Source organism: Pseudomonas sp. UMAB-08, from assembly GCF_900095225.1.
Taxonomy (GTDB): Bacteria; Pseudomonadota; Gammaproteobacteria; order Pseudomonadales; family Pseudomonadaceae; genus Aquipseudomonas.
This window is the reverse complement of the sequence record NZ_LT607416.1, coordinates 175,033-226,869: the sequence shown is the minus strand read 5'-3', so window position 1 is coordinate 226,869 and position 51,837 is coordinate 175,033. Positions and strand designations below refer to the sequence as shown.

Below are 51,837 nucleotides of genomic sequence, written 5' to 3'. Positions count from 1 at the left end.
ACCTTGCCCTTAATCAGCGCGCCCAGCATGTTGAAACCGTTGGTTCCGATAGTTTCGCCGATCAAAGTGCCCATCTGGCCATTATCGTCCTCATAACGACCCTGCTTACGAATAGCTGGAAGCACGTCCCCTGCCAGCCACATTTGAAACGGTAGGGCCTTGGGCTTATCGGAGCGGCCAAGCACGAAGTACAGCCCTTGCTCCGAAATCATCATGATCTGCTGTGTGCCGCCAAGGGTGTGCAACCGTTGCACACCCTTCCATTGAGATGGGACGTGCGATACAGCACGAGAAGGCTTGTATGTATCGGCATACTCAAGGGCGTCGAGTACATCTTGGGCGGCGAACCATGGCTGATCATCAATCATCAGCGTGCGCACCTGCTGCCTGCCGAAGCTGAACGGGATGACATTTGAAGCTGCTGTGCTATTGTTGCTCATGACGTTTTCTTCCTGGAAGTTGATCTCGTTACCTGAAACCCTGGCCTGCAAGCCGGGGTTTCTTCGTTTTAGGATATCGCCTGCTTTCTCTGCAATTCTCGCCACTTGAAACCATCCTCAATTAACAACTCAAGCTCTGTATTAAGACTGCGCCGGTTCGCATGCGCTTCCTCTCTCGCTCTGTCCTTCAGCTTCCCAGGAATCCGCAGGCTGTATGGGGATATCTTGTGTGCATCTTTCATTTTCCGCTCCTTGCTGGGTGTGGAGTCATAGTAACTCATACACAGAATGAGTCAAGTTAACTCATTGAGTCCTTTTGATTCATTTAGCATACTGGACACAATACAAAGCACGAGCCTGCCATGAACGATCGACACGCCATTTCCCCGTACCCAATTCGAATGCCTGTCGAGCTAAGGCGCCGCCTCGAAGAAGGCGCCAAGGCGGGTTCGAGGTCGCTGCATGCAGAAATAATCTCTCGCCTAGAAGAAAGCTTTAGGCCGCAAGGGCCGGAGGTCGAGCTCCTACAGCGCGTCGGAAGCCCAAAGGTAAAGGTTGGCCCGCAGATGGAGATGCTTCTGTCGAGCTTTGCCTCCCAAATTGAGCTGGAGATTCAGCGCCAGGCTCAGGAGCTGGCTGAGGACAGGGCTAAGAAGGAATAGCCCTCACCATAAAATGCAAAAAGCCCGCGCGCGGCGGGCCTTAAGTGGGTGCTGGGGCTTGGCCGGACTAGCTGCCGGCGCGAATCCGCTTCACCTCATCAATATCAATGTCGGTCAGGGGGCGGACATAGCTCATGCGAAACACCGACCCGTCGCCCATGGTCATAACTGCCAGGCTGCGAATGCGCTTAAACGTAACAAGCTCTGGCCTGTCTTCACGGGTGATTCTGAAAGTAATCGAGTTGCTCGGGGTGTCGATCCCGGTCGTTTTTGTATCAATTTCCCTCCCTCCGATGATTAGGACCATATCGGAGTCGTAATCAACGTATATCAGGCTGTCACCACTCGTATAAACACCGCCAAAGTGCTGAGTTATATAGGCGCGAAGGTAGGCGGCGTTGCCGGGATTCTCCTCAGCCACAACCGACGCGGCGAGCATGGTGAACAGCAGTGCAATTATGGCTCTTGTCATACCGAAACTTCCTTGAGTTGATCTGCTCCCAAGCCGGGAGCCTTTGAAAAATAGTCAGCTATTATTCTTGCTCATTGCGAGCTTCTTCTGCCCCTGATTCGGCATCGCTCGTCTCTTCCGCAGGCTTGGCGCTCACATAAGTTCCGCTAACGGAAGCCCCTAGCGGGCCGAGCCAGAGAGCTATGTCCTTTGGCAGGTATTCTGCCTGGGCTATGTTCTCTTTTGCCCACTCCCGGACCTTGTTCATAAATTCTTTATCAGTCGGATCTGGCGCCTTTAGTGCGCCTGTTGGTCTTAGCTTGTCTTCCATGGCATTTATGAGAGCTATGCACCTTCTATTCTCGGCCTCTGCCCGCTCTAGGAAGTAATCTCTTGCCTCATTACGCCTAGCGAGCCCCTCAACAATTTCCGCCCCTGTAAATTTCTTGCTCAGCTTTTCAAAGAGATCTCTAAAAAAAATGGAGTTGGTGAGCTGCTCATGATCCTCGCAATAAATGCTTTCCCCGGCAAGGAGAGCGCCTTTTATCCTCTTTAGCCGCCGCGAAACAGTGCTCTTAGACACCCCTAGAAGCTGTGCAATGGCTTCCTGGCTTGGCGCCTCAGGATGATTGACCAGGCGCAGTATCCCGCCGTCTAGCGTAGCGCCACGCTCAACCATGCCATCATCCAGCGCCGATTTAATCATTTCCATTCTTCTTTGATGCTCAGCCATTACAAGCTGCTCCAGAGTGCGGCGCGTTCTTTATCGCTCATCGTGTGATTCCTTATGCCCGTCTTTACACCAGGTGGTAAGACGGGCTTTCGATTATGACGTTAAGGCGCTTTAACTCAATAACGCTATGACTCCTTCGCGCCACCATAGCCATCAGTGAGCGCCATCTGGAGCCGTGCAATCAGTCCCTCTACGTCGTCACGCTCCCACACAGCGAAAAGCTGATCAGCATCAGACATGCCGTCGGGGTACGACGTGTTGAAGTGCAGGGAGAAAGCGGCGCCCTCATCCTCGGCGGCGGCCAGGATGTCGTTGCACTCAGACGGTCCACTGCAATCGACCGTATCCGTCAGGCGCATGTAACGGAGGTCCACCAGCTCGCCAGGTATTGAATCGCTCTTAACCATCAGCTCCCGCATGATGCACGAGTCGTACTTGGCGAACACCGTGCCCTCTGGCATGTCCAGGAACGTCTGGCGATTAACGATTCTCATGACTCACCCCCATTCAGCATTCTCTGTGTCTCCTGGAGCGCATAGACATTCAGGATTGAAGACAGCAGCCCTTGCGGCAGGCCTTCGTCCTTGGCTTTCCCTATCGCGGCCTTGATACCCGCCTCAAGAGCTGCCAGTGACTCAGCAATCTCCTGACTCACTGGCAGCGCGTGGCGAATACGGGTTACTGACGCTTTAGTCATCGGTCATACCCTCTGTGGGCATCTATCTCATCCCGGTTAATTACGCGCTCATTTATGACGCGGCGAACTGGCGGCGGGACTGGCGAAACCGTTTCCGACGCTTGCCGGCGAGCCTCGTCGGAGATACCGGCCCTGATTGCCCCGTCGAACCCGCAAGCCCAGCGAGAAACATCACAGCCAGTCGCGTCCTTAATGGCTTTTTGCAGGTCGGCAACACGGGCCTCAAACTTCTCCGCGCGGCGCCGTTCGCGCACCGTAGCGCGCTCCGATTCCGCCAACTTCTGTTGCAGATCGAGCACCAGCGGGCCAGCGTCACCATAAGCGGCCTCGCTTTCCCGGCGCTCAGCCTGGCTGGCTGCGTCCAACTCGATACGGCGCTGCTCGGCTGTTGGTGCACGCATTGCCGACTCACGCATTTGCCTGGCAGTCACGGTCATTTGGAAGCTCCTTGCGTCAGATAGGGAAGGTCTTGCTCGCACTCGAAGCGCACCGTCTTGAGGTTCGCAGCCGTCAGCTGCTCAGTGAGGGACTGGCGATTGCCCTCGCATTGCGCGAACTGGTCAGCACCCTCCCAGCTGCTTTGGGCGTAGACCTGGCAGTCGCTCCGGTCCCCGGCTACGCAGATGTAGACCATCAGGTATGTCGCTGCTGCTGTGATCATGATTTGACACTCCGGTCACGCATATCACGCATATATTGGAAGCCCTGGCGGATCTCGCTCGGACGAACCTCGCCAACCAAATCGACGTTGCGCAGAGCAACGCCGAGGAAGTCGAGGACTTGCCGGTCGGTCCAGTCGCAGGGGCTGACTGGCTCGGCCTGAAGCTCAACTTGCGATTTTGCGCAGGTTGCCGATTCGTCATCCTGCTCGACCAGGGCCGCCAGTCGCATACTGTCCAGCGCTTTCAGGAAGACAATGATCTGCACCCGCATGTGGTCGCGGCGGTCTTGGGTATGCTCAACCACGTCACCGGCCGAATTGAGCGATGCATGGGATAGCGCGTCCTCGGCCAGATTCAGCAGCTCAATGGCTTGCCGCTGCTGCTTATCAGTGAGGCTGGCAGCCTGGATCTGGTCGAGAGCCTCAAAGGCCCAGGCCTGCAATGCTTCTACTTCCTGTTGCCCATAGTTGCTGAAATTGATTTCAGGGAATCGGGCAAGCAGGTCGCCATGAGGCTGGGCGCCTGGCGCTGCATGCACAGGGCACGGCCAATGTGGGTTGTCCTTGCCATAGCGCTTGCACCTGCATTCCACTGGCGCATCCAGCAGGGCGCGCAGCTCTGTGATAGCCGCCTCATTCCCGCAATGGTCACAACTACTGCACTGGCAGGTTTTAGCGCAGTCAGTGCCGGTACATTCGTCAGGCATCTTCCCGCATTGCTGGCACTCTTCGCACTCGCAGCTTTGGAATGCCTGGTCTTGGCATAGCTCAAGGCGCTCGATGGCCCACTCGATCGCCTGCTTCTGTTGTTCGCTGTTCATGGATTCACCTGCATGAGACGTTCGCCAAGTATCTGCAATGTGCGAATACGGCCTTTGTGGACGCCAACTAGCTCGGCGGTATGTTTAACGCTGATTCCGTCAGCGCGAAGCCGATAAACACGCGTCGCTAGCGCCTGGCAGCGCTTCTCTGATCCTGAGCCGCTCATGACGTCGCCTCATCTGTCGATGGTGCGGTTTCAGCCGGATGAAAGCGCGAAGGGCTCCAGTCGCAAGACTCATCAGCCGGGATATGGCCGAACATCATCGTGCAGCGCCGGGCGTGCACGCAGTCGCCGCAGGTCTTGCCTTCTGGCAGGTTCATCCGGTCGGCATCTACTGCCGATCTGGCGTAGGGTTTTCGTTGCTCGCTCATGGCTTGGCTCCAATAGATGCGGCGCGCGCCTGGCGAGCCTTGCTGCAGCTCTGGTGGTTGCCACTGCTACGGGCCTTGCCGCACTCATCACAAATGGTTTTGAAGGAAAGGTTTCCGTAGGTCTTTTTGGCTGGATTTATGCTCATGACTTGCTCTCCCTCGCTTCGATCAGCCAACCCGGAACCTTGCCCCAATCCTTATTGACGCCCCAGCCCTTGCTGGTCTCGTTGGGCTTGAAATACGCGTCCAGGACATTCATGCCGCGATCCAGGCGGCGGCGAATCTGCGAGTAGGAGACGCTGCACAGATCGCCCCAAATGTCGTACACCTCCCGGTTCGTGCCGGTGTGCTCGCCAATGGTGTATTTCTTGAACTTCTCATACCGCCCCTCCCGCGCCTTGGATGCCGCTCTGAGCAGCCCTTCGGTGGCAACGCCTCGGCGGCTCTCACGGGACAACTTGACGGCGACACTCTGGTGCGGTTGTGGCCAGCGAACGTCGGGCATCTGATCGAGCAGGACGCTGAGCTTGCGAAATGGAAGCCCCAGCGCCTCGGCCACCATCGAGCGCGACCAGTCCATACGAGCGCGAGACCGGATGAATGCCTCTGTATATATTGGCTTGACGTTCAAAATGGCAGCTCCCACATAAAGCCGCAGGTGCAGGTCAGGCAGCCGTCGAGATCCTCGGGGCCTTTGTCGTTGTGCGCGCCGCCAGCGTTCAATGAGCAGCCCTTGTGCGGATCTGGAAGGCTGTCGTCATTCCAGCACTCAGGATCGGCGCAGCGTGGCCCGCCGTGGTTGCCGTCGCACTTCGGTTTTTGCAGTGCCTCCATGCGGCGTCGCGCCTTGTTGCCGCTCCCTGGAGAAAATGCATAGGCGTCTTCTGTGAAGGCAGCATCAGAAGGTCCGCGGGCTTCACCGGAAAGCGGCTTGCCCATGGCCCAGGCTTCTAAGGCCTTCCTCAATGGATCGATGCCATGCAGGAACGTATCGGGATCTATCTCATTTAGCAGGCCGGTAGCGGCCTTGGCCAACTCCCCGCCTAGCGACAGCTCGAGCGGCGAACGCTGAGCCTGCAGCGCGGGTGCCGGGCGAAGAAACACGGGAGTGCAGTAGCCATTCACCTTGTTCATCTTGGGACTGACAGGAATCAGCGCGCCGCTACGCATCATGCTTAGGCGGCTTGTCGGGTCGCCCTGCAGGAAGAAGACTGGCTTGTCATCGGGGCTCGCCTTATCAGGGGCGGTAAGTGCGCGTGTCATGGGTGGCACCTCAAAACTCATGGTCGGATTAATGTCCGAGCCAATATTAGGCGATACCTTTTATAAAAACAACAGGTAACGCCTAATTAACCGAGTTACAGGCCAGCGAAAAGGTTCTCCACCGCTTCCTCTGCGCGATCGCCGAGGGTCATAACGCTACCGCTCTTGTCCTGAGCCGCCACGTAGGTCAGGTTTTCGAGGAAAGCGAAGCACACGGCGTCCCATAAGTCGGGGGATGCCATGCCTTCCCATTCAGGGCTGTGCTTGGGCGGCACTCGAATACGGCCCTTGTCGGAGAATGTCTTGGGGATGCGACTGGCCTGCGCCAGCATCGTGTTCTTGTGCTCATTGGTCAGCACCACGAGGCGGCCTTCTTTCGCGGCGCGCGCGGCCTGGTGCATGGCTTGGGCGCGGAGGTTCAGATACCGGTCTTTGTTCTTGTTCTGGAAACAGGGATTGCCCCAGTTGATGCGGTGCACCACCTTGCCAGCGTCTTCCAGATCCTGGCACACGTTCACGCCCAAGCCGCCGGAGTCCACGCCATAGGTGACGCCATCCAGCTGCTCGCCCACTTCCATGATTGGCCCATAGATCCGGTTTGACCTGATCGTGTTGGTCATCAGGGGAATCTCGACGATCTCCACCCGCCGGGCATCTAAGCCGCGATCGCCATAGCCAATCACCCGGGCGGCCAATACGGCGGACTTGTCGCGCAAGCCTTCGCCGGACGCAACGTCGCTCAGCACCACCCAGCCATAGGGCTCGTTGTCCTTGATGATCCTGTTGCGCCCGTACATCCGCATGGCGACCTTGAGGCTCATCATGTGCTTGCTGGAATCCTGAGGAAAAAGGCCCATCAGGCGGACGCGGCGCTCGTCATCGTCGTAGGCGTCCCACAGCTCTTTCAGGGCGTCATCGCTTACAAGCGGCGACTCCAGGCTGCTAAACGTAAGGTTGTTCCACTCTCCGCCGTTGTCCTTGGCCAGCTCGTGGTGGGTTCGCCAAAAGAACCCGGCGTTGCGGGTCGGCTGGCTGGTCAGGAGCATGCGGTTGTGCTGCTCGGTCAGTGCGCCGCGCAGTGTTGACAGCACCGTATCAGGCAGGGTTGAGGCTTCGTCGCCGATGATCAGCAGCCATTCACCGTGTCGGCCGGCCATCTTGTTGGCGGTTTTCTCGTTGGCCGTTTTGGATTCGACGAACCAAGTGTCTTCAAAGCCGATGATGCGCATGGTTGCGTTGGCCAGCACTTCGACGTGTTCAGCGATCCAGCCATGACGGCCGCGCCTGATCCGCTCAATAGCAATGCCGATCTCTTTCCAGAGCGTAGCCTTGAGCTGGTCCATGTCGTTCGCGGTCAGTAGCGTGATCGATTGCGGGTAGCAGAGCAGGTGCCACAGCACCACGTTGGCGATCGAGGTCGTTTTGCCCGTGTTGTGAAGAACCACGCCATCAGCGCCAAGAAAGCGCCCGTCAGGTCCGTCCAGCTCAAAGCCATAGTAGTCGCCAACCCCTAGATCAACAGATCCAACGATCTCGACCGGCTCAAATTCGCCCCCGACAAGGCGGTATGCACACCAGGTAAGCCTATCCGGCTCTGCCAGCCAGCCGCGCACAGTCTGAGTCCGGTACTCGCCATCTCGCACCAGGCAAAGCAGATGCGAGGCGTTCACGTCGTGCCCACCGCCGCCGGCATATTGAATACGGTGCATAGTCTCTCGGCCGCGAATCAGGCATTCCACTCGCCTTGAAAGCCCGTCCGGGCCTTCAAGGCATATCTCGGGCTGTACCTGCTCGACAGGCAGCGCTTCGCCACCAGCCAGCATCACCATCGTTCCGGCAGCGAAACATCCGTGACCGGACGCTACCGTGGTTCGTGATCTAGACGGCGACGTTGACCGGTATAGCTCGAACTGCTGAGGAGTTGGCTGGACGCCCTGAACCTCAATGGCGAAACGCTCAAGGCTTCCTGCATAAGCCTCACAGAAAGGCAGCCAGCGCGGATCCTCATTCAGAAACAGCCGCTTGGCCATCAGTCGTCATCCAACTCGTTGTCGATCGTCAAACCAAGACGTGCGCCGCGATCGCTCATGCTGGACTGAACCGTGGCGGCATGATCCAGGGCATTGCGGTAGATGGCCTCCATCGCATCCTTGTCCACCAGGGCAATGGATGGCTTCTCAACGATCTCCACCTTCTCTTTCCACAGCTCAGGCTGGCGGTTCTTGAGCCAGAAGATGGCCGCACCCGGGTCTGGCGCGTAATGCTTCACGGTATTGACCCTGACGATCTTGTCATCTACGACCTTGATGACCTCCTCGGCATGGCTGTAACCCATGGCGCGGGCATAGAGCCGGCTGGCCACGTTGGCGTCAGCGAAGTCACGCCCACCGCGCATGGCGGTATTGAACTCTGGATGCTTCCTCGCCCACTGGTAAATGGTGTCCTTGTTCACGCCCAGCAGGTCAGCCAGGCCTTCAACCGTGGCGCCCAACAGGAAGAACTTGTAAGCGATCCGCGCGTACTGGTGCCGGTACAGCCCAGGGGTATCAATGTCCGGCTCGAACAGGTCATCCAGCCCGCTTTGGTCGTAGGCCAGCAGCTCACCCATGATCGGGTCGCCTTCTGGAGCCTCGCCAATCTTGGTGCGTGCGCGCGTACGACGGGGATTATTTATGTGTTCGCTGGTCTCTTCCGCCGAGTCTTCTAGCTCTTCATCCCCCTCCGAGTTTCCCGGCATGGTTTCGATGGTTTCGCAGATGGTTTCGATGGTTTCGCTAACTGGCTTAGGCCCGCCCCCACGCTTTGCCTTTGCACTACCCGAGCCCTTGCTACTTGGGGCTTTAACGAATTCAACGCCGGATGGTTTCGATGGTTTCTTGCCGGATGGTTTTCGCTTTACCCACCCTTGCTTTAGCGCTGTCTTGCGAACCCCTGGAGCTGACACCGGTAGGCTCAGCTCTTTGACCAGCCAGGTGTAGCCGTCACGCGGGTCTTGCTCCCATGCATCACGGACGTCCCACCATTGCTCGAGGGATAGCTTCGGCGCCTGGGCCATTACGTGAACACCAGGTCACGCTGGGGGGTTGATGCGGCTGTGCGGGATTCGCGGCGATGGCGATTCAGGCGGTGGCGGGCGGTACGGGCGGCGGCAGCGGTGCGGGCTACGGCGTCTTCAACACGGGAACCGCCCTTGATCTCACTCCACTTGGGGTTGATCTCAATCAGGCGGGCCAGGGCCTTCTCGGCTTCGGCGGCTTCGATCTCGAACAGGGTGACAGTGTTTTCGACGGTGACGATGCGCTCAACCATGCCTTGCTGGGTAATCACGTCGCGCTCACGCATACGCTCCCAGTCCTCCCTCATGTGGGTCATCATCTCGCTCATGGTGGCGCGGCGTGCGTCCCCGACTTCCATGGTTTCGGTATTGCCGATCAGGTAGTCAACGGAGCAGTCGTACAGGCAGGCCGCTCGCTTGAGCACCCAGATGGGGATTTGGTTGGAGTCTTTGCCGCCTTCGATCTTGGCGAGCTTGCTGGAATTGGCGTAACCGAGGTGCTTTGCGGCATTGAGCTGGTTAAAACCGGCCATCTTGCGAGCCTCACAAAGACGCTCCCCTACCCGCTTTGCCAATGCCGCCTGATCTGGCCGGCTTGGCACTCCGGATTTAACTGCCTTGCGCGATTGTGTGATGCTTGCGGCCTGCATGGTTAACCAGCCCCCTGTAGTCAAAGACGTCAGGGTATATATTAACCAATACCTGAGAATTTAATCAGGCTATACCTTTGTTTTCGGTCTGAAACCACGCAAATAGTCGCTTACCACCTGCTTTGCCGCCTCGAAGCCTGCACAAACAGCGACTTTGTAGCCCATACCCGCCAACCACTCGAGCCAATCCATCTGCTCTTCCGTGACCTCGCCGCCGTCCTGGCGTTTCATTTCGATGATCAGGCCGTGGTATCCAGCGTGCGGGACCAGTAGCTGCAGGTCGGGGTAACCCTTGCGGCGCCCCTCCCTGTTCATGCGCTTGCCGATCGTGGCGTTCATCTTCCCGGCGTTGGGCACCGCAGCCATCCGCTTGCGCAGCGCCGGGTACTGCAGGTCGAACCACTCAAGCAGCGTTACCTGCTCGTCGTGCTCAAGCGGTAATGGAGCCTTGCGGCGGCGGGTGACCGCTACGCCTACGGGGATTGCTCAGTGCTTGCGCGGTAGTGCGTGACGCCTTCCCAGCTCAGGGCAGACGCCAGCCCCTTGGCGGTAGCGCTGTCGGCGCCTCGGATCTCGACGAACATCCAGCCCGGCACGCGAATGTCGGCGGCGTAGTCGATCCAGTCCAGCTCCAGCCCGTCAATACTTTGCAGGGCGCACCCGATCTCTGCCTTAGCCGCGGACAACGCCTGGCGCACGCTTTCAACCTTGGTCACGTCGGCCGCACTCAGCGTCTCCATAGCTCGGAGAAAATGCCCTTTCGTGCCAGAACACACCGCACCCATACAACCCCCTGTTAGCTGATTTGTTTGGCCGCCTCTCGCAAGAGTCAAAGCCGTATGAGATCTACTTTGCCACCTTGTGACCGCCGTCCGCCCCTGCTTTTCCCGCTTATGCGACCTTTAGCAGGCCCCTCTCGATCCAGTGCACCTGGGTTTCAGCCAGGGCGCGCAGCAGGTCGGCGGTTTCGTACTCGCCACGCTTACGCCCATCGATGATTGAGTGACAGCTGTCGCAGGCAAAGCATGCGATTACATCCGGCCCCTTCATGCCCATGCCCTTCTGTCCGCATGGCAGGTGTGCCAGCACCACCGTCCCGTCATCGTAACCACAGCCTTGCAGTCGGAGCGTGCAGGTCTGGTCGCGAGCGGAATCGCGCAACTTCTTGCTGACCACCCGCGTCATGGCTTCGGTCCACGGGGAATCCCGTACACGCTTCCGGCCTGGCCTGGCTCGTTGCTGTCGGTGAGATAGGAAAGCGCTCGTTTCAGATTCTCTGGCGAATCTTTGAGCAACCCAAGTGCCTGATTGCAGGGAAAGCACAAGATTCCGCGTATGCACTTCCCGCATGTAATGTCGCCATTGCAGCAAGAATGATCGTGGTCAACTGCCCAACGATCCGATTCCTTCGCTTGGCAAATGGCGCATCCTCCCTGTCGGCTCAGCATCTCTTCATATGCCTCGGCGGTCAGCCCGTACATTGCCGCAAGACGCTGGTGCCGCTGTCGAACGCGTATACATGCTTTCGAGCATAGGCGGTGCATTGATGAATTCGGCGTGAACTCCGTATTGCAGATTTCGCAGTTCCTGTTCTTCGTTCCGCCGACGCGCCGCTGGTATGCGGCGCTGGCGCAAGAGTCTTTGCAATACGCATGACGGTTGAACATAGCGAGAAACTTTGATCTGCACTCCAGGCACTCTCGCTCTGTGCCGGCGATGAATGCGCCTGTGCGGATACGACGCCGCTGCTTCGTGGCGAGAATCCGGCAGCGGCTTCCGCAGTACCGCGCATCGATCCGAAGCCCTTCCAAGCCCGCTTTGCAATGGGCGCATGAACCTGAATTTTCCACCTTCATTTGTAGATTGATCCTTCTTGCCCTGGCAGGTTGGAATTCGTGCATTCCAGCTGGCAGTCGCTCGCTTTCGGGCAGCGCTTGCACCCGCAGGTCGGGCACAGAATCATGCGCGTAGCCGTTACGGGGATCTCGATTGCGCCCATGACGACGAATGCGACCTTCCCTGACAGGCACTTGTGACAGCCTCCGCAGCTAGGGCTTCCGATCGCTCTTACTTCCAAACTCATACAGGCTCCTTGAACGCTTCGATTTCAACCATCGTCGTGATTTGCTCCTCAGTAAGCGTCGGCCAGTCGTTCACGACCAGGTACGCGCAAACCTTGCTCCAGAAGTCCTGGAATACCTCTTCCCCCATCGAATCGAAGCTGAGGCTTTGCGCCTCCATGAGCTTCACCGTCTTGATCGACGGCAGCACCACGCGGAGCATTGAGGCCGCCGCGCGACCCAATATCGACTCAGCGGCGCCAAGTACGGCATCGATCAATGGCGAAGCATCGATATCGCACTCCACGCAATACACGCCTGACTCCAGCTGCAAGGCCTTGACCGCCGCGTGCGCCTGCTTTCCCGTGAAGCGGTCGAGGTTCTGCGCCAGCACCTTGCCGAGGCCGTGTACTAGGCGATTGAACTTCTCATTGCGCGGCTGGGTAAGTGCGGCTCGCACCCGGGCGTTACGCCGGAACGCGCGCTCACGCATCATTGAGCGATCGGCATCCGTTGTCGGTACCAGTGCGCCAATTCGTTTCCCGCTGGCCGGGTCGACTACCTCCCTCACGGTGAAGTAGATCGCCGGCGGTTTCGGGCGCGGTTTCGGCTTGGGCTTAACTTCGCTCATAGGCTCACGCATGGTTTCGATATGGTTTTGCAACGACAGCACCGCTACAGGCCGCGCCGCCGTTACATTCTGTGGTTTCCGAGTGACTGCTCAGGACTGGTTTGTCCGGATCGGCCTCCAATCACCGAAAACCATCCGGAGCCCACCATCCCAAACCCTTGCAGTTCGGGGCTTTCGCATGGTTTTCTTTGTGATTGCCCCCGCCAGCCAGAGGTACTAACCGAAAGCCGCTCCACGGGATTCATCGGAGAACAGATCCCGCTGCGCGTCCTGCTGTCTCTCGATCGGCCGAACCCGCGCCTTGGCTATCGCGAAGTAGTCAGGATCAAGCTCGATGCCGACAAATCGGAACCCCTCAAGCGAGGCAGCCTTGCCGGTGGAGCCGCTTCCCATGAACGGATCAAGCACCAGCCCGCCCGCCGGCGTCACCAGGCGACACAGATAGCGCATCAGGTCGGTTGGCTTTACCGTGGGATGGTTATTTCCCTGCGTTTCAGCGCTCTCAACCTTGCGCAATGTGGTGCCGTGTTTGAACTGGGGCCCCGGATCTGTCAGCCCCTCATTTCGGTCCTTCCGACTGGTCTTGGCGCAGTAGAAGAAGCGGGCGGCACTGCCGGTATCCAAGCGACGGGCGCCGGGCTTCATTTTGAAACCGACAGCTCCGGCGTTCTCGCTATTGGCGCTGGCTTCGTTTCCGCGACCTCGCTTCATCATGCCGTAACAGTTCTGGCCAGCCCGCTGGGTATCGCTGGTACTGGCGGCAGCAAGCTGTCCTGGCGCATCTGGAAAATGGGCGATGACTTCCGCGCTGCCATCGTGAATCAGATTCGCTGGCCACCGGCCAAGCTGCGATGCCTTATCCACGTTTGCGGCAACCTTGGAATTGTGCGCAGCTACATGATCAGGATCATCCATCCACGGCCGCGCCCAACCCTCTGGCTTGGCCGCCTTGCCGCTCTCATCACCGCCGCCTAGCCGTTCGCCAGTTGGCGCTACGCGGCATGCGTCGATGTTTAGCGCCCCAGTGCCGTGCGCCAGCACGTTGGCAGCCACTGTTCCGTTCAACGGCTTGCGGGCCACGGTGATCGGCTCAAGCGCAGGCTTTAGGGCTGTGCCCCAGCCTTGCCATTTGGCAGCGGTAGCGGTAGCGGGGTCATCGTAGCGCGGACGTGTTGAGCTGTCCCCCTTATCCCAGTCATCCCCATATCCCTCGCGCCGGTTTACCCCTGCTCGGGTGAGATTTCTTTCTGCCCCAGCCGCCTTGTCGATAGCCTTGCTCACGTCCATCGACTTGGGAAAGCCTGAGCCATACACCCATGCGATCATGTCGCGAATCTCGAACCCGGCATCCTCGATGCGGACTGCCATTCGATGCTGAGTGCGGGTACCGGCGAAAGCCAGCAAGTGCCCGCCTGGCTTTAGCACACGCAGGCACTCAGCCCAAATTTCAGTGCTCGGTACGTCGTAGTCCCACTTTTTACCCATGAAGCTAAGACCGTAAGGCGGATCGGTAACAACGCTGTCCACCGAGTTATCCGGCAGGGTGCGCATAGTTTCCAAGCAATCGCCGCAGATCAGGCGAATATCCGATTCGGCAAAGGTCTCCGCTTCGATCACGGCTTCACCCCCAATCCATGGGACTTGACCGCTTTCCTTCATCCGCTCAACGACGGCGGCCTCGAACTGCTCACGGCTCAAGTCGCTCATTGCGCGAACTCCTTCATCAGCTCTTGCAGCCGCTTGGCTTTGGCAATGGTTTCGGCATTCCCCTCACGCTCTGCCTCGACGGAAAGTGCCACCTCCTCGATGCGGCCAGCCAGTTTCTTCATGCGAAGACTGAACTCATCAGCCAGGCCAATCACTTCGGCAGACAGCGAAGCCAAGGCGTCGAGCGCGCCAGGCTCTGGCTTCTTGATGGCGACTACGGTTTTGCTGGCTGGTTGCGACATGACGGGCTCACTCTTGGATTTTATGGCGGTTGGCGAACGTTGAAAGGTTCCACTTGCGGGCTCACGGATAAGGCCCAGGTCTCGCAGTTCAAAAAGGCAGCGGCGAACGGATCGGCTTTCTGCGCCTACATTTGCTGCGCGGAGCGCGTTGTGGATATCCGTAACCGTCCACGACTCCTGAATTGGCACGATCTCAAAGACCTTGCGTGATATTGCTGACTGCCCAGCCAGTAACTGCTGTTGGCGTGATTCACTTTTGGCCATCAGAAACCTTCCTTGCCGCGATACATTCACGATTGATGTTCATTTTTGCGAGCAGCTGTGCACGTGCGTCCGCCCCGGACGACGGAATCCCCTGCGCGCTTCTCACTCGCGCATGCCGCTGCTCGGCGTACTCATCAGCCCTGTCCGCTTCCGGCTTTTGACTGTCATGCCCTATCGCCACGGCCACTCCGCCATCGAGCGCCAGGCCGTCCATGGCTCGGCGAGTTATCACCGTGTAGGCATGGGTGAACAGCTTTAGGCTTACCTCGCGGGATAGGCTGGCCAAACAATCCATTCCCACCTCGATCGCTGCCTGGTAAACGGCTCGATGGCTCCACCTGGCCCCACTCCGGGCCGACGGGTGCGACTTCGTGCAGGCCTCGGTGTAGGCGATATCCACCGCCGGCAAACCAAGATCCTCTGGCTTTGGGCGGCACCAGCCGAGAAACGCCCCGGGCGACGGCACAAAGTCCTTGCCGTAGGCCCTGAGACCGCGAAGCCCGTACTCGACCTGCTGCCAGTCCCGGATGTCGTTTTCGATGAAGGCTTTCACCCACTGGATTTTTGCGGCCTCAAGATCGCTGGTTGCTCCCCACGCCTGCCCCCACGCCGAGCAGCAGGCGCGGATCTCCTTGAACAGCGAGTTGACCAGTACGGTTACCGCGCGCTTGGCCTCCGGAGTCATAGCGGCAAGGACTTCGGCGGTTGCCGGACGAGACGGCGCAGCGCTTGGCAGATTGCCGTCGCGGACCTTGTAGGGCTCAATTACCTGCTGGACAGACTTCGGGCGTGGGTCTGGCTTCTTGGTGGCGTTCATGCCTTGACCCCTTCGCGCTCAAGCCAGTCATGCGAGTCGAAGTTAACGTCCTCGCCTCCTGGGGACTTCGCGGCCCGCCCTGCAGCTCCGCTGGTGTAGTCGCGCTTTCTCCAGCCAACCAGCGCAGCCAGCCACTCATCCTCGACCTTGATCAGTCCCTTGGCTTGATGGTGAATCACGAAACCGCTGATACCGTCGTCGTCAAATAGGTCCATGGGCAGGCCAGCCCGCAGCACCATGGCTCCGAGACGCTTCCTCGCCGGCTTCCACTCGAGAAACATGGCGAATGGGGCAGTGCTCGGATCTTCTTGCGGATCGGCCGGCCCTGGCTCTTGCCTCTGAGGGCTTTCGGGCTGGAACTCACCCTCGAGCGGAATCAGCTCGTTCGCGTGTGCGTAAAGCTCTCTCTCTGCTTCTGTATCTGTATCTGTATCTGTATCTGTATCTGTATTTGTAGTAGGCGTAGCAGGGTTACGGTAGCTGGCTACGTAGCTGCTAATTTCGGCTACGGTAGTTACTTTTCCGTCCGATATCGTCGAAATCAAAGCGTTTATGCATGTGCTCTTTTTAAACCACTCGCCGCCGGAGCGAAATTCAGCAAGAACTTCGTGAACTGAAACCTCCGATTTTTCTACGGTTTTTATCGTAGCTACTACGGAAAGCGCCTCACCGTGACTACGGCGTAGCTCATTCAATCGTGCCCACGGGTTCTTTGAGTAGCCAATTTTTACCAGCTCGTTGCCTGGCTCAGTCACGAAGTAAACGTAACCCTTGTAGCCCGACAAGCTGTCGCCACCAGGTAGCTTTTTGCCGCGCGGTGACGTTAGGACCAGCTCAATGTCCCGCTCAATTCTCAGGTGAATCCAGTTTTCGCCGTCGTCTTCAAAAAACTCAGACAGGGCACGCTCAATCTCTGGCCATTGATCGGTAGAGACCCGAGCGATTCGATGAAGCCGTCGTTTAGGAAGCGGTTTTCCGGTCTGCCAGTAATTGAAAATCAACAACAGGTAAGCGCCATGCTCCTCGGTGGTGAGATGCATGGTGTCGGCAAGGTAATCGGCAACATAAAGCTGCATGTACGGCAAAGCAGCCATTAGATACCTCCCTCAGCCTTCAACTGGCTGGCGAGCTGGGTTAATCCCTTGGCGGTTACCCGAACTTGTGTGGCGGCACGCTCGTCGCCGTTCTCATCTCGGCCGATAGGGGTGATCCGGTGCAGCAGCAGGCCCGAGGTCAGTCGGGGCTGATATGCAAGCCAGCGAGCGGAGCCTTCGCGGCGGAATATCCACCGGTTTAGTCGCAGCCAGGCACAGAAAGCCCGCGGCCTAACGCCCAGGTGCTTAGCGGCATCCGTCAGGCACATGCTTCCTGCCGCCGAAGAGATGCGGTCATAAACCTCGACCTTCGGCGCCTGCTCGGTAATGACCAGCTTTAGGTGAGTGGTCTGCTCCGCCAAATCGGCGGCCAGGCGTAAGGCTTCCGGAAGGGTTTGCGGGATTACGGAGCGACCATAGGAGCCATGCCGTCGAATACTCGGCAACACCTCTCCCACCACCCACTCCTCGAAACGTTCGGCGGCGGGTAGCTTGGAGCGCATGACCAGCCGGTAAACATCGCGCTCATGGATCAGCGTTGTCTGGGGGTCGAGGGGGGGCAACGAATCGTTACACCCTGCCGGGCGCGGTGCCTTGCAGTGATCGGCGACAGCTTTTCGGCTATTCGCATAACCAAGCACTCCCGCAATGTCCTTGGCGACAAACCATGGCTCACCGTCGATTGTAATCACGCGAACGCCAACGCCATCAAAACTGAACGGCGTCAGCGAGCCACTCAAGGCCTGAATTGATTGCATGGCTGTCATGGCGCCCCCGTTGAGAGGCTCTCGGGCGTGACGCCCTCAAGACTTCGGCGGCTTAAGTGCAGCAAGGCCTGGATATCGTCAGACGCATAGACCATGGCGCCAGCTGGAACAATTTTCAGATCAAGCGCAGCCAGGATCTCTGCAAGCTGAGGGAATCGTTCTGTTTTCCAGCGCGAAAGGCTCGAGACATCAATGCCGACCGCCTCGGCCACTGGCGATAAAGTGCTGCCTGCAAGCGCGTGCAAGACGATTTGCAATTGTTTGCGGGCGCTTTCTTGCTGCCTGGGAGATAGTTTGGACGTCATTTGATTGAGGCCCTCTTTTTTCCACCTGGAGACGGAAATGCGCGGATCTCATAAGCAGTAATCAAATGCTCAGTAACGACAACTCGAATATCGCGCAGATCCTTTACTGCCTGCGCCAGCGAAGGTGGGGCCAGTCCGAGCACCGTGGCAGATGCTTTCAGGCCGTTTTTGTCTACGTAGTCTCGTAGCTTGATTTCCATACAAAATTTGCCCGTGTCGGTGGGTGTGGTACGTCAAGGGCGGATATTAGGCGCTACCTTTCTTTTTATCAAGGCAGCACCTTGTTTATTTATTTAGGTGATGCCTTATGATCCGCACCATGAGCAAACCAAAACGCACCCTGAAACCAGAGCAAGCCGCCGAGTGCGCCGCGCTTAACGCCCTGTTCCTGTCGAAAAAGAAGGCGCTGAAACTGACGCAAAAGAAGTTGGCTGATGCCATGGGTATCTCGCCGCCGTCGGTTTTCAACTACCTAAACGGGCAGATCCCCTTAAATGCGAAAGCTGCGGCCAAATTCGCAGAAATGCTGCACGCGCCCGTTTCTGACTTCTCGCCCCGTCTCGCTGAAGAAATTCGGAGCCTGGCAAAGTCACAGACGGAGGAATCAATTAATGGCCCTGTAGAATCACCCTCTTATTCAAAGCGCTCGTTCACGTATCCCGTGTGCGGGTGGAATGATGTAGTAGAGGGCGCAATGGAAGCAGTACAAAAGCATCGAACAGGCGAGAAACCGCTGGAGACGCAGGCGGCAGAGATATTTGCCGGGACTGACGCATACTGGGTGCCAGTACGCGGAGATATGATGGTTAGCCCGCAAGGGACTTCTTTCCCTGAGGGGATGTTGATCCTGGTTAGCAGCACTATAGAGCCGCGAGACGGCCAATATGTTGTATCCAGAAAGGGAACAAATACGACTTTCCGCCAATTGCGCGAAGACGCCGGAATGCGCTTTCTTCGCGCACTTAACCCCTCCTACCCTAGCGTTGATCTCGCTGACGGCTGGGAGATAGTCGGCACTGTAGTGTCAGCCCGATATCCGGAAAGCATCTTTATATAGCAGATCCCCCAAGCTCAGCTCTCAGGACGCCCGCTCTCATAGCGGGCGTTTTTGTTTCCGCCCCTTACCAAAATCCCTTCCGCCTGGCCGCCCGGTCGGCGCCTTCACGCCTGAAATTCGTCACGAGCGCCCCGACTCACCCGCTCTAAAACCCTCCCCTCATGGCTATCCCCTATTTATTGGCTGATTTTTTTCACTACGGATAAAATAATTAGGTGTTACCTGTTGACCTATTAAACAGGTATCGCCTAATATTCGTCCATCGCAGCAGGCAACAGCCGCTGCAAGGCAACACCGCTCTTTAGTTTCAAAGGCCGCAGCAAGCCATGGCCCTGCCTCAAGGCAAAACGGTACAGCGGTAGCCTCGCCGCGTGACTCGAAGCATAGAGAGTCCTAGATCACAAGAGAGCCAGTGGGTGACTAACCGCGACTGGCTGTTGCTCCGACCACGGTTGGAGCCCGAACAAGTAATCGCCCAGTCCGCAGGTGGCGTGTAACAGCGGCCAGAAATAAACGAGCAACGCCTCAGCAAGTATTGCGCTAAGCCAGACGGCTTCCCGGTGCGCCTATCTCGGGCGTATCAGGGGAAGCCCACCGGAGAGAGCCCATGCATAGCCCTGAAAATACCGAACTTATCCGCTGCCCCCAATGCGGAACGGAAGCCCCTAAAAGCGCGATGCGATCTCAGATGATCGTGCAGCGCGGCAGGAACCCGCAAACCAACCGACCAATGCTGATCAACCGGCTGATGTTGTTCTGCAAGGACAAAGCCTGCGGTTCGCATTACCAGATGGGCTGTGAAGGCTAACCGCTCAACCAGGAGCAACGGCCATGACGCCAGCCAAATTGATAGACCGCGAGATCGCACTGATTGCGACTTCGCACTGCCCGCTCTCACAAGCGAGTTTCTGCCGAGGCTTGGTTGTCATGGCCTCAACCGCAAAAAAGATCAGCTTCGCCCGCCGGGCCGAGCTTGAGCGCCAGATCGACAACATAGACCAACAGCAAATGAACGCCATGTTCGCAGCTGTAGGCCTTCAACTCCCACCAACCACGAAAAGCAGCACGGCCAAGACGGTCGAGCCCGCACTGGAGGCCTAGAGCCATGCAACGGTTCCAACTGAGAAGTAACCCTAATCCGGTCACCAGCTCCTGGCTGATCGTTGACATGTTGAATGGCCGTCCGGTCGCAGTGGCTCGCTCGATGGAGAGCGCGCAGCGACGCCTGGCTTGGATTGAGCGCCGCGCCGAGTTGGCTCGCCTCACGGCCTAGTCACCAGGCGGGAGCTGCGCATGCTCAAGGCCTTCCTGTTCTTCCTCTTACTCACCATTCCACCGGCCATCGCCGGCCTCATCACTGATAGCGGCGACTCATTCTCCGTGATGCAGGGCCAATACCGCTCACAACTTACCCAATAACCCGTAAATCTTAAGGTCGCGCCTGGGCGCGGCGAGGGATTGTCATGTCCGAATTAGCCGTAAAGCAAAGCTTCAACCTTTCGCCTCAGTCGCTCGACGAGGCCTTGCGCTTCGCCGATATCCTGGCCACATCCACCATCGTCCCCAAAGACTTTATCGGCAACCCAGGCAACATTCTGGTGGCCGTTCAGTGGGGCATGGAGCTTGGCCTGCAACCGATGCAAGCGATGCAGTCCATCGCGGTCATTAACGGGCGTCCATCGCTCTGGGGTGACGCTGTCATCGCTCTGGTGCGCAGCTCACCGTTGTGCGAGTACGTGACCGAAACGGACGATGGTGAAACTGCTACCTGCACCGTTAAGCGCCGTGGCGATGATGAGACGTTCCGCACTTTCAGCATGAACGACGCCAAGCTTGCTGGGCTGCTCGATAAGGCCGGTCCGTGGAAGCAATACCCCAAGCGTATGCGACAGATGCGTGCCCGCTCCTTTGCCCTGCGCGATGTGTTCCCTGACGTGCTGCGCGGCATGGCTGTTGCTGAAGAGCAGCAGGACATGGAAGTCGATATCACTCCGGGCGCAGACAAGTCTTCTAAAGCGGCCAAGGCCAGCGAACCGAAAAAGCCTGAAGGCCTGCCGCCGTTCCCGAGCGAACAGTTCGACAAATACCTCCCCACGTACACCCAAGGCATCCAGTCGGGGCGCAAGAAAGCGGCGGACGTCATCGGCACGCTCAGCTCGAAATACACCCTGAGCGAAGAGCAGAAGAGAACACTCAACGACATCAACGGCCCTATTGAAGGTGAGGCCACTGACGTCACCAACACCGAGGGTAACGACCAATGATCATTCACGCCAATATTGCGCAGGGCTCCGAGGAATGGCTCGATCTGCGCGCTAACCACCCCACCGCCAGTGAAGCACCGGTGATGATGGGCGCATCCTCGAAAATGAAACGCAACGAACTGCTCGCGATGAAAGCCACGGGCGTGGCTCGCGAGGTCAGCGACTACGTTCAGCGCATGCTGTTCGATAAAGGGCACGAGCAGGAAGCAATGGCTCGCCCCATCATCGAAGCAAAGATCGGTGAAGAGCTGTTCCCAGTGACGGCTACGGACGACCAGGACTGGCTGCTGGCGTCGTTCGACGGCATGACCATGATGGAAGACACGCTGTTTGAGCACAAGATGTGGAACCTTGCGCTGGCCGAGGCCGTCCGCAACGAAGATCTGCCTGCCGAATACTACTGGCAGTTGGAGCAGCAGCTGCTGGTCAGCAAAGCCGAACGCGTCATCTTTGTCTGCTCTGACGGCACCGAAGAAAACCTTGTGTGGATGGAATATCGCGCCGTCAAAGGCCGCGCCAAACTGCTGGTGGACAGCTGGAAGCAATTCGAAGCCGACCTGCTGACGTACACCCCGCCAGCGCCAAAGATCGAAGTCGTCGGCGTGGCGCCGGATCAGCTGCCAGCACTGAGCATCGAACTGACCGGCATGGTCACGGCCAGCAACCTGGAGCAGTTCAAACAGCACGCCCTCAAGACCATCGGCAAGATCAATCGCAACCTTATCACCGATCAAGACTTCGCCAACGCCGAGAAGACGGTTAAGTGGTGCCAGGAAGTCGAGGACAAGACCCGTCAGGCCAAGCAGGACGCGCTCGACAAGACCGCAACCATTGCCGAGCTGTTCAGCGCGCTGGATGAAATCAGCGAAACGGCACGCTCCACCCGCCTGGCGCTGGACAAGCTGGTCAAGGCGCAGAAAGAGTCGCGCCGCAAGGAGATCATCGGCGGCGCTCAGACCGGCTTTGATCAGCACATTGCCGCGATCAACGCAGGCTTTGGCGGTCGCATCTTCCTGCCGCAAGTTACTATCGATCTGGCGACAGCGGTCAAGGGCAAGCGCTCGCTGGAGTCTATCCAGAACGCGGTCGATACCGAGGTGGCTCGCGGCAAAGTCGAGGCTACCACCCTGGGCGAAAGTATCAGCGCCAACCTCGTCAGCCTGCGCGAACTGGCGGGTCAGCACGGTCGCCTGTTTGCCGATGCTCAGCAGCTGGTGACGATGCCCAACACCGAACTGGTCGAGCTGATCACAGCGCGGATTGAAGAGGCTGAGAGAGCCGAGACTGCCCGCATCGCCGAGATCGAACGCGTAGCGGTAGCAAATGCGCTGGCCAAAAAGGCCGAGGACGACCGCATCGAAGCGGCTCGCCTGAAGAAAATCGCCGACGACGCTGAAGCCAAGCGACTGGCCGACGAGAAGGCTGTCGAGAATAAGCGCCTGGCCGATGAGGCTGCCGTTGCCAAGGCTGCCGAGCCTGCGCCGGCCGCCAAAGTCGAACCCACACCCGCACCCGTGGCCAAGTCCGTGACCGCCCCAGCAGCAAACAAGGTCGATGCCCCTACGGCACTGGTTGGCGACTTCTTTGGCAACGCACCGGAAACCTCGCCAGTGGCCGCCGCGCCGATCAAGGCGCCATGCGAGCCTGAGATGGTGACCATTCCGCACGATCTGTACGACGAGCTTCTGGCAGATCAGGTCTTGCTTCGAGCACTGGAAGCCGCCGGCGTAGATAACTGGAGCGGCTGGGACGTCGCACTCGAAACGCTGCGCAAACAAGCGGCTTAATGATAATGCGGCGGATACTCGCCGCCTCTCGGAGGGCGTATGGCTCGCGGAGTTAACAAAGTCATCCTGGTGGGCACTTGCGGCCAGGATCCAGAAGTTCGCTACTTGCCTAACGGTAACGCCGTGACCAACCTGAGTCTGGCGACCAGCGAACAGTGGACCGACAAACAAACCGGCCAGAAAGTCGAAAAGACTGAATGGCATAGGGTCTCAATGTTCGGCAAGGTCGCCGAGATCGCTGGCGAGTACCTTCGCAAAGGCTCGCAGGTCTACATCGAAGGAAAACTGCAAACCCGCGAATGGGAAAAAGACGGCATCAAGCGTTACACAACGGAAATCGTCGTGGACATGCAAGGAACCATGCAGCTACTGGGTGGTCGTCCAGAAGGTAGCCAGCCACGCCAACCGCACCCTCAGGAAGGCGCAGCACGTCAACAGCCAAGGCAAAGCAGCGCGCAGCCGAGGGCGCAACAACCGCCTCAGCAGAACCAAGGTGGCGTCCCGCCTGACTTCGATAGTTTCGACGACGATATACCTTTTGCACCTATGCATTGGCTTCAAGGGGCATAGGCAATAACTTCACCGCTCGGCGATTAAACGGCTGCCAATGACCGAAATGACAGGCTTGCCGCGTAGTTTGCGCAATCGCCGAAGCGCAGCTACCACCCGGGAGGTTTCAGGACATGGATCGTCAGGCCGCACGGCTGCTTCGACGACTCATACCCCTAAGAGCCCGAGTTGGAGGAAACAAAATTGTTGGCCGGACAAATAAATCTAAAAAACGAGCACCGCTCTGATCTCGAGCGACTGACCCGCAACTACTTTCGGTCAGGAAAGAGAGCTGTAGAGCTAGCCCCCACCGATCGAGCATTTCCAACCAGCGGTCGCGCGCTGCTTCGCGCCATGCTCACAATCAAAACTGATAATCCAAGGCGACAAGTCGCCGCGCCGACCTTCGATAAGGCTCCCTCCACAGAGAGAGCTACTGCAGCGAATATCAAGGCAAGGCGGAGCGAGAGAAACGCAATGTCCGAGGCGGCGCGAAAGCTTGCAGCTGCCGGATATACCCGGAAGCGGGCAGCGCTCGATCTTGATATCAGCCTAGGGACGCTTCGTCGCATTACCCAAGAAAACCAGATTGCATTCGCTCGCGACCGAAAGGCGCCAGCAAAGCATTAGCCGCATAGCGGAGCGCCTCCGCGGCGCTTCGACCACCACCCCCACCCTAAAGAGAGCTGCCACCACGCAATGACGTGGAGCCGCCGCATGCAAGGAAATCAGCAATGGGCATCATCGGCATTATTTTTGGCAAGAAGAACACACCTTGGCAGCGCATCGACGCCGCTGGCGCCAGCATCGATAAACCAGACTTCGATCGTCACGAAACATTCTCCGCTATCACGGATGAAGTCATCGACGGTCAGCACCTGGTGCGCATCCCGGCCTTCTGGTACCGCTCCGGCGTAGTCGAATCCGGCCAGCACCAGGGCAAGAAAGCAGTTTGGGTCTCCAGTCAGCCGGAAGACGGCTTCAACCTGCATCCAGCCTTCAAAAAGGCCGGCGCCAACACCGAGCGGTTCTGGGTCGGCAAGTACCAGGGCACGCCTGATGGCGAAAAACTGGGCTCTCAGCCGGATCTGCTGCCGCTGACCCGCATCAACTTCCCAGCCATGCAGCTTGCCGCCCAGCGCGGCGACGGCTTTCAGCTGTGGAGCATTTACCACCTCGGCGCAATTCAGCTGCTCGCACTGATTGAGCTGGGCACCGCGGATGCTCGATCCGTGCTGGGTGACGGCAACGTCAAAGGCGGTGGAGTGCTGCCGGTCAGTGCTGAATTGGTCGCCCAAGCCACCTGGCGTGGCATTACCGGGCTCTGGGGTAACGTCTGGCAGATGGTCGACGGCCTGCAGACGGACGATCAGTGCCGCTACCGGATCTGGGACGCCAACGGCAATGGCAGCTACGTCTCAACTGGTGCGCGCGCCCCGGACGGCTGGATTCATCGCCGCCATGATCGCTCTGGCGAAGAGTTTGACCTCGGGGCTGTCTTCCTGCCGAAGAAGACAAAGGACGCTCGCGAAGACGCCGCCTATCGCTGTTACACCTGGTCCTACGCCAATGCTGTGGCTTACCACGGTGGCTATTATGGCTACGGCTCGAACGCCGGCCTGTTCGATTTGTACGTCTCCGTCGCCTCGTCGTGCTCGAGCCCGTTCATCGGCGGCCGCCTCGCAAAGGTGTAGTGAGCCCTGTGGCTTGAGTCTTGTGCTTTTAGGGTGGCCCGCCGAGCGGGCGCCCTTTGATAGCCCGCCGAGCGGGCGTTGTTGATTTTTGGAGCATTACCGATATGTGGTTTCGCAACTTACTGATTTATCGGATCACGCAAGAGATCTCTGCTTTTGTTCAGGGTATCAAGGCCGGCGGCGATGATGAGTTGGCCGAGCATCCGCTGGAAGTGGCGCTGCGCAGCAAGCCTGCCCGCCCATGTGCAAGCCAAGAGCTGAGCACCTACGGATTTATCGCTCCATTCGGCAAGGGCGAAGACGCTCCGCTGGTTCAGATCAGCGGGGACTTCCTACTGATCGCCACCCGCAAAGAGGAGCGCATCCTTCCCGGAAGCGTTGTCCGCGAAGCCGTGGCCGAGAAGGTTGAGCAGATCGAAGCCGACCAGGGCCGAAAGGTTTACAAAAAAGAGCGCGACCAGATCAAGGATGAAATCATCCAAGCGTTTCTGCCGCGCGCCTTCATTCGCCGCAAGGCCACGTATGCGGCGATCGACACCAAGTCCGGCCTGATCTACATCGACGCTTTTCACCCTGGCCGCGCCGAGGATCTGCTGTCTACGTTGCGTGAGGTTATCGGCTCGCTGCCGGTGCGCCCGATCACGACAAAATTGGCTCCAGCGAGCTCCATGACCGACTGGCTCAAGACGCAGAAGGCGGCCGACAAGTTCTTCGTGCTGGATGAGGCGAAGCTCAGCGACACCCACGAGGATGGCGGCACCATCGCGGCGCGCCGGCAAGACCTGACTAGCGACGAGATTCAGCTATGCCTGAGCAGCGGCAAGGTTGTCACCCAGCTATCCATGGCCTGGGAGGACAAGCTGCGCTTTGTGCTCGATGACCGGATGACCATCCGACGCCTGGCCTTCGAAGATCTGCTGCGGGATCAGGCCGAGCAAGACGGTGGCGATGATGCCCTGGGCCAACAAGTGGCCAGCTTCGTTCTGATGATGCTTACCTTTCGCGAGTTTGTGCCGGCCCTGCTCGAAGCTCTGGGCGGCGAAGAAATTCCGCAAGGGCTCGGAGAGCAGCAACCCCGCGAGCCATTGGCCTCCGCTGACGAAGGGATCGACGTTACTAAGCTGCTAGGCATGAAGGATGGGCTGACGGCAACCCTGCACTTCCCTGGAGCCAAGCAGAAAGATTCCGATGATGACGTCGACCCGCTTTACGCTGGCGCAGTAGCTTTCGTCCGCGAATCACGCCGCGCCTCAGTGAGCTCCCTACAGCGCAAATTGTTGATCGGCTACAACCGTGCCGCGCGCCTCATGGAAACGCTTGAAGCGGCCAGAGTGGTATCTCCGATGCACACCGACGGTTCGCGCGAAGTCCTTTAACCCACCCGCCAACGACAAGGGCGCCAATAGGCGCCCTTTCTTATGGATGAAACAAATGGACGGAATCACATGCACAAGAGGCCGGGGCAAGCCGCAGCAGCTACCCCTGAGCGCCTTCTGCTACTTCAAAGCTGACAGCAAATATGTCGTCGGCTTTGACGATGGCGGTCAGGAGTACCTGATGAGCCACCTCACCACGCTGAAAGCTCTGAAAGATGCCCATCCGGGGCTTGTTGCAACTCACCGGTCCTATCTGGCGGCGCGCCCCATTACCTCCGTAGAGAGAGTCAAGGGTGCCGGCCTTCTAGCCACGGGCGACAACTTCCAAATCCCTATATCGCGCCGCTACGCACCAACTATCCGCGCACTGGCCAGACAAAATTAAAAAGGAGTTCCCATGGAGCCTCTCGCTCGAGTTACCCCGCGAATTTTTGCCGCAATCGACAACTTTGCCGCCAAAAACGACGTCCGCTATTACCTAAACGGGATCTGCATTCAGCGAAACCCTGCTGGCGGAATAGTGGTTGTTGCCACTGACGGCCACGTATTTGGCGCCATTGACGATCCGGACGGATGGATTGCAGACGGCCATAACGAATTGATCGTGGCCCGCCCAACGAAGCGGATGGTGAGCGCAATAAAGGGCAAGCGCAAAATGCTGATACCGGTTGATCGCCTGCTGATCATGAAGAACTGCCAAGTTCTGGCTTGCGGTCAAGACGTGCCGCCGTTTGATCCGATGTCGTTCTTCTCTGACGCAAGCGAGATTATCGACGGAAAGTTCCCAGACTGGCGCCGCGTCATACCAAAACGATCGGTAGCGAGCGAGTCGGAGCCAGAAGCTCCGCCGCCTGGTGAACCCTACTTCGGACACACCAAGCTCGGGCAATTCGTTGCAGCGGCAGAGATGCTTTGCGAGGGAAAGTCCGGCGGAAACGCCTGTATGCACACAGAGACGTTCGGCCCAAGTCTGGCTCGATCGTGCGCATCAGCAGCTCGACAATTGAGCCGGGGCGTTTTATTGGCATGATCATGCCGACGCGAGTCGAAGGCATTGAAATCACCCTGCCGGAATGGACAAAACAGGATGCTGCTCCAGCTCCAGCTCCAGGGCCGGTGCCAGCACCGGATCCAGATCCGGCGCCGGAAAAACCACGGTATCGCTTTCGAGGCAGCCAGCTGGTCGAGCCCGTCGCCCAGTCAGAGGCCGCTTAGGCCGTGTCCTCCTCAGACCTAATCGAATTGATCCAGCGCGCCGCCAGCAAGGCGGAATCGAGTGGGGCGCCCTGGGGAATCTTCTCCGTAAAGGGCCTGCTAGTCGCCATTCCGCTGGGCGGCATCAATGCACGCCTGGCGCTGGAAATATTCCACCCATAACTCTCCATGCGCCTCCGCGATAACCCGGCGCCAGCCCGCTCACACCGGCCTGGCGCTTCTACTTTCTGGATCACTAAATGACATATCAAGTAGCCGAGATGGCCCTTGTGTGGCGGTCGCCTGTCACCGGCCGCCGCTTCTTTTCGCGAGCTGCAGCAATCAGCGCGACCACACGCCAGATCATCCGCAAACGCATCAACGACGAAGACAGCGATCTACCGAGCGACCTCGAGCACGAGCACCCCGAGCAGTTTGAAAAGATGTTCCGTCGGCTCCGGATCAAGGTGGCCAAGGCCACGCCCACCGCCAAGAAAGCCCGACTAGCAGCCGTTGAGGTCGAGAAAAAGAAGCCCATGCCGCACGGTCCTCGACAGTGCAAGGCAGCGCAAAAGCCGCTTTTTGAAAGCCAGCAATAGGCCTTTCTCCCCGTCGGCCTGCTCGGCCAAAGAGGATTTATGACAAATACCAAGCCAAAGGCCGCAGTCGCATCTGAGGTCCGTATCACACTAAACGCGATCGCCAACCACTTATCCCGCTATGCATACCGTTACAGCAGCGAGGTTCGGCTCCACGAGTCGCTTGCCAAGGTACTGGAAGATCACGGGTTTGCGTTTGAGCGGGAGCGAATCTTGAACGCTCAAAACCGCGCGGACTTTTGGGTGGGCGGGATCGTAATTGAGGTCAAGATTGCGGGCTCGATGTCCGAGGCGCTTGGCCAGGTCGATCGCTATATCAGCCTGCCAGACGTCAAGGGCGTGATCCTGGCGGGCACTCCCCGCTGGGCTGAAACCAATCTTGTGGCTAAGCCAACATGGCAGGACAAACCCTTTCAAATGATTCGACTGGCGAGGCAATCCCTGTGACAGCTCTAAACTTCGGCGAGGTGCGGTTCGATGGTCGGCGCTGGCACGTAAAATGTGAGCCCCAAGTACGGGCGCGGCTCAAGCGCGTGTTTCCCCGCATGCCGCAAGGTGCTGCTGACGTGATCCAGCTGCTGGCCAGCCCAGAGAATAGCCGGGAGCTGCTGTGGTTCCTGTCTCGCTACCCGATGCACCTGGAGCCTGACGTTTCGTCAATGTTGGGCGTCAAGGCCGCCGAGCATGTGCATATGGAAACCAGTCTGGCCGACCTGGTGGCCGGACGGTTGCCCCTCCCGGCATTTGAACTGGCCAAGCCCCCGCGCGAGTACCAGCGATATGCGGCCGCGCAGCTGGAGATCCGTGGCGGATTGCTGGTGGCCGATGACCTTGGTCTGGGCAAAACAGTGACGGGTATATGCCCCATGGCTGTTCCGGCAAACCTGCCTGCCGTTGTCGTGTATCCCGCTGCGCTGCCCAATCACTGGCCCGAGAAGCTGGCCGAGTTCGCCCCTAACCTGCGCGTGCATCACATTCGCAAGGGCCAACCATACCCGCTGACCAAACAGCCGCGCCAGCGCGTGACGGATCTGTGGGACACCCTGCCGGACGTGATCCTGGTGAGTTACCACAAGCTGCGCTGCTGGGCCGAAGTCCTGGCCGAGATCGTTCAATACACCGTTTTCGAGGAATGCCAGCAGCTGCGCAACCCAGACAGCGAGATTCACCGGGCATGCAGTCACCTGGCCGCGCATTCCCGCCTGCGGATGGGTTTGACGGCAACGCCTATCTATAACTACGGCTCGGAGTTCTATCACGTCGTAAATCCTCTGATCCCCGATGCGCTGGGCGGTTATGACGAGTTCCTGCGGGAGTGGTGCATTGGTGGTGGCGGCGAAAAACCCAAGCTGAAGGATTCCGAACTGTTCGGCGGCTACTTGCGACGCGAGGGGGTCATGCTGCGCCGTACCCGTAAAGAGGTGGGGCGCGAGCTGCCTGAGCTGTCGAAAATCTCACACGAGATCGAATCTGACAGCTCTGTACTGGCGGGCATCACCGGTGATGCTGTGGCGCTGGCCAAGACCATCATGTCGGCAAATGAGAGCTACCGGGGCCAGAAGATGCAGGCCGCTGGCGAGCTTGATTCGTTGGTGCGTCACGCAACTGGCGTGGCCAAAGCGCCTTATGTAGCCGAATTCGTCAAGCTGCTGCTGGAAAGTGGCCAGCAGGTTCTGCTGTTCGGCTGGCACCGCGACGTGTACCGCATCTGGTCCGAAGCGCTGGCCGACTACAACCCGGTCATGTACACCGGCAGCGAGTCGCCCAACCAAAAACAGGCCGCCAAAGACTCCTTTGTCAGCGGCGCGAGCCGCGTAATGCTGATCAGCTTGCGCGCTGGGGCTGGTATTGATGGGCTGCAGCATGTTTGCAGCACGCCAGTGTTCGGCGAGCTGGATTGGTCGCCGGGCGTTCACGAGCAGTGCATCGGCAGGGTTCACCGTGACGGCCAGACTGAGCCCGTGATGGCGTACTTCCTAGTGTCGGACGAAGGCAGTGACCCGATCGTTTCCGACGTGCTTGGCGTCAAGCGTGAGCAGATCGAGGGCGTGCGCAACCCAGACGACAACCTGATAGAGCGCCGCGATGCGGGCGGCAACCAGCTTCGCCAATTGGCAGAGAAGTTCCTGAGGGACAACAACGCGCTTCCTGACGTTGCTGCGTCTACGCCTATTCGCAAGGTGCTGGAGCCATCATGAAAGCATTGAGCATTCGACAGCCCTGGGCGTTTCTCATCGTCTATTGTGGCAAGGACGTCGAAAATAGGTCGTGGCATACGAAACACCGAGGCCGCTTCCTTGTGCATGCGGCCAAGGGCATGACGAAGGACGAATACGCCTTCGCCTACCGGTACGCCGTTGAGCGCGGAGTCGCTTACATGCCGCGCTTCGAGGAGCTGAATCGCGGCGGCATCATCGGCTCTGTGGAGCTGGTTGATAGCGTCGATACCAGCGACTCGCCTTGGTACATGGGCCAGAAAGCTTTCGTGCTGCGCGACCCACAGCCCCTGCCCTTTGTACCGCTCAAAGGCAGACTCCAATTCTTCGAGGTGCCGGCCGACCTGCTCACCTCCTATCGCCGAGCCACAGATTGAAAGCACCTATTTATTGCCGCACTCGCGGTGAACGCATTGGCACCTGCAAGTGCCTCCGGTGCAAGCCTCCGAAGGCTGAGCCCGCGAAGCCGCAAGCCTAGCCACAGACCATAGGCGCCCGCGCTCGGGCGCAAAACCTAGGAATTACCCATGAACAACCTTTCAGCAGAGGCGAACGCCCCTGCGCAATGCAATGAGCCGGATTCGCCGAAACAGGCGGCACCAATGCCGTGCAAAGCGTGCAACGGCACCGGAGTGGACCTGGAGATCCCGTTCGTTGATTGCGACGTGTGCACTCCCCTGCCCGCCTGCACTTATTGCGGAGATTCTGGCGACGTCCATCGCGCCGACGGCGAATGGCTAGGCGAGTGCGATTGCATTTCCGCGACGCTGGCCAGGGCCACCAAAAAGGCAGGCTTGTACGACAAGGTGGTGGCAGAGCGCACCAACCTGCAGGGCGACAACGAGGCGCTGCGTCAGAGTTTGCAAACACTGGTCCATATCTCCGATGCGACAGACTGGGAGGTTCATACGTGTGGCGAGATCGCCAGAGCCCGCGATCTACTGAGCGGAATGGCTGCTGACCTGTCGCACCTGGAAGTCCGTGCGGGTGCAAATAAGGTATTCGAGATCCTGATCAGCACTGAACGCGGCTGCAACGCTGCCGAAGGTGAATACTCGGTATCGCTCGTGCGCATGATTGATTCGTGGCTCGACGAAGACGACATGGGGCTAATTCTTGAGTGTGTTGAAAACGAAATCGCCGACCTTGTTTTGCCAGAAGAAGGTCAGACCACCTTCATCGTGTACGAGTCTGGCGAGCGCGACGACGTGTTCTGGAACAAATACTACCTATTGAAGCCTGTAGCGCCTGCCGAGCTCGCGAAAAACGAGCAGGGCTGCGGGACGTAAAACCATACGGAATGGGCGGGCCCGGAAAAAGGCGACCCGGGACCGGCTCATCTGAGTCGAATATGTGATTGATGGAATAATGAACAAGATAGGAGCACAGGCATTGAAGCAACAAGACAACCCGAACGCACTGATCAAAATCGGGCGCGTGTGCGAGCTCATCGGTATCAGCAGAACAACCCTGCACCGGATTCGCGAAAGGGACGCCACATTCCCGGTACCGAAGAAAGACGGTGATAGCCGACAGGCGCCGGTTTACTTTCTACGGTCTGAGGTCGAGTCTTGGATTCGCACTAAAATGGACAGCCGAAGCGCGGCATGATCGAATAGCCATTCCGCCCCTCCATCAGTGCGGGGCGATACCACTCAAAAACACCGCAGCACGCCCCTTCCTGTATGGCCCCATGTATGGGCGGCCAAAAAACACAACTCAAGACCTTATAAACACTGGTAGTTCGAGTCTCCCTCGGGGCACCAAATTAAAGAAAGGTATTGCTTTGCAAGGCCTTTTTTTATGGGCGCAGGAAAGTGGTTGGGGCTGGGGAAAGGCTCGGATGTGGAATTTTTAGACAGCCGCTGATCCCTGCGCGTTGCAAGGTAGTATCGGTATTGATGAGCTGACTTTGTTGTGAAGGCGGCTCATAAAACATGAAAGGTGTACTCGGCGGACTCGTTGGCAGCCAGTGCCACAGCTGATGCAGTCAATCGCTCACGTAGCGATGGATCATCGACCCGAACCTGCCACTCGCAGTCTGGGTAATCCTCTGGAGTGCCTTTGGCGCGGTGTATCGCTTCGAGCAGTTTTTCCCGCTGTGGAAAGTACACGGCCAGCGCATTGTCTTTCCAGCTCGTCACATTCAGCCCCAGTTGCGCGCAGATGGCGACCTTGCTTGATGCGTCAGATATGTCTGCTTGTCGAGACTGATTTATGAGCGCTCCCAGCGCTGGATCGGCACGTCCATCGGTGCAGATAACATCGTTGCTTTCCCACGCGTGTGGCGGGCACGCCTTATTGTCTTGGCGTAACGCGATGAATGGGTTGATCTCCATCGGATAAATGCGGCATACCAGTGGGCGTTCTTCGTAGATGCCGCAAAGATTGTCCGCGCTGAGATTAGGGCACTGTTCAAGGGCTTTGCCGGCAAACAGGGCGATGACCCGTATCCGGGTATTACCACACCGCACGCTTACCGATCGACCTCTGGCGTGGTCGAATTCTTGTGATGAACGAGGCCAGGTCGGCTCATCGAAGGCCTCGATAATCACCGAGACATCATGCCCGCGGCTTAACCATTGTCGCGCTTCAGCCAATGTCAACGGTATCAGTCTGCCTTTGCAGCAGACACCGCACCCTACGCAAGAGAATCGGATCGTATTGCTTTGCATCTGTGTCACCTGAAGGCTACGATTTCCTGACGGAAAGCGGGCGTTGTGTTGGCATGATGCGTATCGCGCCAAGGATGAAGTGGCCGACGATAAACAGGTTGCCGGGTTCGCTTGTTTAGTTGCACATTCCGAGCGCAATGCGCGTGCACGCCAGGCGCGCGCCCCTGCATGAGGGCACCCTGGATCGTTAGTGGGTGAAGGGGCTTTTCTCTGGGAATGACGGCGCATTTTCATACTTGATGTGCATCGTCAGATTGCCGAGAGCTACCTGCAACAATCCTGTCCGAGTGTTCCTCCCTCCGGCGAAGGATCATCGGATGCCCAGTCGCCGATCCAGCGAAAGGGCTCCTGCGCCGCGCGCGACGATCAGCAGCAGCAGGCCCGCCCAGGAGAGGTGAGTTGGCCAGGCATCGGGGTAGATAAAAACCTCGATGACAAACGTCATGCCCAGCAATGCCAACGCCGATAACCGAGTAAATAGACCTACCACCAGAAGCACGGGAAATAAGTGCTCGCTGTAGGTCGACAGGTGCGCCGCCAGTTCCGGGGAGATAAAGGGCAATGAATACTCCGTACGGAACAACTCATAAGTACTCGGCGTAATCGTCAAAAAATCAGTGACTTTGGTGCGCCCGGACATAAAGAAAATGGCTGCGATGGCGATACGGGCTATCAGCACTAACAGCGAATCGCTAATCAGTGAATCCAGTCGGCCTGCAACACGGTTCCAAATGCCACGCAGGTATTTATGAGGGGGGTATGAGCTGGTTCCGATGATGTCCATGATTGCGCTCCGTCGTTATGTCATTAACAGGCTTTCAGAAAGGAAGACCTGGGTTCGCAGCGGCGAACGCGTTAGCACTCACCAAGCGGACAATGAGGTTTTCCAGATTTACGTCAGGTTCGACTTCAATGGCTCTGTCTGCTGCCAGACCGAGTGGCAGTTGAGCCGCGCATGCGTCAAGAAAGGCACAGTCGGCAGCACTGGCCGCCTGCCAGTGCAGTCGACCGGCCGTTCGCGTCAGAAGCGCGCCTTCTCCGTGCCAATTGAGCTCTTCAGGCATTTGCAGTTGTTCGCGATTGACGCGCCAGATCGTGTAGGCCGGACAATCAGGTAACCAGATCCAGCGGCAGGCGCTCCGCGGTGTAAGCCGACTACTGGCAAGGTCTGTGGAGGCCAGGTGCGCCAAGGTGCTCATCTCAATGCCCGGCTCATCATCGGCGCAATGCACGTGTGTCCAAAGCAGGTCCAGACGGGCAACATCGCCCAGATAGGGCATGTCTCGTGCGTGCTCAAAACTGTCGAGGAACTCGGGAAAGTCGGCTCCGTAGTACAGCAACCGAGCATCCGTTGGCGGCGAAAGCCGAGCGTGGATGGCGGCTGCGCCTTGCAACCAGTCGGTGCCAACCAGGCGCTCTATGGTCGGGAAATTGGCGACTAACGCATCGGTTGCGCCTTTGATCACGGTGTTGCGATAAACCGCAAAACCGGGCTGTCGGGTAAGCGACATCATCTCGGATGGTTCGGCGTCAAAGAGTGCCGCGACGAACGCATCCTGAAAGCTTTCGAGTGATGGCCTCATATCGCCACCGCCCTTCGCGGGCTCTGCCCACGATTCAATAGCGCCTGTGCTCTGTCGCGCTCGGCGAGTAAAACGTCGAAGCCGGGAATGTGGTCGTCACGCTCGATCAGTGTCGGGCGCGTGCCGATCCGTTCGATTAAACGCGCATACAAAGACCAGACATCGGCAGCAATAGGGGCATCGTGGGTATCGATCAGTAATGTCGAATTTCCGGGATCCTCGGAGAATCCGGCCAGATGGATCTCCATGATTGCCTTGGCCGGAAAGGCATCCAGATAGGCGGCTGCATCGAAGCCCAGGTTATGGGCGCTGATGTGTACGTTATTGACATCCAGCAGCAACCCGCAGCCAGTGCTCTCGCTCAGCTCGGTCAGAAAGTCGAGTTCGCTGTAGTCATGGCCATCGAGCTTTAAATAATGGGTCGGGTTTTCGATCGCGATGCGACGTCCAAGAGCATCTTGCGTGCACTGGATATTGCTTGCGATACGCCGCAATGCCTCGCCCGTACGGGGAAATGGTAGCAGGTCGGGATGATACTGGCCGCGCCAGGCTGACCAGGCCAGGTGCTCGGAAATCAGCGTGGGTTGAACGTGATCGGCGAGCGTTTTCAGACGCTTCAAGTGCTCTGCATCCGGCGGACAGTCGGCCGCCAGCGAGAGTGATACACCGTGCAACGACAGTGGGTGGCGGGTTGCAATCGCTTCCAGCCACGCCAGGCGGGGGCCACCACCGATCATGTAGTTTTCCGGATGAACTTCGAACCAGAGACCCTTAGCCGCGCAGTCGAGTGCGTCCTGATAATGGTTCGGTTTAAGGCCGAGTCCGGCCCCCATCTGAAGTGGAGTCTTCATGATCGATGTGTGCCCCGTGGTGTAGACGTTAGATTGGTGCGAGAGTACCCATGCCTTTTGGCGTCTTGATGGTGGTGCAAGTACCCGCCGGGACGTTTTTCCAAGCATTAGGCTGATAATCCATTTTGGCGGTGCCTGCGCAGGTGGTACCGGCCCCGGCCTTGCAATCGTTGTGGCCGGCCATGGCGACGCCGTAGCATTTTTCCATGGCGCCTGCTGCGGCTGGGGTTTCTGCGGCGATGGCACCAGCGGCGAAGGACGAGAAGGCAATGGCGAGAGCGGCAAGTTTCAGAGTGTTCATGGTTGTTTCTCCGGGGTCATGATTAGCGGTCGTCGCATCAGTGCAGGAGTGCCCTGTGCTTGAGATCCGTAAGGTAGTTCGCTGGCTTTTCACATCCGGTTACATCCATCGCAAAATATTTTTCAAAATCGCAAAATTAACCTGTTGGTTGCCTAATGCCCTCGACCGCAAGCATGATCCGCAGCCCGCCATTCATAATTGCGTCATGTAGGTTCAGAATTTTTTATACGCCGTGTAACCAGAGCCGACGATGGAACGAACTACACATAACGACGCGTTACGCAGCAGGGAGATCCATCTCCAGGCCCTTTTCGTCGCGGGCCTGAACGGAGATGAACGGTCTTATCGGGTATTCCTTTCGGAGTTGAGCGGGCATGTCCGCGGTTTTTTGCGAACCCGGCTTCAACGACAACCCGGCGAAGTCGAGGATTTGCTGCAAGAGGTCTTGCTGGCCGTTCATAACGGTCGCCAGACGTACCGGCTGGATCAGCCCCTGACGGCATGGGTTTTTGCTATCACACGCTACAAGCTCATGGACTTTTTTCGAGGCAGGTCACGCCATGAGGTGTTCAACGACTCACTCGACGATGAGGCCGAACTGTTTGCCGAGCCCCATCTTGAACCTGCGCAGGCCTCCCGAGACCTGAACAAGTTGTTGAAGCAATTGCCTGAGCGTCAGCGTCTACCCATCGTGCACGTGAAGCTTGAAGGGTTGTCGGTCACGCAAACCGCGCAGATGACAGGGTTGTCAGAGTCAGCCGTAAAGATTGGTGTACACCGCGGGCTTAAGGCGTTGGCGCAGATGATTAGAGGTACACGATGAAAACTGATGATTTTATTTCCATGCTCGCGTCCGGGGTCACGCCGGTCGACCGGCATGCGCTTGCCAAGCGCTTCGTTGTCGCGGTACTCGTTGGTCTTGTGACTGCCACCTTGCTGGTGATGATCGTACTGGGCGTTCGTCCAGACTTGGCCACGGTGGCGGCAACGCCGATCTTCTGGGCGAAGATCGCCTTTCCGCTGAGCCTGATGATCGGTGCTTTGAGTGTGGTGATGCGACTGGCGAGACCAGGAATGACGCCGGGCTGGGGAAAACTCCTGATCGTGGCAGCGATTGCAGCGGTGTGGGCAGGTGCTCTCTATGTCCTCGTAGCAGTCGCCCCTGATATGCGCGTCGCAGTGATCCTTGGCAAGACGTGGCGGGTGTGTGCGCTCAACATCACCTTGCTTTCGATCCCTGGATTCATTGCCGTTTTCTGGGCCCTGCGCGGGCTAGCACCCACACGCCTGAAACTCGCCGGTGCCTGTGGCGGATTGCTGGCGGGTGCGATGGCTACGCTTGCCTATTGCCTGCATTGCCCAGAGATGGAGGTTCCATTTTGGGGTGCTTGGTACTTGCTGGGCATGTTAGTACCTACAGCCATAGGCGCGTTACTCGGGCCGAGATGGCTTCGCTGGTAGCAAACCGGTGGGCGAACGTCCATTCAGGGACGACGCTTTGGGCCACCCTCTTCTAGACTCAACCCATGGTCGTAGAAAGAACCGAGCACGTCGCTTTGGTGCGGTTGAATCAAAGGCGGCGTGGCAAGCTGCCTTTTATGCCCTGAAGAGGTGCGGCGAAGACCGCATCGGGCCCAACAAGATGCCCGCCAAGGGTGCCCTGGCCAACGGCCTGAACATGCCACGATACCGTGACGTGGCATGAGTGCCGCAGCCGACACTTTCGGACAACCGGCGACCGCCTGGTTTGCCCGTGATCGTGAGGAATGCTGTATGCCTGATGAGATGTTGCACCTGCCGATGGTCAACAGCCTGCTGGAGCGCCACAAGGGCTGCCCCGGCGCGCTGTTGCCGATCCTTCATGAGATTCAGGAGGGCATCGGTTACATCCCGGATGCCGCCATCCCCGAGATTGCCCACGCCCTGAACCAGAGTCAGGCCGAGGTTCGCGGGGTGATCAGCTTCTACCATGACTTCCGCACCGCGCCCCCGGCCCGGCATATCCTGCGTCTGTGCAGGGCCGAGTCCTGCCAGAGCCGCGGCGCCGAGCAGCTTGCCGCGCAATTGCGCGAGCGCCTGCAACTGGACGACCACGGCAGCAGTGCCGACGGCAACATCAGTATGCGCCCGGTGTATTGCCTCGGCGCCTGCGCCTGTTCGCCCGCCCTGGAGCTGGATGGCCAGGTGCATGCGCGGCTCAGTGCCGAGCACCTGGATGCCCTGCTCGACGCTTGCCAGGAGGACGCATGATGCCGTGCCTTTATCTGCCCATTGACTCTGTTGCCCGTGCCGTGGGTGCCGATGAGGTGGCCGTGGCCCTTGCCACTCAGGCCCGGGAACGCAATCTGCCGCTGGACCTGCAACGCACCAGCTCGCGCGGCCTGTACTGGCTGGAACCGCTGCTGGAAATGGACAGCCCGCAAGGCCGTATCGGCTTCGGCCCGCTGACCGCTGCCGATGTGCCGTCCTTGCTCGATGCGCTGCAAGGCGAACCGTCCGCCCATCCACTGGCCTTGGGGCGGGTGGAAGAGTTGCCTTATCTGAAGACTCAACAACGCCTGCTGTTTGCCCGCGCCGGTATTACCCGGCCGCTGTCCCTGGAGGATTACCGGGCCCACGGCGGCTTCGAGGGCTTGACCCAGGCCATCGCCCTGGGCGGCGAGCAGACCGCGACCGCCGTGTTCGATTCGGGTCTGCGTGGCCGTGGCGGCGCGGCTTTCCCGGCCGGGATCAAATGGCGCACGGTGCGCGGCACCCAGGCTGCGCAGAAATACATTGTGTGCAACGCCGACGAAGGCGACTCCGGTACCTTCGCCGATCGCATGTTGATGGAAGGCGACCCCTTCCTGCTGATCGAAGGCATGGCCATTGCCGGTCTCACTGTCGGGGCCAGCTACGGCTACATCTATGTGCGCTCGGAATATCCACAGGCCGTGGCCACGCTGCGCGAGGCGCTGGACATCGCCCGGTCCGCCGGTTACCTCGGCGCCAATGTCGGCGGCAGCGGCCAGGCCTTCGATATGGAAGTACGCGTCGGTGCTGGCGCTTACATCTGCGGTGAGGAAACCGCGCTGCTGGACTCTCTCGAAGGCAAGCGCGGGATTGTCCGCGCCAAGCCACCGATCCCCGCCCTGAAAGGTCTGTTCGGTCTGCCGACCCTGGTGCATAACGTGCTGACCCTGGCCTCGGTGCCGCTGATTCTGGCCAAGGGCGCGCAGTTCTATCGCGATTACGGCATGGGCCGCTCCCTGGGCACCATGCCCTTCCAACTGGCGGGCAATATTCGTCACGGCGGCCTGGTAGAACGGGCCTTTGGCCTGACCCTGCGGGAACTGGTGGAAGACTACGGCGGTGGTACCGCCAGTGGCCGGCCGCTGAAGGCCGCCCAGGTTGGCGGCCCACTCGGCGCCTGGGTGCCACCAGGGCAATTCGACACGCCGCTGGATTACGAAGCCTTCGCCGCCATCGGCGCGATGCTCGGTCACGGGGGTGTGGTGGTGGCTGATGACAGCCTGGACATGGCCCGCATGGCGCGCTTTGCGATGCAGTTTTGTGCCGAGGAGTCCTGTGGCAAATGCACCCCCTGCCGCATCGGCTCGACCCGGGGCGTGGAGGTGATTGACCGCCTGCTGGCCGCGCCTGACCAGAGCGGTCGTGATGCGCAGGCGATCATCCTCAAGGATCTGTGCGACACCCTGCTTTACGGTTCGCTGTGCGCGTTGGGCGGCATGACCTCCTATCCGGTGGCCAGCGCCCTCAAGCACTTCCCCGCCGACTTCGGTCTGCTGGCCCCGGAGGCCGACCAATGATTACTCTCTTCGACCCGAAAACCGATATCAATCTGGGCACTCTTGACCTTGGAACCCCGGCCCGCGACAGCCAGGTGCAGGTCACCCTGAACATCGACGGCCGCAGCATCAGCGTGCCCGAAGGGACCTCGGTGATGCGCGCCGCAGCGCTGCTGGGCACTACCATCCCCAAACTGTGTGCCACCGACAGCCTGGAAGCCTTCGGCTCGTGCCGCATGTGCCTGGTGGAGATCGACGGCATGCGCGGCTACCCGGCGTCCTGCACCACGCCGGTCAGCGAAGGCATGAGCGTGCACACCCAGACGCCGAAGCTCGCCACCCTGCGCCGCAACGTCATGGAGCTGTACATCTCCGATCACCCGCTGGACTGCCTGACCTGCTCGGCCAACGGCAACTGCGAGCTGCAAACCGTCGCCGGCCAAGTCGGCCTGCGGGAGGTACGTTACGGCTATGAAGGCGACAACCATCTGGCCGACGTGAAGGACACCTCCAACCCCTACTTCGACTACGACCCGAGCAAGTGCATCGTCTGCAACCGCTGCGTGCGCGCCTGCGAAGAAACCCAGGGCACCTTTGCCCTGACGATTACCGGGCGCGGTTTCGAATCCCGGGTCGCGGCCGCTGGTGGCGAGAACTTTCTCGACTCGGAATGCGTGTCCTGCGGCGCCTGTGTGCAGGCCTGCCCCACCGCGACCCTGATGGAAAAAAGCGTGGTCGAACTGGGTCAGCCCGAACGCAGCGTGATCACCACCTGCGCCTATTGCGGCGTGGGCTGCTCGTTCCGCGCCGAGATGAAAGGCGACAAACTGGTGCGCATGGTTCCAGACAAAAACGGCCACGCCAACCACGGCCACTCCTGCGTCAAAGGGCGCTTTGCCTGGGGCTACGCCACCCACCCGGATCGCATCACCACGCCGATGATCCGCCAGCACATCAACGACCCTTGGCAGGAAGTCAGCTGGGATGAGGCGGTGACCTACGCCGCCAGCGAATTCCGCCGACTGCAGCAAAAATACGGCCGCGACTCCATTGGTGGCATCACCTCCAGCCGCTGCACCAACGAAGAAACCTACCTGGTGCAGAAGCTGGTGCGCGCCGCGTTTGGCAACAACAACGTCGACACCTGTGCGCGGGTCTGCCACTCGCCGACCGGCTATGGCCTGAAACAAACCCTTGGCGAGTCCGCTGGCACTCAGAGTTTCGACTCGGTGATGCAGGCCGACGTGATCCTGGTGATGGGCGCCAACCCCAGCGACGCCCACCCGGTGTTCGCCTCCCAGCTCAAACGCCGCCTGCGTGAAGGCGCGCGGCTGATTGTCATCGACCCACGCCGCATTGATCTGGTGGACTCGGTGCATGCCCGCGCCGAACTGCACCTGGCCCTGCGCCCGGGCACCAACGTCGCCATGCTCAACGCCCTGGCCCACGTCATCGTCACCGAAGGCCTGCTCAATCAGGCCTTTATCGACGCCCGTTGCGAGGGCAGCGATTTCGCCCACTGGCGCGAGTTCGTCAGCCGCGCGGAAAACTCGCCGGAAGCCCTTGGCGCCATCTGCGGTGTCGCCGCTGCCGACATCCGTGCCGCCGCCCGTCTGTATGCCACCGGTGGCAATGCCGCGATCTACTATGGCCTCGGCGTCACCGAGCACAGCCAGGGCAGCACGGCGGTCATGGGCATCGCCAACCTGGCCATGGCCACGGGCAACATCGGCCGCGAAGGCGTGGGCGTGAACCCGCTGCGTGGGCAGAACAACGTTCAGGGTTCCTGCGACATGGGCTCCTTCCCCCACGAGCTGCCTGGCTACCGGCACATCTCCAACGAGGTGGTACGGGCCCAGTTCGAACAGGCCTGGAACGTCACCTTGCAACCCGACCCGGGCCTGCGCATCCCCAACATGTTCGAGGCAGCTCTGGACGGCAGCTTTAAGGGCTTGTATTGCCAGGGCGAAGACATCGCCCAGAGCGACCCCAATACCCAGCACGTCACCTCGGCCCTGTCGGCTATGGAATGCATCGTGGTGCAGGACATTTTCCTCAACGAAACCGCCAAGTTCGCCCACGTGTTCCTGCCGGGCAGCTCGTTCCTGGAAAAAGACGGCACCTTCACCAACGCCGAGCGGCGCATCTCTCGAGTGCGCAAGGTCATGGAACCGCTGGGCGGCAAGGCCGACTGGGAAGGCACCGTAGCGTTGGCCAACGCCCTGGGTTACCCGATGAACTACCAGCACCCGTCGGAAATCATGGATGAAATCGCCAGCCTGACGCCGACCTTCAGCAACGTCAGCTACGCCGCACTGGATAGCCACGGCAGCCTGCAATGGCCGTGCAACGACGCAGCACCGGACGGCACGCCGACCATGCACATCGAGGAATTCGTGCGCGGCAAGGGGCGCTTCATGCTCACCGGCTACGTGCCCACCGAAGAAAAGGTCAACAATCGCTATCCGCTGCTGCTGACCACGGGGCGCATCCTCAGCCAGTACAACGTTGGCGCCCAGACCCGGCGTACCGAGAACGTCGCCTGGCACGACGAAGACCGCCTGGAAATCCACCCGACCGACGCCGAGAGCCGTGGCATCAACGAAGGTGACTGGGTCGGCATCGGCAGCCGCGCCGGACAGACCGTGTTGCGTGCGCGGGTCACCGAACGGGTCGCCCCAGGCGTGGTGTACACCACCTTCCACTTCCCTGAATCGGGGGCCAACGTCATCACCACCGACAACTCCGACTGGGCCACCAACTGTCCGGAGTACAAGGTCACCGCCGTGGAAGTCAGCCGCGTCTACCACCCTTCCGAGTGGCAAAAACGCTACCAGGCATTCAGCGACGAACAACAACGCCTGCTCAACGAACGCCGCCAGGCACGTACCGCCGGAACAAAAGCCGAGGTACGCCGATGAGCACTGCCAACCTGATCAAAATGGCCAACCAGATCGCCCAGTACTTCGCCAGCGAACCGGACCAGCAACAGGCAGTGCTCGGCGTGCGTAATCATCTGCAGATGTTCTGGACGCCCGGCATGCGCAAGGAGTTGCTGGCCTGGCAAACGGAGCATCAGGGGGCCGACTTGCACCCACTGGCGCAGGCGGCGGTCAGTGGAGCGGGCTGGGAGGCTTAACTTCACACGATCCCTTACGGAGCACCTGCTGCCTGTCGGGCAGCGGTGCTGCTAAGGAAACCAGCGTGTATGAATCTGCTTGAGTACACCGTTGGCCGCGATACGTTGGTATCCCTCTTCATACGTCTTCAATGCACGCAATCCGTCTGGGTGAGCCAGGCTAAAGCCTATGGTCGCGGTGACCACTCCGCAATTGAAGGCGAAGCGCACCGAATTTTCTGTGCCCGACTGTTTGGCCTTCTGTGCCTCCGCCTCAAGGTCGTTGGTAATGACCAATGCCGCCTGGAAGCGCCGGGCGGCCAGTTTCTTCAGATTCAGTAAGTCCGAGTGAACGTTCTCGAACAGCACCCCGGACTTCTGTAGGGCCATGACCTGGGGCGAATACTCATAGTCGTTGGTGATGCCCAGTACAGTCCCAGGCGGCAACGTGCATAGGCCGTCTGTAGGCCTCGGCAAGGGGGCTTCGATATGTTCGAAGATATCATCATTCGCCTTGTAGATCGGTAGCGCCGCCAGCTTGATCTTGCCCTCGAACTCGGGCAGCCAGCTCATGTTGAAGCAGGCCGCGACCTCGCCATTGAGCACCATGTATTTGCAACGTGAATAAGGCACGACTTTCAGTCGCACCTCAACCTCCATCTCGTTGAACGCGGCGACGACTACGTCATTGGCGTAACCTGTGCCGTCGCTTTTCGACCAGGGGTCGGCAGCATCCTCGACCATGATCGTCAGCGTCTCGTGCGGCACCTGCGCGGCGACGGCGCTTGCTGCCAGCAGGTAGAGTGAGCACATCAGCAGGATCGGTTTGAGTGGCCACATTCGGTGGTTAGTCTTTTGTTGATGCATGGCTCTCCATTGACCTACTGACTCCATCACCATTGGCACTCTTTTTCAAAGCGACTCCCCGGCATCCAGTTTTGCGAGCAGTGTCTGGCCACGTTGCCAGAGCGCTTGCTGCTTGGATTCGGGCATGCGTTCGAGGTTTTTGTAGACCATACCCATGCGTTGATTGTTGCGCAGAATAGTGCTGTGGCGCATCAGAAAATGCCAGTAGAGCGAATTGAAGGGGCAGGCATCGTCAGTGGTGCTTTCACTCACTTTGTACGCACAGCCACGGCAGTAGTCAGACATGCGCTTTATGTACTGGCCACTGGCGCAGTAAGGCTTGGAGCCAAGATAACCGCCATCGGCGTGCATGACCATTCCCAGGGTATTGGGTAGCTCAACCCAGTCGAAAGCGTCCATGTAGATTGCCAGATACCATTCGCACACCTGGCTCGGCGCGATACCGGCGAGCAGAGCAAAATTGCCGGTGACCATCAGCCGCTGGATGTGATGGGCGTAGGCATGTTTCAAGCTTTGACCGATAGCCTGGCGCATGCAGTTCATTTTCGTTTCGCCTGTCCAGTAGAACTCTGGCAGCGGCCTGCTGTTACCGAATACATTGCCACTGGCGTAATCAGGCATCTTCAGCCAGTAGACGCCACGTACATATTCACGCCAGCCGATCAGTTGGCGGATAAAGCCCTCGGCGGCATTCAACGCAATCCTGCCCGACAAATAGGCCGACTCCACATCGCTGCACAGCTGACGGACATCCAGTAGCCCAATGTTAAGCGCCGCGCTGATGCGGGCATGAAACAGAAAGGGCTCGTCGCTGGCCATGGCGTCCTGGTAATCGCCGAATCCGGCCAGGCCATAATCCAGAAAGTAATCCCACAGCGCCTGGGCATCGACGTGGGTCACCGGATAGTCAAAGGCATCCAGAGAACCGTAGTGACTGCTGAAGCGCTCCCCCACCAGCGCAAGCACTTCCTGGGTGATTGAATCTGCGGAAAAACGGGCCGGGTATGGGGCAATCACGCCCTTGGGCAGTGCCTTGCGGTTTTCCGCATCAAAGTTCCAGGCACCTCCGACCGGACTGCCATCGCCGTTGATCAACAGCCCACTCTTGCGCCGCATCTCACGGTAGAAGAACTCCATGCGCAGCTGCTTTTTGTCCTTGGCCCACGAAGAGAATTCGGCACGGGTACAGAGAAAGCGGGTATCGACATGCCACTGGATCTGTAAACCACAGTCCTTAAGCGACTGCTCCAGACGCCAGTCGCCGCACTCTGTCATGTGCAGTTCGTCCGGCTGCATCAGCGACTGCCAGCGCCGCAACTCGCTCGGCACCGACCCGGTGTTTTGCGGATCATCGAGGGCAACGTACTGCACACGGACCCCTCGCTGCTGCAACGCCTTTGCAAAGTGGCGCATGGCGCTGAAGATCAGCGTGATTTTTTGCGGATGATGGGGCACATGGCTGGCCTCCTCCATCACCTCGACCAGCAACACGGTGTCACGCTCGGTGTCCAGGACCTTCAATGAGGCCAGATCAAAGGATAACTGGTCGCCCAAGACCAGGCACAGCCGGTGGATCGCATTCATTAGACAGAATCCAGCGAAATAGGAACGCTTAGAAGCTTATAGCCGCGAGGACTATGACCGCATACTTCTGTATCTGCCACTTAATCAACCCAGTAAACCGGCCTAAACAATCTTGCACTTGATCCAGGCATCTTCGGCAACGCCGTAGATGGCGCAGAGACGGTGATAGCCGTCCGCAATGACAAGTTTGTCGCTCTTATCTCCCCTGACCAGCAGTAACGGTGACAGCGGCGTTCCGTTCTTGATTTTGCTGCGGTCTTTATCTACATGGGAGTTGCTGATGCCAAGCAGGGAAAGTTCTGAAGCGCGGAAGATGTCCTTTGCCTTGAATTGGGTGAGGTCTGCCGAACGCAGGGCGGAAATGATTTTCTGTACCCGGTTTTCGCTGAATAGCAGAAGAAGGTAGGACTGTGCCGCTGGGTAGTCCTGCTCTTCCACATCTGGAAGCCATTTTATTTCAATCGATTCTTTCGCATTGCTCATGTTCGGCTCCCGAGGTGTTTGCGCAGTGTAGTTGTGGGAATGCGTTTTTTAAGGCGGATCAGGCTTTATCCAGGGATGCGTCGATCAGGACCCGAAGCCGCACTGAGGACCGCATTTCAAGCGTCTTTTTTCTGCAGGCTCTTCAGGCGCAGGCCCGCTCGTTGCACGGCGGCCATTTTTTCGGGTCGCTTCATGCGTTTCCATTTTCTGATGTCGTCCTTGGTGCGACCACAACTCACGCATAGATCACCGCTTAGCTGGCAAACGGAAATGCAGGGATTTTCGATGTCCTTGGCCACGATTCAACCCCGCGTCGAGCGCTTGCGCGCCAAGCGTTGCTGCCAGTTTCCGGCATTGGCACGCTGACATTGCTCTTCAGTATCGACGTGAACGTGGGCCGACACCGGACTGACGTGGATATCCGCTTCGCTTAACGCCACCGCCGTCAGTTCGACCATGCGTTCGCCCTGTCCGCTCGCAAGGGCCTGGTCCTTGTTGGCTTGCGTGTCAAAGACCCAGACGACCATCAGGCTGGACGGGAACACGGAGTAATCAACCTCGTGGGTCAGCCAGCAGAACCCTACTATTTCGGCTTTGGCCGTCTCACAGGCGTCGGTCAGGGTCGCCACCAGACGACGCTCGATCTGCGCCTGATCGCGTTTGCTTAACTGCATTGTTTGATCCTTGAATCAGTGTCGTGCGGCTCGCTGCTGCGTGCCCCTTTTGCCAGTATCGATGTGCAACGCCTTGAGACGCAAAGGAATAAAACTGACCGTGCGCAGCGAACGCACGGCTCCAACTCTGAATGTGTATCCGTTGCCGGTGAAACTTGTGTTGAAGCCCGCAGTCCTATTCGGGCTTTGCCGGTCACTCCCGCAGCCCCTTTGCTGCCCAGCCCCTCGTCATTCCATCTGAGCTGTTCGCCTCATGCGCCTAACCGTTCGCTCCTCTCGCTTTGTTTCGCTCTGCCTCATCCCTTTGCTCCCCCTGCTCGCCCATCCCGCTTATGCCGAAGGGGAACGGCAACTGGTGCAAGCCATCAACGGCTACCGCGCCCATCCCCAGCGCTGCGAGGGACGCACGGCCTCTGCCATGACGCCGTTGGCGCTGAAGTCTAGCCTGGCCTTGCCCGTTGGTTATGACGGCGGTTTACGGGACGGGTTGAAGGCCGCCGGTTATCAGGCGGCGACGGTGCAGGCTATCCAGGTGGCCGGCGCGCGCGATGTCGAGGCGGCTTTTGCCATGCTCAAGAGTGACTACTGCGATGCGCTGCTCGATACCCAAGCGACCGATATTGGCGTCACTCGCGCCGGCAGTCGGTGGCAGATGGTACTGGCGCGCCCCTTGGTCGATGCTCACCTGACTGATCGGCGAACCGCGGATAAAACGTTGCTGGCACAGGTCAATGCGGCACGGGCGAAGCCGCGTATGTGTGGGTATCGGCGCTTCGCCGCCGCGCGGCCACTGACCTGGAACAACGCCTTGGGGTTGGCAGCGCAGGGGCATAGCCGGGCGATGGCCTACGGCAATTACTTCGCGCACCAGGATCCGGAGGGTGACTCACCAGCGGACCGGGCGCGGGCCGTCGGCTACCGTGGTCGGCAGATCGGCGAGAACATCGCTGCCGGGCAAGGTTCTCCGAGCCAGGCGATGCAGGGGTGGCTGGCCAGTCCCGGGCATTGCGCCAATCTGATGAACCCGATGTTTACCCAGGTGGGTGCAGCTTATGCCACGGACTCGCGTAGCGATTTGGGTATTTATTGGACGATGCTGTTTGGCGCGCCGTGATGATCGTGGAACCACACCGTCAGTTGCTTGCGACCTGAGCCATCCCGCCGGATGTCACGAGCGCCTTCAGCGACGCATCGAACTGTTTCAGGGCGTTTAATTGCAGCTCACGTTGCTGGTCGATTTGCGCGGCAATCTCTGGAGCTGCTTTACCATGCACCCAGACAGCGGACATTTGCTTTTCACCCAAACCTTCGGCCTTGCCAATGTATTGCAGGTTCGAGTCGTAGAATTTGGCGATGAAGCGCGCTTCGACCTGAGTATTGCGCTGTGTCACCAGACGGTTGTAGGTGTCCAGCATGACCACTGCGTCAGGGTGGGCTTGCACCAGCGCATCGAGGTTGTCGTAGACGGTCACTGAGGAGAATTCTTTCTGCAGCGAACCCATGAGCCAATTGATCGCAAGTTTCGGATCGGAGCTGTTGACGAACGCGCCGCTGATGCGAGAATCGATCGCACTATTCTTCACGCCGTTCAGCGCTACAGCATGGTAATGCTCAAGGTACTCAAGGGTGTTGAGGGTGTTTTCGCTGTAAAGCACACCGACTGATTGTGCATGCTGCAGGCCAGCGGCACTGTCGGCCACCGATAACAAATGGCAGGAAGGTGCGTCGGCAGCGTAAGAAGGCGCAGTGGCGGCAGCGCCACCGGTCAATACGGCGACAAGAGCCAGCAGGGTGAAGATTCTCATCGCATTATTTCCCTCAGAAGCATGTTCGGAATGGCGCTATCTTCCTCCTTCGCCGGAAAAACAAAACTCGCATTCGTCGATGGTAACTATCAACTAAACGAATGGTAAAAGCAGAAGCGGTTTATTGATTGAGGGCAACGTGTAAAGTGCTCACCAAAAAAGCGCCTCGAACAGATTTTTCGCCATGGGTGCAGAACAGAGTACACACCAGCCATGACCATCAGCACCCCATCTCCAGATCGACAGCGCCTGATTCGTGCCCTGTTTGAAGAGTACATCGAGATGTACGCCTCTCGGGATCAGCGCCTGACGACCCGCTTCAGTAAAAACTTCAGTGGTTATACGGGAAGCGGTGATTTTCTGGTCAAGGATCTCGCCGACTGGCAGAACATCACTCGGCAGGACTTCTCTCAAGTGCCTGAGCCTATCCGCATTGAGATGCTCGATCTCTCGCTGCAGGATCTGAGTGACGAGGTGGTGGTTGCCAGCGCCTTGTTCCGCATTCACTTGCCCGTTGACGGCGATATGCTTGCAAAGGAAGCGGCACGCCTGGTGCTGATTTTCCGCCTCGAAGGTGAAGAGTGGAAAATCGTTCACAGCGGTATCTCCATTCCCTATCACCGGGCGGAGGATGGAGAGGTGTATCCGCTCAAGAGCCTGCAGGAGCGCAACAGCACGCTGGAGGCACTGGTCGAGGAGCGCACCCAGGCACTGCATACAAGCGAAGCCCTCTATCGCCAGCTCACCGAGGACACTCGCGACGTCCACTGGAAAACAGACCGTGACCTGTTCATCACCTACATCAACCCCGCCGACGAACGCCTGCGTGGCTTCAAGGCCGACGAGGTGGTCGGGCATCACGTCTTTGAACTGTTTACCGATGAGGGTGTGGCCACCGTCAAGCAACTGATAGAAAAAAGACGGCGGTCTGAACGGCCACCTGCGCCGGATGGCTTTGTGACCTTTGAGGCACAGCATCGCTGCAAAGACGGCAGCCTGCTCTGGGGAGAAGTGCTGTCGAAGCCGGACCTTGACGAACAGGGTGAGATTATTGGCTACCACGGTATTACGCGAGAGGTCACCCAGCGCAAGCTGTTGGAAGAGCAGGTCAACCAGTTGGCGTTCCGTGACACGCTGACCCGCTTGCCCAATCGCCGCCTGCTGAAAGATCGCCTCACCCAGACGATGTCATCCAGCCACCGCAGTAACTGCTACGGCGCGTTGCTATTCCTCGATATGGATAACTTCAAACCCCTCAATGACACGCATGGCCACAGCGTCGGCGACCTGCTGCTGATCGAGGTCGCCAACCGCCTGAAAGCCTGTGTGCGCGAAGCCGATACCGTTGCCCGCTTTGGCGGTGACGAATTCGTTGTGCTGCTGTGTGACCTGAGCTGCGACAAGCGCGAAGCCACTGCTCAGGCAGGACGCATTGCCGAAAAGATACGCATCAGTTTGTCGGCGCCGTATTTATTGAGCCTCACCATTGAACATCGCTGCACGGCCAGCATCGGTGTCGCCCTCTTCAAGGGACGCGAAGCGAGTGAAGAACACGTCATAGATTCGGCTGACTCAGCGATGTATCAGGCCAAAGAGCAAGGACGAAACACGATTCGGTTTTGTGAATAGACCATGATTCAAATCTCCCTATGATTTGCATAGCTGGTCTTTCACACAAGGGGCCATATAATCGCGCCGTTTCGTCTACCCTCACGAAGCGCCGTGCAGCAAACAACTCGCGTCAGGCGCCTCGACATTTTTCCGCTATTTAACCGGAGAACTTCCATGCTCAAGCGTACGCTGGTGCTGGCCGCAGGCTTTGCCCTGTCCCTTTCGACCCTGTTCGCACAGGCCGCCGACACCTTGAAAGTCAGCGCCATTCCTGATGAAGCCCCGACCGAGCTGCTGCGCAAGTTCAAGCCGCTGGGCGCCTATCTGGAACAGCAGTTGGGCATGAAGGTCGAATTCATTCCGGTTGCCGACTACCCGGCCGTCGTTGAGGCGCTGGCCACCGACCGTATCGACCTGGCCTGGCTGGGCGGCTTCACCTTCGTTCAGGCACGCCTGAAAACCGGTAACGCCATTCCGCTGGTACAGCGCGAGCAGGACGCCCAGTTCACCAGCAAGTTCATCACCGCCGACCCTGCGGTCAAATCCCTCGCGGATCTCAAGGGCAAGACCTTCGCCTTCGGCTCGGTGTCGTCCACCTCTGGCAGCCTTATGCCGCGTTACTTCATGCTCAAGGACGGCATCAAGCCAGAAACCTTCTTTAGCCGCGTAGGCTACTCCGGCGCCCATGACGCCACCGTCGCCTGGGTCCAGGCTGGCAAGGTCGACGCCGGGGTACTCAACGCCAGCGTCTGGGACAAACTGGTCGCCGCCGGCAAGGTCGACACCAGCAAGGTCAGAGTATTCGCCACCACCCCGACCTACTACGACTACAACTGGACCGTGCGCGGCACGCTCGACCCGGTGCTGACTGCCAAAATCAAGGCCGCGTTCCTCGCCCTTGACCCTGCGAACCCGGAGCAAAAGGCAATCCTCGACCTGCAGGCCGCCAGCCGCTTCATCGAAACCAAACCTGAGAACTACAAAGGTATCGAGGAAGCCGCACGCGCCGCCGACCTGCTGAAATGACGCTGCGCCTTATCCAGGCCAGCCTCAGCCACGCCAATGGAGTCCACGCGCTGCGTAGCGTGGACTTGCACATCGGTGCCCGCGAACAGGTCGCCATCATCGGTCCGTCCGGCGCAGGCAAGTCGAGCCTGCTCAACCTGCTGGCCACCGCCCTGCGGCCCAGCAGCGGCGAAGTGCAGGTGCTCGGTGAGCGGCCTTGGCAGCTTTCTGCGCACCAGCGTCAGCGCCTGCGCGCGCGCATCGGTCTGGTGCATCAGTCGCCACCACTGCCACCGCGCCAGCGCGTGGTCACTGCGGTACTGGCCGGAAAGCTTGGCCAGTGGGGGCTGGGCAAGAGTTTGCTGAACCTGCTGCACCCTCTGGATATTCCCGGCGCACGCGCGGCACTGGCCAGGCTGGACCTCAGCGACAAGCTGTTCGCTCAGTGCCAGCAACTGTCCGGCGGTCAGCTACAGCGCGTAGGCATTGCCCGTGTGCTGTACCAGGCCCCCGAGGTATTGCTGGCCGATGAGCCGGTGTCGGCCATGGACCCGGTGTTGGCCGCGCACACCCTGGCGGTCCTCTGCCAGCATGCGCAGGAGCACGACGTCACCCTGGTCGCCAGCCTGCATGCCGTGGACCTGGCCCTGACGCACTTCCCACGCATCATTGGCGTACGCGACGGACAGATCCTGTTTGACCGTCCGGCCAGCGACGTCAGCCGCGACCTGCTCGACACGCTCTATGCCAACGAGTCTCTGCAGCCTGCACCGGCTCCAGATACGCCCTTGAGCGTGCAGATTCCCCGATGCTGACGCGCGACAACCGCGACCCGGCCGCCGGGCCTCGTCTGCTGCTCAGCCTGCTGGCCATCGCCCTGCTGTGGCCGGGCATCCGGCTCAGCGAGCTCGACGTCAGTGTATTGCTGGCGACCGACAGCCAGAGCGAGATGGGCCGCTTCGTCTCCGCGTTCTGGCCGCCCGCCCATGGCGAGGAGTTCATCCAACTGCTGCTGCAAGCCACCCTGCAGACCCTGGCTATCGCCACGGCCGGCATGGCCCTG

The 51,837-nt window shown here is 59.0% G+C and carries 67 protein-coding genes and 3 pseudogenes (1 of these 70 only partly in view); 31 read left to right on the top strand and 39 right to left on the bottom strand.

Annotated features, from left to right (window positions below; genetic code table 11):
* A protein-coding gene (locus K0F75_RS06715) for a BRO family protein (RefSeq protein WP_257604274.1) crosses the window boundary here: on the bottom strand, window positions 1-545 show its 5' portion. Its footprint begins 445 nt before the window's first position; the window shows 545 of its 990 coding nt (coding positions 1-545); the start codon lies at window positions 543-545; the stop codon falls past the left edge of the window.
* On the bottom strand, window positions 509-682 hold the full coding sequence (locus K0F75_RS26185) for an Arc family DNA-binding protein (protein ID WP_219061074.1): 174 nt from the start codon (window positions 680-682) through the stop codon (window positions 509-511). The genes K0F75_RS06715 and K0F75_RS26185 overlap by 37 nt, the downstream gene beginning before the upstream one ends.
* Before the next feature lie 120 nt (window positions 683-802).
* Between K0F75_RS26185 and K0F75_RS06705 the strand changes: the two genes are divergently transcribed.
* On the top strand, window positions 803-1,102 hold the full coding sequence (locus tag K0F75_RS06705) for an Arc family DNA-binding protein (protein ID WP_219061073.1): 300 nt from the start codon (window positions 803-805) through the stop codon (window positions 1,100-1,102).
* Between the two features lie 67 nt (window positions 1,103-1,169).
* Here the strand turns inward: K0F75_RS06705 and K0F75_RS06700 are convergent, their stop codons facing one another.
* From K0F75_RS06700 to K0F75_RS06580, 25 genes are all read right to left on the bottom strand, one after another.
* Window positions 1,170-1,574, bottom strand: coding sequence for a hypothetical protein (locus tag K0F75_RS06700; RefSeq protein WP_219061072.1), 405 nt, complete (start codon window positions 1,572-1,574; stop codon window positions 1,170-1,172).
* Between the two features lie 61 nt (window positions 1,575-1,635).
* On the bottom strand, window positions 1,636-2,286 hold the full coding sequence (locus K0F75_RS06695; protein WP_219061071.1) for an AsnC family protein: 651 nt from the start codon (window positions 2,284-2,286) through the stop codon (window positions 1,636-1,638).
* 125 nt (window positions 2,287-2,411) lie between these two features.
* Window positions 2,412-2,780 carry a hypothetical protein gene (locus tag K0F75_RS06690; protein WP_219061070.1) on the bottom strand — a complete coding sequence of 123 codons (369 nt, stop codon included), beginning with the start codon at window positions 2,778-2,780 and terminating at the stop codon, window positions 2,412-2,414.
* Window positions 2,777-2,983, bottom strand: coding sequence for a hypothetical protein (locus K0F75_RS06685; protein WP_219061069.1), 207 nt, complete (start codon window positions 2,981-2,983; stop codon window positions 2,777-2,779). Before K0F75_RS06685 ends, K0F75_RS06690 begins: the two co-directional genes overlap by 4 nt.
* The gene (locus K0F75_RS06680; protein ID WP_219061068.1) at window positions 2,980-3,420 is read right to left on the bottom strand and encodes a hypothetical protein; all 441 of its coding nucleotides are present in this window, start codon (window positions 3,418-3,420) and stop codon (window positions 2,980-2,982) included. The genes K0F75_RS06685 and K0F75_RS06680 overlap by 4 nt, the downstream gene beginning before the upstream one ends.
* Window positions 3,417-3,644, bottom strand: coding sequence for a hypothetical protein (locus K0F75_RS06675; RefSeq protein ID WP_219061067.1), 228 nt, complete (start codon window positions 3,642-3,644; stop codon window positions 3,417-3,419). The genes K0F75_RS06680 and K0F75_RS06675 overlap by 4 nt, the downstream gene beginning before the upstream one ends.
* On the bottom strand, window positions 3,641-4,465 hold the full coding sequence (locus tag K0F75_RS06670; protein WP_219061066.1) for a hypothetical protein: 825 nt from the start codon (window positions 4,463-4,465) through the stop codon (window positions 3,641-3,643). Before K0F75_RS06670 ends, K0F75_RS06675 begins: the two co-directional genes overlap by 4 nt.
* Before the next feature lie 163 nt (window positions 4,466-4,628).
* Entirely contained in the window at window positions 4,629-4,838 is a 210-nt protein-coding gene (locus K0F75_RS06665; RefSeq protein WP_219061065.1) for a hypothetical protein, read from the bottom strand.
* Between the two features lie 142 nt (window positions 4,839-4,980).
* Window positions 4,981-5,418: a hypothetical protein gene (locus tag K0F75_RS06660; RefSeq protein ID WP_219061064.1), complete on the bottom strand. Its 438-nt coding sequence runs from the start codon at window positions 5,416-5,418 to the stop codon at window positions 4,981-4,983.
* Window positions 5,419-5,465: 47 nt separating this feature from the next.
* Window positions 5,466-6,101: a glycosyltransferase family 4 protein gene (locus tag K0F75_RS06655; RefSeq protein ID WP_219061063.1), complete on the bottom strand. Its 636-nt coding sequence runs from the start codon at window positions 6,099-6,101 to the stop codon at window positions 5,466-5,468.
* Between the two features lie 95 nt (window positions 6,102-6,196).
* Window positions 6,197-8,131, bottom strand: coding sequence for a terminase (locus K0F75_RS06650; RefSeq protein ID WP_219061062.1), 1,935 nt, complete (start codon window positions 8,129-8,131; stop codon window positions 6,197-6,199).
* Window positions 8,131-9,156: a hypothetical protein gene (locus K0F75_RS06645; RefSeq protein WP_219061061.1), complete on the bottom strand. Its 1,026-nt coding sequence runs from the start codon at window positions 9,154-9,156 to the stop codon at window positions 8,131-8,133. The genes K0F75_RS06650 and K0F75_RS06645 overlap by 1 nt, the downstream gene beginning before the upstream one ends.
* Window positions 9,156-9,689, bottom strand: coding sequence for a hypothetical protein (locus K0F75_RS06640; RefSeq protein WP_219061060.1), 534 nt, complete (start codon window positions 9,687-9,689; stop codon window positions 9,156-9,158). Before K0F75_RS06640 ends, K0F75_RS06645 begins: the two co-directional genes overlap by 1 nt.
* A gap of 186 nt (window positions 9,690-9,875) precedes the next feature.
* Window positions 9,876-10,289: a VRR-NUC domain-containing protein gene (locus K0F75_RS06635; protein ID WP_219061310.1), complete on the bottom strand. Its 414-nt coding sequence runs from the start codon at window positions 10,287-10,289 to the stop codon at window positions 9,876-9,878.
* Window positions 10,280-10,546, bottom strand: a complete 267-nt coding sequence (locus K0F75_RS06630) for a hypothetical protein (RefSeq protein ID WP_219061059.1) — start codon at window positions 10,544-10,546, stop codon at window positions 10,280-10,282. Before K0F75_RS06630 ends, K0F75_RS06635 begins: the two co-directional genes overlap by 10 nt.
* A 151-nt stretch (window positions 10,547-10,697) precedes the next feature.
* Window positions 10,698-10,991 carry a nuclease domain-containing protein gene (locus tag K0F75_RS06625; protein ID WP_219061058.1) on the bottom strand — a complete coding sequence of 98 codons (294 nt, stop codon included), beginning with the start codon at window positions 10,989-10,991 and terminating at the stop codon, window positions 10,698-10,700.
* Window positions 10,988-11,350, bottom strand: coding sequence for an endonuclease VII domain-containing protein (locus tag K0F75_RS26180; RefSeq protein WP_374028614.1), 363 nt, complete (start codon window positions 11,348-11,350; stop codon window positions 10,988-10,990). The genes K0F75_RS06625 and K0F75_RS26180 overlap by 4 nt, the downstream gene beginning before the upstream one ends.
* Window positions 11,351-11,885: 535 nt before the next feature.
* Window positions 11,886-12,497, bottom strand: coding sequence for a hypothetical protein (locus K0F75_RS06615; protein WP_219061056.1), 612 nt, complete (start codon window positions 12,495-12,497; stop codon window positions 11,886-11,888).
* Between the two features lie 216 nt (window positions 12,498-12,713).
* On the bottom strand, window positions 12,714-14,204 hold the full coding sequence (locus tag K0F75_RS06610) for a site-specific DNA-methyltransferase (protein ID WP_374028609.1): 1,491 nt from the start codon (window positions 14,202-14,204) through the stop codon (window positions 12,714-12,716).
* Window positions 14,201-14,710 (bottom strand): hypothetical protein, encoded by a 510-nt coding sequence (locus tag K0F75_RS06605; RefSeq protein WP_219061055.1) that lies wholly within the window; start codon window positions 14,708-14,710, stop codon window positions 14,201-14,203. Before K0F75_RS06605 ends, K0F75_RS06610 begins: the two co-directional genes overlap by 4 nt.
* Window positions 14,697-15,527 carry a replication protein P gene (locus tag K0F75_RS06600; protein ID WP_219061054.1) on the bottom strand — a complete coding sequence of 277 codons (831 nt, stop codon included), beginning with the start codon at window positions 15,525-15,527 and terminating at the stop codon, window positions 14,697-14,699. Before K0F75_RS06600 ends, K0F75_RS06605 begins: the two co-directional genes overlap by 14 nt.
* Complete coding sequence (locus tag K0F75_RS06595; RefSeq protein ID WP_219061053.1) at window positions 15,524-16,621, bottom strand: DUF1376 domain-containing protein; 1,098 nt, start codon at window positions 16,619-16,621, stop codon at window positions 15,524-15,526. The genes K0F75_RS06600 and K0F75_RS06595 overlap by 4 nt, the downstream gene beginning before the upstream one ends.
* Window positions 16,621-17,388, bottom strand: coding sequence for a phage antirepressor (locus tag K0F75_RS06590; protein WP_257604272.1), 768 nt, complete (start codon window positions 17,386-17,388; stop codon window positions 16,621-16,623). The genes K0F75_RS06595 and K0F75_RS06590 overlap by 1 nt, the downstream gene beginning before the upstream one ends.
* Window positions 17,385-17,693: a CII family transcriptional regulator gene (locus K0F75_RS06585; protein WP_219061052.1), complete on the bottom strand. Its 309-nt coding sequence runs from the start codon at window positions 17,691-17,693 to the stop codon at window positions 17,385-17,387. The genes K0F75_RS06590 and K0F75_RS06585 overlap by 4 nt, the downstream gene beginning before the upstream one ends.
* Window positions 17,690-17,893 carry a Cro/CI family transcriptional regulator gene (locus K0F75_RS06580; RefSeq protein ID WP_169896921.1) on the bottom strand — a complete coding sequence of 68 codons (204 nt, stop codon included), beginning with the start codon at window positions 17,891-17,893 and terminating at the stop codon, window positions 17,690-17,692. The genes K0F75_RS06585 and K0F75_RS06580 overlap by 4 nt, the downstream gene beginning before the upstream one ends.
* A 107-nt stretch (window positions 17,894-18,000) precedes the next feature.
* On the opposite strand from K0F75_RS06580, the gene K0F75_RS06575 reads away from it, so the two are divergent.
* Together K0F75_RS06575 and K0F75_RS06570 are read left to right on the top strand one after the other, a co-directional pair.
* Complete coding sequence (locus K0F75_RS06575) at window positions 18,001-18,750, top strand: LexA family transcriptional regulator (protein ID WP_219061051.1); 750 nt, start codon at window positions 18,001-18,003, stop codon at window positions 18,748-18,750.
* 607 nt (window positions 18,751-19,357) lie between these two features.
* A complete protein-coding gene (locus K0F75_RS06570; RefSeq protein WP_219061050.1) occupies window positions 19,358-19,558 on the top strand; it encodes a hypothetical protein in 201 nt (66 codons plus the stop codon).
* A 125-nt stretch (window positions 19,559-19,683) separates the two neighbouring features.
* On the opposite strand, the gene K0F75_RS06565 is transcribed toward K0F75_RS06570, so the two are convergent.
* Window positions 19,684-19,857 (bottom strand): hypothetical protein, encoded by a 174-nt coding sequence (locus K0F75_RS06565; RefSeq protein WP_219061049.1) that lies wholly within the window; start codon window positions 19,855-19,857, stop codon window positions 19,684-19,686.
* Here K0F75_RS06565 and K0F75_RS06560 point away from each other — a divergent pair.
* From K0F75_RS06560 to K0F75_RS06485, 17 genes and pseudogenes are all read left to right on the top strand, one after another.
* Window positions 19,856-20,023, top strand: a complete 168-nt coding sequence (locus K0F75_RS06560) for a hypothetical protein (RefSeq protein WP_169896916.1) — start codon at window positions 19,856-19,858, stop codon at window positions 20,021-20,023. The two genes, K0F75_RS06565 and K0F75_RS06560, sit on opposite strands and share 2 nt — an antisense overlap.
* A 20-nt stretch (window positions 20,024-20,043) precedes the next feature.
* A complete protein-coding gene (locus tag K0F75_RS25615; protein WP_257604271.1) occupies window positions 20,044-20,169 on the top strand; it encodes a hypothetical protein in 126 nt (41 codons plus the stop codon).
* A 44-nt stretch (window positions 20,170-20,213) separates the two neighbouring features.
* On the top strand, window positions 20,214-21,014 hold the full coding sequence (locus K0F75_RS06555; protein ID WP_219061048.1) for a recombinase RecT: 801 nt from the start codon (window positions 20,214-20,216) through the stop codon (window positions 21,012-21,014).
* Window positions 21,011-22,801 carry a YqaJ viral recombinase family protein gene (locus K0F75_RS06550; RefSeq protein WP_219061047.1) on the top strand — a complete coding sequence of 597 codons (1,791 nt, stop codon included), beginning with the start codon at window positions 21,011-21,013 and terminating at the stop codon, window positions 22,799-22,801. Before K0F75_RS06555 ends, K0F75_RS06550 begins: the two co-directional genes overlap by 4 nt.
* A 39-nt stretch (window positions 22,802-22,840) precedes the next feature.
* Window positions 22,841-23,371 carry a single-stranded DNA-binding protein gene (locus K0F75_RS06545; protein ID WP_219061046.1) on the top strand — a complete coding sequence of 177 codons (531 nt, stop codon included), beginning with the start codon at window positions 22,841-22,843 and terminating at the stop codon, window positions 23,369-23,371.
* Window positions 23,372-24,084: 713 nt separating this feature from the next.
* Entirely contained in the window at window positions 24,085-25,044 is a 960-nt protein-coding gene (locus K0F75_RS06540) for a hypothetical protein (protein ID WP_219061045.1), read from the top strand.
* 104 nt (window positions 25,045-25,148) lie between these two features.
* A pseudogene (gene rdgC, locus K0F75_RS06535) lies at window positions 25,149-26,105 on the top strand (recombination-associated protein RdgC); the annotation flags it as partial.
* Between the two features lie 135 nt (window positions 26,106-26,240).
* Window positions 26,241-26,420, top strand: a pseudogene (locus K0F75_RS06530) (DNA translocase FtsK); the annotation flags it as partial.
* 55 nt (window positions 26,421-26,475) lie between these two features.
* Entirely contained in the window at window positions 26,476-26,805 is a 330-nt protein-coding gene (locus K0F75_RS06525; protein WP_219061044.1) for a LytTR family DNA-binding domain-containing protein, read from the top strand.
* A 12-nt stretch (window positions 26,806-26,817) separates the two neighbouring features.
* Window positions 26,818-27,450 (top strand): hypothetical protein, encoded by a 633-nt coding sequence (locus K0F75_RS06520; RefSeq protein WP_219061043.1) that lies wholly within the window; start codon window positions 26,818-26,820, stop codon window positions 27,448-27,450.
* Between the two features lie 188 nt (window positions 27,451-27,638).
* Window positions 27,639-27,797 carry a hypothetical protein gene (locus K0F75_RS06515; protein ID WP_219061042.1) on the top strand — a complete coding sequence of 53 codons (159 nt, stop codon included), beginning with the start codon at window positions 27,639-27,641 and terminating at the stop codon, window positions 27,795-27,797.
* A 98-nt stretch (window positions 27,798-27,895) separates the two neighbouring features.
* Complete coding sequence (locus K0F75_RS06510; protein WP_219061041.1) at window positions 27,896-28,213, top strand: hypothetical protein; 318 nt, start codon at window positions 27,896-27,898, stop codon at window positions 28,211-28,213.
* Window positions 28,214-28,252: 39 nt separating this feature from the next.
* Complete coding sequence (locus K0F75_RS06505) at window positions 28,253-28,660, top strand: hypothetical protein (protein ID WP_219061040.1); 408 nt, start codon at window positions 28,253-28,255, stop codon at window positions 28,658-28,660.
* Entirely contained in the window at window positions 28,657-30,411 is a 1,755-nt protein-coding gene (locus tag K0F75_RS06500; protein WP_219061039.1) for a DEAD/DEAH box helicase, read from the top strand. Before K0F75_RS06505 ends, K0F75_RS06500 begins: the two co-directional genes overlap by 4 nt.
* Window positions 30,408-30,806: an ASCH domain-containing protein gene (locus K0F75_RS06495; protein WP_219061038.1), complete on the top strand. Its 399-nt coding sequence runs from the start codon at window positions 30,408-30,410 to the stop codon at window positions 30,804-30,806. The genes K0F75_RS06500 and K0F75_RS06495 overlap by 4 nt, the downstream gene beginning before the upstream one ends.
* 150 nt (window positions 30,807-30,956) lie before the next feature.
* Window positions 30,957-31,718 carry a hypothetical protein gene (locus tag K0F75_RS06490; RefSeq protein WP_219061037.1) on the top strand — a complete coding sequence of 254 codons (762 nt, stop codon included), beginning with the start codon at window positions 30,957-30,959 and terminating at the stop codon, window positions 31,716-31,718.
* Window positions 31,719-31,797: 79 nt separating this feature from the next.
* Window positions 31,798-32,040, top strand: coding sequence for an AlpA family transcriptional regulator (locus K0F75_RS06485; RefSeq protein ID WP_169896902.1), 243 nt, complete (start codon window positions 31,798-31,800; stop codon window positions 32,038-32,040).
* A 317-nt stretch (window positions 32,041-32,357) separates the two neighbouring features.
* Here K0F75_RS06485 and K0F75_RS06480 read toward each other — a convergent pair whose 3' ends face one another.
* From K0F75_RS06480 to K0F75_RS06460, 5 genes are all read right to left on the bottom strand, one after another.
* Window positions 32,358-33,104 (bottom strand): YkgJ family cysteine cluster protein, encoded by a 747-nt coding sequence (locus K0F75_RS06480; protein WP_219061036.1) that lies wholly within the window; start codon window positions 33,102-33,104, stop codon window positions 32,358-32,360.
* 310 nt (window positions 33,105-33,414) lie between these two features.
* Window positions 33,415-33,888: a DoxX family protein gene (locus K0F75_RS06475; protein WP_219061035.1), complete on the bottom strand. Its 474-nt coding sequence runs from the start codon at window positions 33,886-33,888 to the stop codon at window positions 33,415-33,417.
* Between the two features lie 34 nt (window positions 33,889-33,922).
* The gene (locus tag K0F75_RS06470; RefSeq protein ID WP_219061034.1) at window positions 33,923-34,687 is read right to left on the bottom strand and encodes a DNA-binding domain-containing protein; all 765 of its coding nucleotides are present in this window, start codon (window positions 34,685-34,687) and stop codon (window positions 33,923-33,925) included.
* Window positions 34,684-35,538 (bottom strand): DUF692 domain-containing protein, encoded by an 855-nt coding sequence (locus tag K0F75_RS06465; RefSeq protein WP_219061033.1) that lies wholly within the window; start codon window positions 35,536-35,538, stop codon window positions 34,684-34,686. Before K0F75_RS06465 ends, K0F75_RS06470 begins: the two co-directional genes overlap by 4 nt.
* Window positions 35,539-35,566: 28 nt before the next feature.
* A complete protein-coding gene (locus tag K0F75_RS06460) occupies window positions 35,567-35,839 on the bottom strand; it encodes a DUF2282 domain-containing protein (RefSeq protein WP_219061032.1) in 273 nt (90 codons plus the stop codon).
* A gap of 250 nt (window positions 35,840-36,089) precedes the next feature.
* Here K0F75_RS06460 and K0F75_RS06455 point away from each other — a divergent pair, with 250 nt between their 5' ends.
* The 6 genes from K0F75_RS06455 to K0F75_RS06430 all read left to right on the top strand — a co-directional run bounded on the left by K0F75_RS06455 (window position 36,090) and on the right by K0F75_RS06430 (window position 42,766).
* Complete coding sequence (locus K0F75_RS06455) at window positions 36,090-36,662, top strand: sigma-70 family RNA polymerase sigma factor (RefSeq protein WP_219061031.1); 573 nt, start codon at window positions 36,090-36,092, stop codon at window positions 36,660-36,662.
* Window positions 36,659-37,300: a DUF1109 domain-containing protein gene (locus tag K0F75_RS06450; protein WP_219061030.1), complete on the top strand. Its 642-nt coding sequence runs from the start codon at window positions 36,659-36,661 to the stop codon at window positions 37,298-37,300. The genes K0F75_RS06455 and K0F75_RS06450 overlap by 4 nt, the downstream gene beginning before the upstream one ends.
* A 312-nt stretch (window positions 37,301-37,612) precedes the next feature.
* Window positions 37,613-38,089 (top strand): formate dehydrogenase subunit gamma, encoded by a 477-nt coding sequence (locus tag K0F75_RS06445; RefSeq protein ID WP_219061029.1) that lies wholly within the window; start codon window positions 37,613-37,615, stop codon window positions 38,087-38,089.
* Window positions 38,086-39,648, top strand: a complete 1,563-nt coding sequence (locus K0F75_RS06440; protein WP_219061028.1) for an NADH-quinone oxidoreductase subunit NuoF — start codon at window positions 38,086-38,088, stop codon at window positions 39,646-39,648. The genes K0F75_RS06445 and K0F75_RS06440 overlap by 4 nt, the downstream gene beginning before the upstream one ends.
* Window positions 39,645-42,548: a formate dehydrogenase subunit alpha gene (fdhF, locus tag K0F75_RS06435; RefSeq protein ID WP_219061027.1), complete on the top strand. Its 2,904-nt coding sequence runs from the start codon at window positions 39,645-39,647 to the stop codon at window positions 42,546-42,548. The genes K0F75_RS06440 and fdhF overlap by 4 nt, the downstream gene beginning before the upstream one ends.
* Entirely contained in the window at window positions 42,545-42,766 is a 222-nt protein-coding gene (locus K0F75_RS06430; RefSeq protein WP_219061026.1) for a formate dehydrogenase subunit delta, read from the top strand. Before fdhF ends, K0F75_RS06430 begins: the two co-directional genes overlap by 4 nt.
* Before the next feature lie 51 nt (window positions 42,767-42,817).
* On the opposite strand, the gene K0F75_RS06425 is transcribed toward K0F75_RS06430, so the two are convergent.
* From K0F75_RS06425 to K0F75_RS06405, 5 genes are all read right to left on the bottom strand, one after another.
* Complete coding sequence (locus K0F75_RS06425) at window positions 42,818-43,612, bottom strand: transporter substrate-binding domain-containing protein (protein ID WP_219061025.1); 795 nt, start codon at window positions 43,610-43,612, stop codon at window positions 42,818-42,820.
* 45 nt (window positions 43,613-43,657) lie between these two features.
* Window positions 43,658-45,196, bottom strand: a complete 1,539-nt coding sequence (locus tag K0F75_RS06420) for a cryptochrome/photolyase family protein (protein WP_219061024.1) — start codon at window positions 45,194-45,196, stop codon at window positions 43,658-43,660.
* A 102-nt stretch (window positions 45,197-45,298) separates the two neighbouring features.
* A complete protein-coding gene (locus K0F75_RS06415; RefSeq protein WP_219061023.1) occupies window positions 45,299-45,679 on the bottom strand; it encodes a hypothetical protein in 381 nt (126 codons plus the stop codon).
* Window positions 45,680-45,795: 116 nt separating this feature from the next.
* On the bottom strand, window positions 45,796-45,978 hold the full coding sequence (locus tag K0F75_RS06410) for a DUF1289 domain-containing protein (RefSeq protein WP_219061022.1): 183 nt from the start codon (window positions 45,976-45,978) through the stop codon (window positions 45,796-45,798).
* 3 nt (window positions 45,979-45,981) lie between these two features.
* Window positions 45,982-46,353: a hypothetical protein gene (locus K0F75_RS06405; RefSeq protein ID WP_219061021.1), complete on the bottom strand. Its 372-nt coding sequence runs from the start codon at window positions 46,351-46,353 to the stop codon at window positions 45,982-45,984.
* Between the two features lie 253 nt (window positions 46,354-46,606).
* Between K0F75_RS06405 and K0F75_RS06400 the strand changes: the two genes are divergently transcribed.
* Window positions 46,607-47,467, top strand: coding sequence for a CAP domain-containing protein (locus K0F75_RS06400; RefSeq protein WP_219061020.1), 861 nt, complete (start codon window positions 46,607-46,609; stop codon window positions 47,465-47,467).
* 19 nt (window positions 47,468-47,486) lie between these two features.
* On the opposite strand, the gene K0F75_RS06395 is transcribed toward K0F75_RS06400, so the two are convergent.
* Window positions 47,487-48,158: an ATPase gene (locus K0F75_RS06395; RefSeq protein ID WP_219061019.1), complete on the bottom strand. Its 672-nt coding sequence runs from the start codon at window positions 48,156-48,158 to the stop codon at window positions 47,487-47,489.
* Window positions 48,159-48,371: 213 nt separating this feature from the next.
* Between K0F75_RS06395 and K0F75_RS06390 the strand changes: the two genes are divergently transcribed.
* The 4 genes and pseudogenes from K0F75_RS06390 to K0F75_RS25610 form a co-directional block, all read left to right on the top strand.
* A complete protein-coding gene (locus tag K0F75_RS06390) occupies window positions 48,372-49,787 on the top strand; it encodes a diguanylate cyclase domain-containing protein (RefSeq protein ID WP_219061018.1) in 1,416 nt (471 codons plus the stop codon).
* A 156-nt stretch (window positions 49,788-49,943) separates the two neighbouring features.
* Window positions 49,944-50,795 carry a putative selenate ABC transporter substrate-binding protein gene (locus K0F75_RS06385; protein ID WP_219061017.1) on the top strand — a complete coding sequence of 284 codons (852 nt, stop codon included), beginning with the start codon at window positions 49,944-49,946 and terminating at the stop codon, window positions 50,793-50,795.
* The gene (locus tag K0F75_RS06380) at window positions 50,792-51,589 is read left to right on the top strand and encodes a phosphonate ABC transporter ATP-binding protein (RefSeq protein ID WP_219061016.1); all 798 of its coding nucleotides are present in this window, start codon (window positions 50,792-50,794) and stop codon (window positions 51,587-51,589) included. The genes K0F75_RS06385 and K0F75_RS06380 overlap by 4 nt, the downstream gene beginning before the upstream one ends.
* Window positions 51,583-51,837, top strand: a pseudogene (locus K0F75_RS25610) (ABC transporter permease); the annotation flags it as partial. The gene K0F75_RS06380 and the pseudogene K0F75_RS25610, both read left to right, overlap by 7 nt.

What these genes read in the sequence shown, in the direction of transcription:
- K0F75_RS26185 (WP_219061074.1), bottom strand. Translation starts at nt 682, where the DNA reads ATGAAAGATGCACACAAGATATCCCCATACAGCCTGCGGATTCCTGGG.
- K0F75_RS06705 (WP_219061073.1), top strand. Translation starts at nt 803, where the DNA reads ATGAACGATCGACACGCCATTTCCCCGTACCCAATTCGAATGCCTGTC.
- K0F75_RS06700 (WP_219061072.1), bottom strand. Translation starts at nt 1,574, where the DNA reads ATGACAAGAGCCATAATTGCACTGCTGTTCACCATGCTCGCCGCGTCG.
- K0F75_RS06695 (WP_219061071.1), bottom strand. Translation starts at nt 2,286, where the DNA reads ATGGCTGAGCATCAAAGAAGAATGGAAATGATTAAATCGGCGCTGGAT.
- K0F75_RS06690 (WP_219061070.1), bottom strand. Translation starts at nt 2,780, where the DNA reads ATGAGAATCGTTAATCGCCAGACGTTCCTGGACATGCCAGAGGGCACG.
- K0F75_RS06685 (WP_219061069.1), bottom strand. Translation starts at nt 2,983, where the DNA reads ATGACTAAAGCGTCAGTAACCCGTATTCGCCACGCGCTGCCAGTGAGT.
- K0F75_RS06680 (WP_219061068.1), bottom strand. Translation starts at nt 3,420, where the DNA reads ATGACCGTGACTGCCAGGCAAATGCGTGAGTCGGCAATGCGTGCACCA.
- K0F75_RS06675 (WP_219061067.1), bottom strand. Translation starts at nt 3,644, where the DNA reads ATGATCACAGCAGCAGCGACATACCTGATGGTCTACATCTGCGTAGCC.
- K0F75_RS06670 (WP_219061066.1), bottom strand. Translation starts at nt 4,465, where the DNA reads ATGAACAGCGAACAACAGAAGCAGGCGATCGAGTGGGCCATCGAGCGC.
- K0F75_RS06665 (WP_219061065.1), bottom strand. Translation starts at nt 4,838, where the DNA reads ATGAGCGAGCAACGAAAACCCTACGCCAGATCGGCAGTAGATGCCGAC.
- K0F75_RS06660 (WP_219061064.1), bottom strand. Translation starts at nt 5,418, where the DNA reads ATGGACTGGTCGCGCTCGATGGTGGCCGAGGCGCTGGGGCTTCCATTT.
- K0F75_RS06655 (WP_219061063.1), bottom strand. Translation starts at nt 6,101, where the DNA reads ATGACACGCGCACTTACCGCCCCTGATAAGGCGAGCCCCGATGACAAG.
- K0F75_RS06650 (WP_219061062.1), bottom strand. Translation starts at nt 8,131, where the DNA reads ATGGCCAAGCGGCTGTTTCTGAATGAGGATCCGCGCTGGCTGCCTTTC.
- K0F75_RS06645 (WP_219061061.1), bottom strand. Translation starts at nt 9,156, where the DNA reads ATGGCCCAGGCGCCGAAGCTATCCCTCGAGCAATGGTGGGACGTCCGT.
- K0F75_RS06640 (WP_219061060.1), bottom strand. Translation starts at nt 9,689, where the DNA reads ATGGCCGGTTTTAACCAGCTCAATGCCGCAAAGCACCTCGGTTACGCC.
- K0F75_RS06630 (WP_219061059.1), bottom strand. Translation starts at nt 10,546, where the DNA reads ATGGAGACGCTGAGTGCGGCCGACGTGACCAAGGTTGAAAGCGTGCGC.
- K0F75_RS06625 (WP_219061058.1), bottom strand. Translation starts at nt 10,991, where the DNA reads ATGACGCGGGTGGTCAGCAAGAAGTTGCGCGATTCCGCTCGCGACCAG.
- K0F75_RS26180 (WP_374028614.1), bottom strand. Translation starts at nt 11,350, where the DNA reads ATGCACCGCCTATGCTCGAAAGCATGTATACGCGTTCGACAGCGGCAC.
- K0F75_RS06615 (WP_219061056.1), bottom strand. Translation starts at nt 12,497, where the DNA reads ATGAGCGAAGTTAAGCCCAAGCCGAAACCGCGCCCGAAACCGCCGGCG.
- K0F75_RS06610 (WP_374028609.1), bottom strand. Translation starts at nt 14,204, where the DNA reads ATGAGCGACTTGAGCCGTGAGCAGTTCGAGGCCGCCGTCGTTGAGCGG.
- K0F75_RS06605 (WP_219061055.1), bottom strand. Translation starts at nt 14,710, where the DNA reads ATGGCCAAAAGTGAATCACGCCAACAGCAGTTACTGGCTGGGCAGTCA.
- K0F75_RS06600 (WP_219061054.1), bottom strand. Translation starts at nt 15,527, where the DNA reads ATGAACGCCACCAAGAAGCCAGACCCACGCCCGAAGTCTGTCCAGCAG.
- K0F75_RS06595 (WP_219061053.1), bottom strand. Translation starts at nt 16,621, where the DNA reads ATGGCTGCTTTGCCGTACATGCAGCTTTATGTTGCCGATTACCTTGCC.
- K0F75_RS06590 (WP_257604272.1), bottom strand. Translation starts at nt 17,388, where the DNA reads ATGACAGCCATGCAATCAATTCAGGCCTTGAGTGGCTCGCTGACGCCG.
- K0F75_RS06585 (WP_219061052.1), bottom strand. Translation starts at nt 17,693, where the DNA reads ATGACGTCCAAACTATCTCCCAGGCAGCAAGAAAGCGCCCGCAAACAA.
- K0F75_RS06580 (WP_169896921.1), bottom strand. Translation starts at nt 17,893, where the DNA reads ATGGAAATCAAGCTACGAGACTACGTAGACAAAAACGGCCTGAAAGCA.
- K0F75_RS06575 (WP_219061051.1), top strand. Translation starts at nt 18,001, where the DNA reads ATGATCCGCACCATGAGCAAACCAAAACGCACCCTGAAACCAGAGCAA.
- K0F75_RS06570 (WP_219061050.1), top strand. Translation starts at nt 19,358, where the DNA reads ATGCATAGCCCTGAAAATACCGAACTTATCCGCTGCCCCCAATGCGGA.
- K0F75_RS06560 (WP_169896916.1), top strand. Translation starts at nt 19,856, where the DNA reads ATGCAACGGTTCCAACTGAGAAGTAACCCTAATCCGGTCACCAGCTCC.
- K0F75_RS06565 (WP_219061049.1), bottom strand. Translation starts at nt 19,857, where the DNA reads ATGGCTCTAGGCCTCCAGTGCGGGCTCGACCGTCTTGGCCGTGCTGCT.
- K0F75_RS25615 (WP_257604271.1), top strand. Translation starts at nt 20,044, where the DNA reads ATGCTCAAGGCCTTCCTGTTCTTCCTCTTACTCACCATTCCACCGGCC.
- K0F75_RS06555 (WP_219061048.1), top strand. Translation starts at nt 20,214, where the DNA reads ATGTCCGAATTAGCCGTAAAGCAAAGCTTCAACCTTTCGCCTCAGTCG.
- K0F75_RS06550 (WP_219061047.1), top strand. Translation starts at nt 21,011, where the DNA reads ATGATCATTCACGCCAATATTGCGCAGGGCTCCGAGGAATGGCTCGAT.
- K0F75_RS06545 (WP_219061046.1), top strand. Translation starts at nt 22,841, where the DNA reads ATGGCTCGCGGAGTTAACAAAGTCATCCTGGTGGGCACTTGCGGCCAG.
- K0F75_RS06540 (WP_219061045.1), top strand. Translation starts at nt 24,085, where the DNA reads ATGGGCATCATCGGCATTATTTTTGGCAAGAAGAACACACCTTGGCAG.
- K0F75_RS06525 (WP_219061044.1), top strand. Translation starts at nt 26,476, where the DNA reads ATGGACGGAATCACATGCACAAGAGGCCGGGGCAAGCCGCAGCAGCTA.
- K0F75_RS06520 (WP_219061043.1), top strand. Translation starts at nt 26,818, where the DNA reads ATGGAGCCTCTCGCTCGAGTTACCCCGCGAATTTTTGCCGCAATCGAC.
- K0F75_RS06510 (WP_219061041.1), top strand. Translation starts at nt 27,896, where the DNA reads ATGGCCCTTGTGTGGCGGTCGCCTGTCACCGGCCGCCGCTTCTTTTCG.
- K0F75_RS06505 (WP_219061040.1), top strand. Translation starts at nt 28,253, where the DNA reads ATGACAAATACCAAGCCAAAGGCCGCAGTCGCATCTGAGGTCCGTATC.
- K0F75_RS06495 (WP_219061038.1), top strand. Translation starts at nt 30,408, where the DNA reads ATGAAAGCATTGAGCATTCGACAGCCCTGGGCGTTTCTCATCGTCTAT.
- K0F75_RS06490 (WP_219061037.1), top strand. Translation starts at nt 30,957, where the DNA reads ATGAACAACCTTTCAGCAGAGGCGAACGCCCCTGCGCAATGCAATGAG.
- K0F75_RS06485 (WP_169896902.1), top strand. Translation starts at nt 31,798, where the DNA reads ATGAACAAGATAGGAGCACAGGCATTGAAGCAACAAGACAACCCGAAC.
- K0F75_RS06480 (WP_219061036.1), bottom strand. Translation starts at nt 33,104, where the DNA reads ATGCAAAGCAATACGATCCGATTCTCTTGCGTAGGGTGCGGTGTCTGC.
- K0F75_RS06475 (WP_219061035.1), bottom strand. Translation starts at nt 33,888, where the DNA reads ATGGACATCATCGGAACCAGCTCATACCCCCCTCATAAATACCTGCGT.
- K0F75_RS06470 (WP_219061034.1), bottom strand. Translation starts at nt 34,687, where the DNA reads ATGAGGCCATCACTCGAAAGCTTTCAGGATGCGTTCGTCGCGGCACTC.
- K0F75_RS06465 (WP_219061033.1), bottom strand. Translation starts at nt 35,538, where the DNA reads ATGAAGACTCCACTTCAGATGGGGGCCGGACTCGGCCTTAAACCGAAC.
- K0F75_RS06460 (WP_219061032.1), bottom strand. Translation starts at nt 35,839, where the DNA reads ATGAACACTCTGAAACTTGCCGCTCTCGCCATTGCCTTCTCGTCCTTC.
- K0F75_RS06455 (WP_219061031.1), top strand. Translation starts at nt 36,090, where the DNA reads ATGGAACGAACTACACATAACGACGCGTTACGCAGCAGGGAGATCCAT.
- K0F75_RS06450 (WP_219061030.1), top strand. Translation starts at nt 36,659, where the DNA reads ATGAAAACTGATGATTTTATTTCCATGCTCGCGTCCGGGGTCACGCCG.
- K0F75_RS06445 (WP_219061029.1), top strand. Translation starts at nt 37,613, where the DNA reads ATGCCTGATGAGATGTTGCACCTGCCGATGGTCAACAGCCTGCTGGAG.
- K0F75_RS06440 (WP_219061028.1), top strand. Translation starts at nt 38,086, where the DNA reads ATGATGCCGTGCCTTTATCTGCCCATTGACTCTGTTGCCCGTGCCGTG.
- fdhF (WP_219061027.1), top strand. Translation starts at nt 39,645, where the DNA reads ATGATTACTCTCTTCGACCCGAAAACCGATATCAATCTGGGCACTCTT.
- K0F75_RS06430 (WP_219061026.1), top strand. Translation starts at nt 42,545, where the DNA reads ATGAGCACTGCCAACCTGATCAAAATGGCCAACCAGATCGCCCAGTAC.
- K0F75_RS06425 (WP_219061025.1), bottom strand. Translation starts at nt 43,612, where the DNA reads ATGCATCAACAAAAGACTAACCACCGAATGTGGCCACTCAAACCGATC.
- K0F75_RS06420 (WP_219061024.1), bottom strand. Translation starts at nt 45,196, where the DNA reads ATGAATGCGATCCACCGGCTGTGCCTGGTCTTGGGCGACCAGTTATCC.
- K0F75_RS06415 (WP_219061023.1), bottom strand. Translation starts at nt 45,679, where the DNA reads ATGAGCAATGCGAAAGAATCGATTGAAATAAAATGGCTTCCAGATGTG.
- K0F75_RS06405 (WP_219061021.1), bottom strand. Translation starts at nt 46,353, where the DNA reads ATGCAGTTAAGCAAACGCGATCAGGCGCAGATCGAGCGTCGTCTGGTG.
- K0F75_RS06400 (WP_219061020.1), top strand. Translation starts at nt 46,607, where the DNA reads ATGCGCCTAACCGTTCGCTCCTCTCGCTTTGTTTCGCTCTGCCTCATC.
- K0F75_RS06395 (WP_219061019.1), bottom strand. Translation starts at nt 48,158, where the DNA reads ATGAGAATCTTCACCCTGCTGGCTCTTGTCGCCGTATTGACCGGTGGC.
- K0F75_RS06390 (WP_219061018.1), top strand. Translation starts at nt 48,372, where the DNA reads ATGACCATCAGCACCCCATCTCCAGATCGACAGCGCCTGATTCGTGCC.
- K0F75_RS06385 (WP_219061017.1), top strand. Translation starts at nt 49,944, where the DNA reads ATGCTCAAGCGTACGCTGGTGCTGGCCGCAGGCTTTGCCCTGTCCCTT.
- K0F75_RS06380 (WP_219061016.1), top strand. Translation starts at nt 50,792, where the DNA reads ATGACGCTGCGCCTTATCCAGGCCAGCCTCAGCCACGCCAATGGAGTC.